Source organism: Streptococcus sanguinis SK49 (assembly GCF_000212815.1).
GTDB classification, from domain to species: domain Bacteria; phylum Bacillota; class Bacilli; order Lactobacillales; family Streptococcaceae; genus Streptococcus; species Streptococcus sanguinis_C.
Map to the genome: position 1 here is coordinate 1,252,537 of NZ_GL890985.1, position 46,013 is coordinate 1,298,549.

The following is a 46,013-nucleotide window of genomic DNA, read 5'->3' on the forward strand; positions in this document are numbered from 1 at the left end:
GTGTTGAAACGGTAACTCCAGATCGAACGGATCTGATTGAGGATACAGAAGGTGTTACAGAGATTACTTTGGTTACTTGTGAGGATGCTGCAGCAACCAATCGAACGATTGTCAAAGGAACCTTAGAAGGCTCTGTCGAGTATGACAAGGCTCCTAAGGATGTTCTTGAATCTTTCAGTAAGTCCTATAATCAAATGCAGATTTAAAGGCAAGAGACTAAAAACATTTCACTCCAAAGGTTAGGAAGAACTCTACTTTTGGAGTGTTTTTTTATCTAAAATTTGTTCTGGACGAAAGATTTTTTGTATCTATTCTTGCTGATTTTGACTCTTTTTCCGAATAATAAGGTAAGGAGGTTTCTATGTATAGCATTTCATTTCAAGACGATATTAGCATGATGCCGCGGGAGCGTTTGATGAGAGAAGGGGCTGAAAAACTCAGTAACCAAGAGCTTCTATCAATTTTCCTCAGGACAGGCAACAAAAAAGAAACTGTTTTTCAAGTTTCTCAAAGAATTTTATCATCGATTTCCAGTTTGAACGATCTTAAGTATTTAACTTTGCAGGAATTGCAGACTATTTCTGGAATCGGTCCGATTAAGGCTGTGGAGCTGCAGGCCATTATCGAATTAGGACGTCGGATTAACCGAGCAGAGGTTCTGCAGAAAGAGCAGATTATGGGCAGTCAAAAATTAGCCCAGAAGATGCAGCAAGAACTTGGAGATATGAGGCAGGAGTGCTTGGTTGCTATTTATCTTAATAGTCAAAATCAAATTTTGCACCAGCAGACTATTTTTATGGGGACGGTAAGCAGAAGCATTGCTGAGCCAAGAGAGATTCTCCACTACGCTCTCAAGCATCTAGCGACATCTATCATACTGGTACACAATCATCCATCAGGCTCAGTCGTTCCCAGCAGAAATGACGATGAGGTGACCCAGCATATGAAAGAAGCATGTGAGATGATGGGCTTGGTCCTTTTGGATCATTTGATTGTGTCCAAATCCAACTACTATAGCTACCGAGAGGAGACAGATATGATATAATTTGATTTACTTGAATATAAAAAACTTCTATTCGAGTAGAACAGAAGTTTATCTAGGAATAGAGGCTTTTAAAGAATATTGACAACATAATCAAACAGAGCTAGGTCTCCTTCTCTGGAGCCGAACAAGAACTCCGGATGCCATTGGACGCCAAGGAAAGGACTACCGTCAGTAGAAGTGATGGCTTCAATAATCTTATCGCGAGGATCATAGGCGATGACTTCTAGGCCAGTAGCCAAATCCTTGATACTTTGGTGGTGGAAGGAGTTGATTTCAGATGCAGGGCCATAGATTTCATGTAGAATAGAACCGTTCTTGGTCACCATGCTTTGGGTTGTGTATTCAGCAGAGCTATCTTGCCAATGATCTTCAATATCTTGATGAAGAGTACCGCCTAGAGCTACATTATAAAGTTGGGTTCCGCGGCAGACGGTGAAGATAGGTTTATTTTGACGGCGAGCTTCTTTGATTAAAGCTAATTCAAAAATGTCTCGCTGGAGTAAATAATCATCGCTGTCAATGCTTTTCTCTTCACCATAGAATTGTGGACATACATTCTGACCGCCTGTGATGATTAATTTGTCAACAATGGAAACATACTGTTTAGCCATTTCTTCATCACCGATTGGCAAAATCATTGGAATTCCGCCAACTTCTTTAACTCCCTCAACGAATCCTGTCGCCGTATAGCTCATATGGATGAAGTGATCGTCTGGGATATCTCTTTCATTTCCGGTTATTCCAATAATAGGTTTACTCATAGAGTGTTTAATACCTCTTTCAAATTAATAATCATTTTTTCTCATGAAGTAGAGCAGAGTCTGCAGTTCGCTAGTCAGGTCAACATACTGGACGACCACATCCTTAGGCAGGGATAGGTTTACTGGCGAGAAGCAGAGAATACCTTTGACACCTGCTTGAACTAAGATAGATGCAACTTCTTGGGCTTTTACGCTAGGTACAGTTAGGATGGCAGTTTGCACATTTCCTGACTGTATTTTTTCTTTGATTTGGGAAATTCCATAGATAGGAATCCCATCGCTGGTTGTGCTGCCAACTTCTGGATGGTCATCTATGTCAAAAGCCATTACAACCTTCATTTTATTGCGCTCATGAAAACGATAGTGTAGCAGAGCCCGTCCCATATTACCAACACCAACAATCATGACATTGGTAATAGCATTGTCGTTCAAGAGGTCAGCAAAAAAGTTCATCAATTTCTTGACATCGTAACCAAATCCTCTGCGGCCGAGTTCACCGAAATAAGAAAAATCTCGTCTGACAGTAGCAGAGTCAATACCAATGGCTTCTGCAATTTGCTTGGAGTTTGCTTTTTCAATCTTCTCAGCATTAAAACGTTTAAAAATACGATAGTAGAGCGATAGCCTTTTAGCAGTAGCTCGGGGAATTGTAGTATTTTTTTCAGTTTTCACAAAATCACAACCTTTCTAATTCTATTTTATAGGAAGTTTGTGAAAAAATCAACTAATTAAGAGTGTTTGATTCATTAAAAAAGAAAAGAGTGAAAGTTTGAGTTATGCTATAGATGCAAAGGGATTAGTCCTGGTAGGAAGTCAAGTCTAACTGGTACATCTGGCGGTACAAGTCCCCAATTAACCCTGTAAAAGGCAGCTGGTGTCCATTATAAGTGATGGAAAGTACTTTGAGAGAGTCAGGAATTGTGACGCAGCCAGAGAAGGCGAGAAGAAATTCATCGAAGTCTTCATAGGTAAGTGTTCGTTTCACCTTATATGAGTCCAAATAGGTCAGTTCAACCATTGTTAATCCTTTCTTTGGGTTCGGTTAGTCTTTTCTTCAAGTGTTCTAAGTAGAAGTCAAGCTCGTTTAAATTTTGAAGATTCAAAACCAAAAAAGCAAAATTGCGAGAATCTTGCTTATTGTGGTGTCTTTTCAAAAATATTTCTTTCAACCAGGCTATCCATCAAGAAGTAAAATTTTTGCTGGATAATGTGATGGTCTTCTGATTTGAAAATATTGACCAAGCGCAGGCCTGATTTATCAGTGATGTTGATTTTGAAACCATTTAACTCTTTATTGACGATGATTTTCAGCAGAAAACCATTTCCGCTGTTGGGAACAGTTTCCAGCAGACGAGAGAGTTCATAGTTTCCGACCTTGCTTTCCGCGAAAGTATTGTCGCGCAAGGTAAATTTCTTGACATTTGGGTGAAGTGAATAGGTATATTCACAGTTTGCTAAGCTAACAGATGTTTGAAAGGCCATCTTATCCTCCTAAAATTTCTTTTAATTTCTTTGTAAATGATTGAATCTCTTGCAGAGTCGTTTGGTCCGAAGTGCTGATCCGAATGGACTCATACAAGCGGTTGGAATCCTTGCCATACATAGCCTGCAAGACATGACTGGGTTGTATAGCTCCGGCTGTACAGGCTGAGCCTGTTGAAATGGAAAAGCCATTTAAATCCATTTGAAGTAGAAGCAGGTCATTCTTTTGATTGGGAAATCCCAAATTGATGACATATGGCAAGCTGGGCTGACTTTCATTTAAGTAAAAGTCGATATCCGATAAGTCAGCAAGTAAGCTGTCTTTTAAGTATTGCGCATGCTCTAGATTTCCCTCAAGATGTTCCGTGCTATCTGACAGAGCCGCCGCCATACCTGTGATAGAGATTAGATTTTCAGTTCCGGCCCGGTGTTTTTCTTCCTGGTCGCCACCGTGCATGAAATTGTCAAAATCCATCTTCTTGGCATAAAGGAAGCCAACGCCTTTGGGACCATGAAACTTATGCGCTGAAGCAGATAGAAAGTCAATCCCTAGCTCGTCAGGGTAGATGGGAAGTTTACCAATTGCTTGGACAGCATCAACGTGAAAAACAGCAGGATGTTCGTGCAGTAATTCACCAATTTCCTTAATGGGGAGCATGGCACCCGTCTCGTTATTAACCGCCATGACGGACACAAGAATAGTGTCAGGTCTAAGTGCCTTTTTAATATCCGCCGCTCGAATCTGACCATCCACCGGCTGAACAAAAGTAGCTTCAAAGCCGAATTTGTCTACTAAGTACTCCACCACTTCTAAGACAGCATGGTGTTCAATAGCAGTGGTAACAATATGTTTTCCTCGGTTCTGGTGTCGAAGGGCATAGCCTTTGATAGCAGTATTGTTGCTTTCAGTGCCACCTGAAGTAAAAAGAATCTTATTGCTTTGAGTATGCAGAGCTTGAGCAATATCCTCACGCGCCTGTCTGAGGAGTTTACTAGCTTCTCGACCATGGCTATGCGTACTGGAAGGATTTCCAAAGACGGTCATAGTTTTGGTCATTGCTTGGATTGCAGCGGGCGACAAAGCAGTTGTAGCGGCATTATCTAAATAAATCACTCCGGTTACCTTATTTCTTTTGATAGGCAAAGAGTGGGCTGACTGGTTTTCTCTCTTGGATGCGGACAATGGCATCACCAATCAGTTCACTAGCTGTAATGTAGTGGAGATTCTTAGGTGTTTTTTCTTTGATATCAACAGAGTCTGTCACAAGAATTTCTCTGATAGGAGAATTATCCAGCAATTCCGCAGCTTTATCTGCAAAGAGACCATGACTGGATACAGCATAGATTTCGACTGCGCCTTCGCGACAGACAATTTTAGCTGCTTCAGAGAAAGTCCGACCGGTATTTAAAATGTCGTCAATCAGAATAGCTTTCTTGCCTTCGACATCTCCGATGATATAGCCCTCAGAGCGACCTGCCTCGTCTTCGCCATAATCAATGATAGCGATAGGGGCATCCAGATATTCAGCCAGATTGCGAGCGCGTTTAACACCAGAGTTTTTAGGGCTGACGACAACGACATCATCTCCCGTTAACCCCATATTGCAATAATGTTTGGCAAAGAGTGGGATAGTGAAGAGATTATCGACTGGGATATCAAAGAATCCTTGGACCTGCACGGCATGAAGATCCAGAGAAATCACGCGATCCACTCCAGCACCGACAAGCATATTGGCAACCAGTTTAGCTGTGATTGGCTCGCGAGGAGCAGCAGTCCGATCCTGACGGGCATATCCAAAATAAGGCATGACAACATTAATCGTATTGGCACTGGCACGCTTGCAGGCATCCACCATAATCAAGAGCTCCATCAAGTGATTATTGACAGGGAAGCTAGTAGACTGAATGATGTAAATATCATAGCCACGAACGCTTTCTTCAATGTTAATCTGAATCTCGCCGTCCGAGAATTGGCGGGAGGAAAGTTTTCCCAAAGGAACCCCAGCAGCCTCAGCGATTTTTTCAGCTATGGAATGATTGGAATTGAGGGAAAAAAGCTTCATATTTTTTTTATCTGACATGAGTTGGACCGTCCTCTTTTTGTCTCATTTCTATATCTAATGCTCCATGAAATTTATTTTTCAATAGGCTTTAGATTGCTACCTTTTATTTTACCAAAAAAATTAGATTATTTCAGCTATTTTGTGGTCGTTGATTTACAAGTTTTCAGAAAATCTTGCTATCTTACTCTTACCAGGTTTGTAGTCGATCTTGTGCTGTTTTAGGAAGTTGAGGAAATTTTCTTTTCCTTTTTCGAAATCTTCAACTTCGACTTCGAGTTCGAAGTCTTTTTTGTCCAAGTAGTGACTCTCATCCAGAGCAAGGAGGCCAATTTCGTCTTCTTTTTCATAGCGGATAGTCTCTAGAGAGCCAAGAATCTTCAAGTCTTGGATAGGAATTTCTTTTTGAAGCAGCGTCTCTAAAATCTCTCCCGTAGGAAATTCATTGTTCTGCAAAATATTTTCAGTTTCTTCTGGTGTCAAGTTCTGATTGAGTTCCAAGGATCCGACTTCTTGAGGAATCTTGAGCGTCAGCTCTGCTTCGCGATGGTTAAAAGTTCGTACTCGAAAAGCCATGTGGGAGTGTCGGATGCTTTGCTGATCTGAATCGATGTAGTGGTTGGTTTGGCTAATAGGGGAAATATCAGCAAATAACTGAAGCAGACGGTCGTGCTCTTCTTTGGTCAGCATGGTTTTGAATTCAATTTCTAAGTGATTCATTTTCATATCCTTTTCTTTTTTTTGAAAGCGATTTATGTTATAATAACAGTTGTGTTTATTTTATACAAAAAATAATGATATGACAAGGTAAGTGTATGACAATAGAATGGGAAGAGTTTCTAGACCCCTATATTCAAGCGGTTGGAGAGCTGAAAATTAAGTTGCGTGGAGTGCGAAAGCAATACCGCAAGCAGCAGCGCCATTCTCCAATTGAGTTTGTGACTGGACGTGTCAAGCCGATTGAGAGCATTAAAGAAAAGATGATTCTGCGAGGCATTCGCGAGGAAAATATCGAGCAGGAGATGCAGGATATCGCTGGCTTACGGGTCATGGTCCAGTTTGTCGATGATGTGGATGAAGTTTTAGAAGTCCTGCGAAACCGGACTGATATGCGTATTGTGCAGGAACGGGATTACATCAAAAACAAAAAAGCCAGTGGCTATCGGAGTTACCATGTGATTGTAGAATATCCAGTTGATACGATTAATGGTCATAGGCTTATTCTGGCTGAGATTCAGATTCGCACCCTTTCGATGAATTTTTGGGCTACGATTGAGCATTCTTTGAATTACAAGTATAAAGGAGAATTTCCCAAGGAAATCAAATGCCGCTTGGAAACAACAGCTAATCTTGCCTATCAGCTGGATGAGGAGATGGGAGAAATCCGTGATGCTATCCAGGAGGCGCAGGCTCTCTTTGATCCTCTTCACCGCAAGTTAAATGACGGTGTGGGAAATAGTGATGATACAGATGAAGAATACAGATAAAAAAATAGCGATTATCCGCAATCGGAAAAGACAGAGTGAACAAGTTTATCAAGATTTGAAGCAGAAGCTGAAACAGAACGGCTTTATTTTAACTCCTAAGAATCCCGACATCGTGATTTCGGTGGGTGGTGATGGCATGCTGCTATCGGCTTTTCATATGTATGAAGAACAGCTGGATCGGGTCCGCTTTGTCGGTGTACATACAGGGCATCTTGGCTTTTATACAGACTACCGTGATTTTGAATTGGATAAGCTGGTTGAAAATCTTAAACTGGATACTGGTGCTCAGGTTTCTTATCCAATTTTAAATGTCAAAATTACTTTTGAAAATGGTGATACACGCACTATTCGTGCTTTGAATGAAGCAACAATCAAACGCTCGGATCGGACTATGGTAGCTGATGTCATTATCAATCGGGTTCGTTTCGAGCGTTTCCGAGGAGATGGGATTTCCGTCTCTACTCCGACGGGCAGTACAGCCTATAACAAATCTCTGGGCGGAGCGGTATTGCATCCGACAATCGAAGCCTTGCAGGTGACAGAAATTGCCAGTCTCAACAATCGGGTTTATCGGACATTGGGCTCATCTGTCATTGTTCCCAAAAAAGATAAGATTGAGTTAGTGCCGACTCGCAGTGACTATCACACTATCGCGGTTGACAATCAAACTTTCTCTTTCAAAAACATTGTCCGCATTGAGTACCAGATTGACAATCATAAGATACATTTTGTGGCTTCGCCAAGTCATACCAGCTTTTGGAATCGTGTCAGAGACTCCTTTATTGGAGAGTGCCAGGAATGAGGTTTGAGTTTATTGCTGATGAGCATGTCAAGGTAAAGACCTTTTTGAAGCGACATGAAATTTCCAAAGGCCTCTTGGCAAAGATAAAATTTTCCGGTGGAAACATTCTCGTCAACCATCAGCCTCAGAATGCTATTTATCTCTTGGATATTGGCGATAAAGTGACGATTGACATCCCTTCTGAAAAAGGATTTGAGAGTCTGAAAGCTGTTGATAAGGACTTGTCTGTTGTCTATGAGGATGAACATTTCTTGGTTTTGGATAAACCGGCAGGGGTGGCCAGTATTCCCAGCGTTAATCATTCCAATACTATGGCAAACTTTGTTAAGGCTTACTATATTCGTCATGCCTATGAAAACCAGCAGGTGCATATCGTGACGCGTCTGGATAAGGATACAAGTGGGCTCATGCTCTTTGCTAAGCATGGCTATGCTCACGCCAGATTGGACAAGCAGCTGCAGAAGAAGCTGATAGAAAAGCGCTATTACGCTCTGGTTCGAGGAACTGGTGACTTAGAAGAGCAAGGTGAGATTATTGCTCCGATTGGACGCAACCCTGAGAGTATCATTACGAGGCGCGTGACAGAGGATGGTAAGTACGCCCATACCAGTTACAAAGTCATAGAGAGATTTGGAGATGTCTATCTGGTGGATATTCATCTGCATACTGGGCGGACTCATCAAATCCGCGTTCATTTTTCACACATTGGCTTTCCGCTTTTGGGTGACGACCTTTATGGAGGGAGTTTGGAACACGGAATAGAGCGCCAAGCTTTGCATTGTCATTCTTTGAAATTTTATAATCCTTTTAGTGGTCAGGAAGTTGAGCGTGCCAGTCCTTTGCCAGAAGATTTTAAACAAGTTATTGAGAAATTAAAAGATTAAGAGATAAAGGAGTTTTAAGAAACATGAAAATTTTTGACTCAATTCGTGAAGCCTTGAAGGATAAGGAAGTAAAAATTGTCTTGCCGGAGGGGGAGGAGCCACGGATTTTGCAAGCTACTAAACGCTTGGTGAAAGAAACCAGTATTACACCAGTTCTTTTGGGTAATCCTGATAAAATACGTATTTATCTAGAAATTGAGGGAATAAAAGAAGGATATCAGGTTATTGACCCTTCAAACTGTTCCTGCTTTGAGGAGTTGGTAGAAGCATTTGTTGAGCGTCGTAAAGGAAAAATCGCTGCAGATGAAGCACGTCAGTTGCTAAAGGAAGACGTCAACTACTTTGGTGTTATGTTGGTTTATCTTGGTAAAGTCCAAGGAATGGTATCTGGCGCGATTCACTCTACAGCAGCGACTGTTCGACCGGCTCTACAAATTATCAAGACTCTGCCTTGGGTTTCTCGCACTTCAGGAGCCTTCCTTATGGTGCGTGATGACGAACGCTATATTTTCAGTGACTGTGCCATCAATATCGATCCAGATGCCAATGTTTTGGCGGAGATTGCTGTTAACTCAGCCCTAACAGCGCAGATTTTTGGTATTGATCCTAAAGTTGCCATGCTCAGCTATTCGACCAAAGGCTCTGGTTTCGGAGAAAAGGTTGATAAGGTTGTAGAAGCGACTAAGTTGGCTCAGGAAATGCGTCCAGACTTGGCTATCGATGGTGAATTACAGTTTGATGCAGCTTTCGTTCCTGCAACAGCTGAACTGAAAGCACCTGGCAGCCCTGTGGCTGGTCAAGCGACTGTCTTTGTCTTCCCAAGTATCGAAGCTGGGAACATCAGCTACAAGATGGCAGAGCGTTTGGGCGGATTTTCAGCAGTAGGTCCTATCCTGCAAGGGCTTAACCATCCAGTTAATGACCTTTCTCGAGGCTGTAATGCGGATGATGTTTATAAGCTGACTTTGATTACAGCCAGTCAGGCAGTCGGTCATTATTAAACGCTAGGAAGCGATTGGAGGGCGTAAGTTCTCCTATTTTTCTTGCCTTATGCTATACTAGATTTATGTTAGATTTGAAAGTATACGGAATTGAGATGTGGGAGGCAGATAAAATTGCCTCTTTTAGAGAGAAATTATTAACTTGGTATGATGAAAACAAACGTGACCTGCCTTGGCGCAGAACAAATAATCCTTATCATATCTGGGTTTCTGAGATTATGCTGCAGCAGACTAGAGTTGATACGGTGATTCCTTACTATGAGCGTTTTCTTGACTGGTTTCCGACAGTAGCTGATTTAGCTCAGGCTCCAGAGGATAGACTGCTCAAGGCTTGGGAAGGGTTAGGCTATTATTCGCGGGTGCGAAATATGCAAAAAGCAGCCCAGCAGATAATGACGGATTTCGCTGGAAAATTTCCTGATAGCTATGAAGGAATTGCTAGTCTTAAAGGGATTGGACCTTATACAGCTGGTGCCATTGCTAGTATTGCCTTTGGCCTAGCTGAGCCTGCGGTAGATGGCAATGTCATGCGGGTGCTGAGTCGATTATTTGAAGTTGATTTAGATATTGGCCAACCTAGCAATCGGAAGGTCTTTCAGGCTATGATGGAGATTCTGATTGATCCAGGCAGACCCGGAGATTTCAATCAGGCGCTGATGGATTTGGGGTCAGATATTGAAGCTCCTGTTAATCCTCATCCAGAAGACAGTCCTGTAAAGGAGTTCAGCACAGCTTATTTGAATGGAACAATGGATAAATATCCAATCAAAGCACCTAAAAAGAAGCCAGTTCCAGTCTATCTGCAAGGCTTGATTATCGAAAACGAAAAGGGACAGTTCTTGCTTGAAAAGAATGAGGCTGCTGGCTTATTATCAGGTTTTTGGCATTTTCCCTTGATTGAAGTCGAGGAATTTCAAACTGAAAATCAAATGTCGCTCTTTGAGGTGGCAGAAAATCAGCCAAGTCTGGACTTGTCTCCTCAAGAAAGCTTTGAGCAGGATTATGATTTGATTGTTGATTGGCAGCAGCAGTCCTTTTCAAAAGTACAACATGTTTTCAGTCATCGCAAGTGGCATATCCAGCTGGCTTATGGCCGAGTTAAGGATAGCCAGATCGCAGCTGATGGAGAGGTCTTGTGGCTTCATCCAGAAGATTTTGGCAATTACCCCTTTGCCAAACCCCAGCAGAAGATGTGGGAGGCTTTTCAGGAAGCTAGAAATGAATAAAAAATCTGAGACTAATTTGGTCTCAGTATTTTTTTGAATCAATTTTACAAGTTTGCAAAAGCTTTAATTTCATCTGCAGTCATAGAAGAATCACAACGAACAGATACTTGGCCGTCTTGAACATGAACAAAACCAGGAACCGTCGGAATGCTGTATTCAGAGCGGAAGGCTTGCAGTTTCTCTAATTCGCTGACTTCTTCACTGCTAATAAAGAAAATATGCGCCTTAGTAGCAGCTACCACGCCAGCAAGAGTAGCAGCGAATTTACGGCAGTAAGGGCAAGTTTTGCGACCAACGAAGAAAGTTGCAGTCTCTTTGTCAGCAATTGCTTGACGAGCGCGGTCAACAGTTGCGACTTCCAAGTCTTTAATATTTTGAGCAAATTGTTCCATAAATAATCCTCATTTCTTTTGATAAAACTAGTATGCCATAAAAAGCAGAAAAATGCTTGATTTGGAAACGAAAAACCAGAGAATGTGAAATTCATCCTCTGGTTGATAGTGTTTTTTTACTTGATAAAGGCATTAATCTCTGCTTCAATAGCAGTAATTTTTGCTTGAGCGTCTTCATTACTGTCACCAACAACTGCAATGTAGAACTTGATTTTTGGTTCTGTTCCGGATGGACGAACAGCAATCCATGAACCGTCAGCCAAGGTGTATTTCAGCACGTCGCTTGGAGGAGTCGTCAGAGCTGTAACAGTACCGTCTGCGGCGGTAGAAGTCTGAGCCTTAAAGTCTTCAGTAACAGAAATAGCAGTACCGTTGAATTCTTTCGGAGCATTGTCACGGAACTTAGCCATGATAGCCTTGATTTGCTCAGCTCCATCAACACCAGACAAGGTCACAGAGATAGTCTTTTCGGCAAAGTAACCATATTCTTTGTAGATTTCTTCAATACCGTCAGCCAGAGTCAAGCCACGTGAGCGGTAGTAGGCAGCTAGCTCAGCCACAACCAAAACAGCTTGGATAGCGTCTTTATCACGTACAAACGGTTTAATCAAATAGCCGAAGCTTTCTTCAAATCCCATCATGTAGGTGTGGTTGTGCTTTTCTTCGAATTCTTGAATCTTTTCAGCGATAAATTTGAAACCAGTCAAGACATTGAACATGGTTGCGCCGTAGCTTTCAGCAATCTTAGTCACCAAGTCAGTAGAAACGATAGACTTGCAGAGAGCAGCATTAGCTGGCAGAGTTCCAGCACTCTTATGGGCTTCCAAGATGTACTTAGCCATGATAGCTCCGATTTGGTTACCAGAAAGGTTGAGGTAGCTACCGTCTTTTTGCAGAACTTCTACACCGACACGGTCAGCATCTGGGTCAGTTGCGACCAAGACATCTGCACCAACTTTACGGCCCAATTCCTCAGCTAAAGCAAAGGCTGCTTGGCTTTCAGGGTTTGGAGACTTAACAGTAGAGAAATCTGGATCAGCCACAGCCTGCGCTTCAACAACTTGAACAGAGTCAAATCCTGCTTGGGCAAGAGCACGACGAGCCAACATTTCTCCAGTACCATGAAGTGGTGTGTAGACAATCTTCATGTCTTTACCAAATTCTTCAATCAAAGCAGGGTTGATATTGACGTCTTTAACTTCTTTAAGGTACTCAGTGTCAATAGCATCACCGATGACTTCAATCAGGCCAGAAGCTTTTTCCGCTTCTACATCAGCAACTTCTACAGTAAACGGATTTTCGATAGCACGGATGTAAGTTGTTAAAGCATCAGCATCATGTGGAGGCATTTGTCCACCGTCTTCACCGTAAACCTTGTAACCGTTAAATGGAGCAGGATTGTGGCTAGCAGTAATCATGATACCTGCGAAACAGTTGAGGTGACGAACTGCAAATGAAAGCTCCGGAGTTGGACGAAGGCTTTCAAAAACGTAAGATTTGATACCGTGTTTTGCAAGAACTGCAGCGGATTCAAAGGCAAATTCTGGAGAGAAGTGACGGCTATCGTAGGCAATTGCCACACCGCGTTCTTTTTCATTTCCACCTTTTGACTCAATCAAACGAGCCAAACCTTCAGTTGCCTGACGGACAACATAAATATTAATCCGGTTGGTACCAGCGCCAATTAAACCACGCATACCAGCAGTACCAAACTCTAGATTGGTGTAAAAGGCATCTTCCTTAGTTTTTTCGTCCATACTGTTCAAGTCTTCACGAAGATAATCAGGAAGTTCAGCATAATCAAGCCATTTTTTGAAGTTATCTTGATAAGTCATAGGTGGAGTCTCCTTTATTTTTGAAATGAAGAGATGGAAATTTTAGTAAAAAATCCTGCTCTTAAATTTTCTTAATCGCTTACATTGTAGCATATTTTCATTAATTTTGAAAGAGGTTACCAAGAAAACGATGAAATACTTTTCAAGGTATTGTTTCGAGGATTTCAGAATGGTATTGCAGAATTGCGATATTAAAAAAGACCAAAGCAAGGCTTGGTCCAGAAAACTAAATCATCATCATTTTTTGGCTTTTTCAAGCGCAGGAATGATAGTTGCTGTCAAAATCGCAGAAATGATTAACTCGGCAATGGAATTTGCTGATAGAATCACAGCCAGAAGTGCTTTGATATCACCTTGGTATACATTTGCAAAGAGAAAGAAGATACCGCCCAAGACAAAAATAGTATTGGTGGCAGAACCTACGGAACCTGCTACAATCAAGCCAGCTTTATTTTTCATAGCTTTATATACGAAATAAGGAGTGATACCGATGAGAATGCGAGGCACCATTGCAACAACAAGTGAAGAAAGGCTTCCATTTGGCACAAAAGGGCTAAAGAGATAGCTTGTTGGTAACAGCACCAAGGTATTGGTAACAACGCTGATACATCCCATGAGTCCACCTAGAACAGCTCCGACTTTAGGGCCATAGAGGATACTGGCGATAATCACTGGGATGTGAATAATCGTAGGTTTAATCGGTACTGGAAGTAAGTTGAAAATGACTGAGCTGAGCAGGTGCAGTACCAACATGATGGCAAAGAAAATAGCAATTTGAGCAATTTTAGACTGTTTTTTCATAAATAAGTTCCTTTACTGTATCAATAATTGTATCAATTTCGGCTAGAGCACCTGTTCCCTGATCGCCACAGGCTAGAACAGCTTCACGCGGTTGGATAGTCTTCCATCCAAAATGCTGTAGACGCTCCAAATTGTGCTGGGTTAGTGGATTTTCAAACATCTTAGTGTTCATAGCTGGAGCTAAAACTTTTTTCGTATGAGGCGGCAGAGCCAGAGCAGTAGCTGTTACCATATTGTCAGCTAAGCCATTAGCAAGCTTAGCCATGGTATTGGCTGTAGCGGGAGCCAGTAAAAAGAGGTCAGACTCTTTAGCGATGTCAATGTGATTGACCTTGCTAGGGTCAGGTTCTTGCATAATATCAATTGCAACTGGCCTTTGTGACAAGGCTTGCAGGGTCAGTGGTGTGATAAATTCTGTCGCTGCATTTGTCATGAGGACAGCAACTTCAAAGTTCTCTTTCTTTAGACGGCTAGTGATGTCAGCAGCCTTATAGGCTGATATACTGCCGCTGACGGCTAAGGTAATCTGAGTCATCTTAATTCTCCTTATGTATTACGGATATGCTGGTAGAGGAGCTGAGCAATTTCTTCTTTGGATTGAGCTTGGGTTACAGTATCTTTTCCGACAAGGTAAGCTCTGTGCTCTTGGTTAGAAATCTCTGTCAAATCATTGGCAACAATGATTTCTGCCTGATTTTTTATGAGACTGGCTCGTGCGGTCTTGAGTAACTCTTCCTTAGTAACATTGACCAAGAGTTTGAATCCAATCAAGCGAATGGCTGGATTCCATTTTTTTACCAAACTGATGATTTTTGGTGTCTTTTTGAGAAAAAGAACTTGAACATCATCCTGAGAAGAAATCTTGCTTTCTGAGTTAGTCTTATTTAGAAATTCCGTCATGTCAGAGCTAGCTGCTACAGCTTCCAAACCAGTCATGTAGACGGGTGTGTAGTCTGAGACAGCCATTGCATGAATCAGTACATGATGCGTGTGAACGAGCTGCTCTAAGGTTTCAAGTAGTTCTGCAACGTTTTCAATCTGTACAATGGTAAGATTGGGATGATCTGCTGGGCGGACAGCTTTAGGAGTCGTCACCAGAGTCACCTGATCGCCCTTGTTTAGGAATGTTTCGGCTATGATTTTCCCTAGACTGCCCGTCGAATGATTGGTAATAGAGCGGACACAGTCGATTTTCTCGCTGGTCCCGCCAGAAGTAATCAATATGTTCATAGCACTATTTTACAAGAAAAAAGAAATTTAGTAAAATAATTCTAATTGCAGAGTGTCACAGCGGAGAAGTGACTCTAAAATCTTATAGTTCAGAGAACAAAAATTTCCATTTTTTGTTGTTTCGGAACATTAAAATCTATTTAGAGTTTAATTGTGTAGATTTTGCTCTTTTTTGTTATAATCTTTATATTAATTGATAGAGGAGTTCTTGATGAAAACAGATATTGAAATTGCTCAAAGTGTTGAATTGCAGCCTATTGTTGATGTAGTGAAAAAAGTTGGCATCGACTATGACGACTTGGAACTATATGGTAAGTATAAGGCCAAGCTCAGCTTTGATAAGATTCGTGAGGTTGAAAAAAATCCTGTCGGCAAACTGATTTTGGTAACGGCAATCAATCCGACCCCTGCTGGAGAAGGTAAGTCAACTATTACCATTGGACTAGCAGATGCGCTCAACAAAATTGGCAAAAAAACTATGATTGCCATCCGCGAACCGTCTTTGGGACCGGTGATGGGGATTAAAGGAGGAGCTGCTGGCGGCGGCCACGCGCAGGTTCTACCGATGGAAGATATCAACTTGCATTTTACTGGAGACATGCACGCAATTACGACAGCTAACAACGCCCTGTCTGCCCTCATTGACAATCATCTTCATCAGGGAAATGCTCTGGGAATCGATCAACGCCGCATTATCTGGAAGCGGGTAGTTGACCTAAATGACCGGGCTCTTCGACATGTGACTGTTGGCTTAGGAAGTCCGGTGAACGGTATTCCACGCGAAGATGGCTTTGATATTACCGTTGCTTCTGAAATTATGGCAATTCTTTGCCTAGCTACGGATATTGAAGATTTGAAAAAGCGCTTGGGTAACATTGTCATCGGTTATCGCTATGATCGTACACCAGTCTATGTTTGTGACCTTGAGGTAGAAGGAGCTTTGGCTTTAGTCTTGAAAGATGCGATTAAGCCAAATCTAGTTCAGACTATTTACGGGACACCAGCCTTTGTTCATGGCGGTCCGTTTGCCAATATCGCCCATGGCTGTAACTCTGTTTTAGCGACTAGTACAGCGCTGCGCTTGGCTGATTATACAGTGACTGAGGCAGGGTTTGGTGCGGACCTTGGAGCTGAAAAATTCTTGGATATTAAAACTCCAAACTTGCCAACCTCTCCAGATGCAGTCGTAATTGTCGCAACCTTGCGAGCCCTCAAGATGAATGGCGGCGTGGCCAAAGATGCACTTACTGGAGAAAATGTTGAGGCGGTACGAGCTGGCTTTGCTAATCTCAAACGGCACGTTGAAAATATCCGCAAGTTCAGTATTCCAGCGGTAGTAGCCATCAATGAATTTGTTTCAGATACAGAGGCTGAAATTGCTACTCTTAAAGAACTTTGTGCAGAAATCGGGGTACCGGTTGAGCTTGCTAGTGTATGGGCTGATGGCGCCAAAGGTGGTGTAGCTTTGGCTGAAACTGTAGTTAAAACCATTGATGAAGAGCCTGCTCATTACACTCGCCTCTATGACAATGACCTCTCTATTGAAGAAAAAATTGAGAAAATTGTCAAAGAAATCTATCGAGGTTCAAAGGTGAACTTTGAGAAAAAAGCGCAGACTCAGATTCGAGAAATTGTCAAAAATGGCTGGGACAAGCTGCCAATCTGCATGGCCAAAACACAGTATAGCTTTTCAGACAATCCTGCTGCTCTTGGAGCGCCAGAAAACTTTGAAATTACCATTCGTGAATTGGTACCAAAACTTGGGGCAGGCTTTATCGTGGCTTTGACAGGAGATGTCATGACCATGCCAGGATTGCCAAAACGTCCTGCAGCACTTAATATGGATGTGGCAGCAGACGGCACAGCGATTGGACTATTTTGATCTTGGTTTAAAAGGCTCTTTACGAGCCTTTTTTGGTATAATAGTGAAAATAATGAGAATAGAATATGGAGACAACATGAACATTAGATTAGCAAGACCATCAGACGCTGCGACCTTGCTTGCTATTTATGCGCCTTATGTAGAAAATACAGCCATTACTTTTGAATATGAAGTTCCGACCATTGAGGATTTTGCAACTAGGATTGAGAAAACGTTGGAAAGATATCCTTATCTGGTAGCGGAAGAAGACGGTTTAATTTTAGGTTATGCCTATGCTTCGACTTATTATGCGAGTGCAGCCTATGATTGGGCGGCGGAATTGTCCGTCTATGTCAGTCAAGATGCTCGAGGAAAGGGAGTCGGCAGTAATCTTTATGATGAACTTGAAGACCTGTTAGATCAGATGGGATATATGCATTTTCTAGCCTGTATTTCTTTGCCAAATGAAGCCAGCCTGGCTTTGCATCGAAAAAGAGGCTACTAGCAGGTGGCTCATTTCCCAAAAATTGGCTATAAATTCGAGCGTTGCCATGACATTGTTTGGTTGCCAAAATCCTTAGACAAGCAAGCTGGACCAATTAAACTTTTAAAAGAAATGGAGTGGAAATGATGAAAAAGAAACATTTATTAATAACTCTTCTAAGCATTACTCTTTTGGCCTTGACGGGTTGTCAGTCCGTTGAAAATTGGTTTAAAAATGCCAAGGAGGAATGGTTGGGGTTGGAGATGACGGTTCGCACCTATGATGAGAATTCCCAACTCGTAGACCAGATGTCGGGCAAGTCACTATCCATCTCGCGTAACGAGGAGTTTGATTCAGTTGATGCGGAAGGAAATTCCAAGGAAGATTCTTCTGTGCTCAAAATAACCTTGGGTAAGTATGAGATTGACCATGTGGGCTCTTCCTTGATTGCAGAAGAAAAAGGCTTGAAAGATGTCTTTGCCCAGTATCAAAAGATTGCAGATGTTGAGTTGAATAGCCATTCTGTTCCTGTTTTAAATCGCATGATTTCAGCCTTTAAAAACGACTTTACCGGAAAGAAAAAGGTTATTCTGATTCGCTCTCAAAACGGCACTCCGCTGGCTGCCTATTCTGGCGACCGTGTTTCTCTAGATAAATCCGATGCTCCCAAAACCTCTGAATTGCTGATTGACGGTAAGCGTCTCGTGATTTATCGCTGTGACTACACTATTTATGACCGTGAATTGCTGGAGTAAGATATGAATGTAGAGGAATTGGTAAAAGAGTTAAAAGCTGTAGCTAACCCAGATGATGCGGTGGCTATGAAAGCCTATATGAAAAATAAATTTGAGTTTCTAGGAGTCAAGATTCCAGCTAGACGGAAACTCGCAAAGACTTTTTTCAAACAGGGGACTGACTTTGTTATTGACTGGAATTTTATAAATGAAGCTTGGAATAATCCTTATCGAGAACTGCAGTACACTGCGCTAGATTATCTGGAGATTCGCAAGAAACTATTGACACCATCTGACTTGCCACGTTTGAAAAAGCTGGCCCAAACAAAATCTTGGTGGGATACCATAGACTTTTTGGACCGCTTGGTTGGATCAATCATTGCTCGATTTCCGGAAACCAAAGAGATTATTGTAGCTTGGAGTTGTGATGAGGATATTTGGTTACGGCGCATGGCCATCGATCATCAGCTGCTACGAAAAGAGAAAACAGACACAGAGCTCTTGGAGAAGATTTTAGTGAATAATCTAGGCCGAACAGAATTCTTTATTAACAAGGCCATCGGCTGGGCGCTGAGAGATTATTCCAAAACCAATCCAGACTGGGTCAGAGCTTTTATCGAACGGCATCAGACAGAAATGGCTGCCCTTAGTATTCGAGAGGGAAGTAAGTATTTATGAAACATGTTTATTTAAAATATCTGGAAGAGAAGGATTAATCAGTTTGGCTGGAAGGATTTTCCAATAGACTGACTTCTCAATCACCATTTGATGATGGGCTTTTAGATATGACAATTTGTACAGAAAGTTGGTTTGCGGATTTGGTGGCTAAGCACCGCGATTTCCGAGAGAAAGATCAACAGTATATTTGGGGAATTTATGATGCAAAAAGCGGAAAACATGTAGGTATGGTTAATTTATTTGTGCTAGCTAGAGATGACTTTCAATGGGCGGAAATAGGTTATACGATACATAATCAATTTTGGCGTCAGGGTTATGCCAGAGCTATGCTAGAAGAACTCAAGAGAGTCAGTAGCGAACTAGGATTTCATCGCTTAGAAGCACATGTTGATCTACAGAATATCCCTTCGCAAAAATTACTAGAGCAAGCTGATTTCTATCTTGAAGGAGTACGAAAAAAATTCCAAAAAGAAGGCCAAGAGTGGAAGGATAGACAAGTTTTTGTTTATATTTTAGATTAAATACCTTGACAAAACGGAAAAAAATAAGGTAAACTATATTTCGTGCGATGAGTCGATATGCAGATTTTCTGCAAATTGAAGCATGGGAGGTCATAAACGCAGGAGCGGACCTTGATCAGTTGTGTGAACCTGCTGATCACACGAAAGTGCCCTTATCCCCAGTCTACGGATTGGGGATTTTTCTATGTCTCTTAGAGTGGCAAGGCCATTAGTCGCAGCCAATCTTAGAGATATTGATACTGAGACGGCCTATGTTGTGAGTGCTATTGCTCTTGATGAAACAACTTCGCAGAAGGCAGTTGAGTCGTAGAGTAATGGATGCAGTTTTGTTCGTGAGAACAAAATCTGTAAGCCTTGAAAGTTCTCATAGTGATGCATGAGTGTTAGTGTAGTTTATCAAAATATCACACTTATATTCTTCAGAAATATTTGCATTTTTCCCTAAAAATAGTATAATACTAACAATACAAAATTTTTTGAAAATTCAGAGAGGTTATCGCATGGGATATACAGTTGCTGTAGTAGGTGCCACTGGCGCCGTTGGATCTCAAATGATTAAAATGCTGGAAGAATCTAGCCTTCCAATTGATAAAATACGCTATCTGGCGTCTGCTCGTTCAGCTGGAAAAGTTCTCCAATTCAAGGGACAAGATATTACTATCGAAGAGACGACCGAGACAGTTTTTGAAGGTGTAGATATTGCTCTCTTCTCAGCTGGTGGTTCTACCTCAGCAAAATACGCTCCTTACGCAGTCAAAGCTGGAGCAGTAGTGGTCGATAACACATCTTATTTCCGTCAAAATCCTGATGTTCCTCTGGTTGTTCCAGAAGTCAACGCCCATGCCTTAGATCAGCACAAGGGAATTATCGCTTGCCCTAACTGCTCGACAATTCAGATGATGGTGGCTTTAGAGCCTATTCGTCAGCAATGGGGGTTGGATCGTATCATCGTTTCAACTTATCAAGCTGTTTCTGGTGCAGGTATGGGAGCCATTCTTGAAACTCAAGCTCAATTACGCTCTGTTCTCAATGATGGTGTAAATCCTAAGGTTGCGGAAGCCAATATCCTGCCATGCGGCGGCGATAAAAAACATTATCCTATTGCCTTTAATGCCTTACCTCAGATTGATGTCTTTACAGATAACGACTATACTTACGAAGAGATGAAGATGACCAAGGAAACTAAGAAAATCATGGAAGATGATTCTATTGCTGTTTCTGCGACATGTGTCCGCCTTCCAATCTTGTCTGCCCACTCAGAGTCTGTCTACATAGAGACTAAGGAAGTTGCACCTATTGATCAGGTAAAAGCAGCAATCGCAGACTTTCCTGGTGCTGTTCTGGAAGATGATGTAGCTCATCAGGTTTATCCGCAAGCGATCAATGCGGTTGGTAAGAAAGAAACCTTTGTTGGCCGGATTCGTAAGGATCTTGATGCGGAAAAAGGAATCCATATGTGGGTGGTTTCAGACAATCTTCTTAAAGGAGCAGCTTGGAATTCTGTTCAAATCGCAGAGACACTGCATGAGCGTGGTTTAGTTCGTCCAACAGCAGAAGTTGTTTTTGAATTAAAATAAAGTGACCAAGGAAACTTGACAGCACAGGGTTGAATAATCGTTCTTTCAACCCTCTTTTCGTATAATAAAGAGAGGTAAGTTTATGGCGTATGCGGATCTGAAAAACTGTAAAATCATCACAGCTTTTATTACTCCTTTTCATGAAGATGGTTCCATCAATTTTGAAGCTATTCCAGACTTGATTGAGCACCTTTTGGCGCATCATACGGATGGGATTTTGCTGGCTGGAACGACTGCTGAAAGTCCAACACTGACACACGATGAAGAGTTGGAGCTATTTGCGGCAGTTCAAAAGGTTGTCAAGGGGCGCGTTCCTTTGATAGCTGGTGTCGGTACCAATGAAACGCGCGACTCTATCGAATTCGTCAAAGAAGTAGATGAATTTGGTGGTTTTGCTGCTGGCCTTGCCATTGTTCCCTATTACAACAAACCTTCTCAAGAAGGGATGTATCAGCACTTTAAAGCTATTGCGGATGCTTCAAACCTGCCTATCATTATCTATAATATACCTGGACGGGTAGTTGTTGAGATGACACCTGAGACTATGCTAAGGTTGGCAGAACATCCAAATATTATCGGCGTTAAAGAATGTACCAGTCTGGCGAATATGGCCTATCTGATTGAGCATCGTCCAGAGGAGTTTCTAATTTATACTGGTGAGGATGGCGATGCCTTTCATGCTATGAATCTGGGGGCTGATGGAGTTATTTCAGTTGCTTCTCACACAAACGGTGATGAAATGTTTGAAATGCTTGATGCTATTGAGCACAATGACATCAAAAAAGCAGCAGCTATCCAACGGAAATTCATCCCTAAAGTCAATGCACTCTTCTCTTACCCAAGCCCTGCCCCAGTCAAAGCTGTACTTAATTACTTGGGCTTTGCAGCTGGTCCAACCCGCTTACCTCTTGTGCCAGCGCCTGAAGAAGATGCTAAACGCATTATTAAGGTTGTGGTTGATGGTGACTATCAAGCGACCAAAGAGACTGTTAAAGGCGTCCTGAGACCGGATTATTGATTGATAAAATTGAAAAAAATATTTCTAAAAAGGATTGCCCAGAGCAGTCCTTTTTTATATTGACTTTTAAGGCTAAAGAAAAAAGGAAGCTTCCTTTGAAAAATATTGGAAAAAATTATATAATGTTATGGTATAGTCTGACTTTGTGATTTCTTTTTGAGCAGACTATAGACAACTGGACTGGCAGCAGTCATGTTAGAGACTTACATTAGATTAGAAATATATAATATAAAAGGAGTTTTTTATGCAAGTTATTAAACGGAGTGGTGAGGTTGTAGAATTTGACCCAGATAAAATTTATCAAGCAGTTTTAAAGGCAGCTCAGACTGTCTATGTGTTGACAGATGATTTGCGTCAGAATTTAGCGCAGGTTACAAAGAAAGTGGTTCTGGATTTGGAAGAAGCTAAGGTTGAACGTGCGACAATCAGCATGATTCAGTCCATGGTTGAAAGCCGCCTCTTGGGTGCAGGTTATATTACTATTGCAGAGCATTATATTTCTTATCGCTTGCAGCGCGATTTAGAGCGAAACGGCTATGGAGATCATATAGCTGTGCATCTGCATTTTGAGCAAGTGAGATAAAATCAGAAAGCCCGTTAGGGCTTTTTTTGCTCTTGAGGTAGAGAGTATCACTTTAGGATTCATCCGCTTAAATCCCAGAAATATGTTAAAATAGTTAAAGAAATAAAATTTTATCAATGATATTCGTTGAAAGGATAAATTATGGCAACGATTCAATGGTTTCCGGGGCATATGTCCAAGGCACGGAGACAGGTACAGGAAAACATTAAGTTTGTTGATTTTGTGACGATATTGGTTGATGCGAGACTTCCTTTATCCAGTCAAAATCCTATGCTGACTAAGATTGTGGGGGATAAGCCCAAGCTTTTGATTTTAAACAAGGCAGATTTGGCAGATCCTGTTCGTATCAAGGAATGGCAGAGCTATTTTGAAAGTCAGGGGATTCCGACCTTATCTATTAATTCCAAAGAGCAATCTGCTGTTAAAAAAGTGACAGACGCAGCTAAAAAGCTTATGGCTGACAAATTGGCGCGTCAGAAAGAGAGAGGAATTCGCATTGAAACCCTGCGTACCATGATAATCGGTATTCCCAATGCCGGAAAATCAACCCTCATGAATCGCTTAGCTGGTAAGAAAATTGCCGTTGTAGGGAATAAGCCGGGTGTGACCAAAGGTCAGCAATGGCTCAAGTCAAATAAAGACTTGGAAATATTAGATACACCAGGGATTCTCTGGCCTAAGTTTGAAGATGAGACGGTTGCTCTTAAGCTTGCTCTAACTGGTGCTATCAAGGATAATCTGCTGCCTATGGATGAGGTGACGATTTTTGGTCTCAATTATTTTAAGGAGCATTATCCTGAGGAGCTGACAGCACGCTTCAAGCAGCTGGATCTAAGCCAGGAATCGCCTGACATGATTATGGATATGACCCAAAAACTTGGCTTCCGCGACGACTATGACCGTTTTTACAGCCTTTTTGTCAAAGAAGTCCGTGATGGCAAGCTAGGCCGTTATTGCTTGGATATGGTTGGTGAACTAGATGGCAACGATTAAAGAAATCCAGCAACGTTTAGAGTTAGTGACTGATTTGGCTGATCCTTTTCTGGCAGAAGCAGCTAATGACCAGCGGAGCGGAGTTCAAAAGGCGATTGAAAAGCGTAAAAGAGCCATTCAGGCGGAGTTAGACGAGGAACTGCGTCTGGAGCAGATGCTACGGTATGAAAAAGAGCTTTATAAAACCGGCTTTCGGGCGATCGCTGGGATTGATGAGGTCGGTCGTGGTCCTCTAGCTGGACCTGTTGTCGCTGCAGCTGTTATCTTACCTCCAGGATGTAAGATTAAGGGGCTCAACGACAGCAAGAAGATACCCAAGAAAAAGCACCAAGATATCTATCAAGCAGTCATGGATAAAGCCTTGGCAGTCGGTGTTGGCCTGATAGACAATGAGATTATTGATCAAGTCAATATCTACGAAGCGACCAAGCTTGCTATGAAAGAGGCTTTGTCTAAGCTTTGTCTCAAGCCAGATTATCTGCTGATTGATGCTATGAAGTTAGATATTGATATCCCGCAAGAGTCCATTATCAAAGGAGATGCCAATTCTCTGTCTATCGCAGCAGCTAGTATTGTTGCTAAGGTTACTCGAGATAAGCTGATGGCAGACTACGACAAGGAATATCCTGGTTATGATTTTGCGCAAAATGCTGGTTATGGGACTAAGAGCCACTTGCAGGGCTTGGAGCGACACGGCGTAACTCCTATTCATCGCAAGACATTTGAACCCGTAAAATCCATGCGTGAATAGGCACGAAGGGGTGAGGCATGCTAATCAGTAAAATCTTAAACAATAATGTGGTGATTTCTGAAGAAAACCAAGAAGAAGTTATTCTAATGGGACGAGGACTGGCCTTTGGTCGAAAAGTTGGCCAGGAGATTCCAGATGAGCTGATTGAGAAAAAGTATGTCTTGTCAGAAAATAGACGCCAGCTTCTGATGGAGTTGCCAGCAGAGGTCATGGAAATGTCGGATAAGATTATTTCTTTCGCAAGGGAGAAACTGCAGAAGAAGCTCAAAGACACTGCTTTTCTGGCGATGGCAGATCATATCCACGGAGTCTTGCTGCGCTTGGATGATGATATTTACCTCAAGAATTTCCTCATGTGGGATATTAGACGCTTTTTTCCTATCGAGTTTGAGGTTGGTCAGTATGCTAAACAGCTTTTGAGCGCTTATATCGGTAAGGAACTTCCAGAGGATGAAGCGGCTTTTATAGCGCTGACCTTGGTCAATGCAGAGTTGGAAAATGGCGATGGAACTGCGCGTGATTTGACTATGATGATGGAGGAAATCATGACCATTGTCAAGTACAGTTTGGAAATTTCTTTAGACGAGGAAGACATCTACCTTGAGCGCTTCATGACCCATCTAAAATTTTTCTGTGAGCGAGTTCTGACTGATAGAGGCCACCGTGATTTAGAGGACAATGAGATGTTTGACTTACTTAAATGTAAGTATCCCTTGGCTTATGAGACAACTAGGAAGATTGCTGAATTTTTAAAGCAAACCAGAAATTACCAAACATCAGAGGATGAACAACTGTACCTGACTATCCATTTGTCACGCATGAAAAGGAGGATGATATGCAAAGCGAATACGAAAAAATGATTGCTGGAGAGATTTACCGACCACAAGACAGTGAATTAAGAGAATTGGCAGCAAGGTCAAAGGAATTTCAATATCGTTTTAACCAAGAGCAAGACAGCGACAAGAGAAGTGCTATTATCAAAGAATGGTTTGGCTGCACAGGAGAGAATCTTGCTATGAAGCCTGATTTGGTCTGTGATTATGGAATCAATATTCATCTAGGCGAGAATTTTTATTCTAACTGGAATCTGACTATGCTGGACGTTTGCCCGATTCGCATCGGAGACAATGCCCTGCTCGGTCCTAATTGCCAGTTTCTGACACCTCTTCATCCGCTTGATCCAGTGGAAAGAAATTCCGGAATTGAGTACGGAGCACCAATCACTATTGGTAATAACTTTTGGGCTGGCGGAGGTGTGACAATTCTGCCAGGCGTGACACTAGGGGATAATGTGGTAGTCGGAGCAGGTGCGGTTGTTACCAAGTCTTTTGGCGACAATGTAGTCTTGGCTGGTAATCCAGCGCGAATTATTAAGGAAATTCCTGTTCATAAAGAGTGTTAAAGGCAATGGGCAAGGGAACCGGCTATTGACAACATCAAATTAAATAAAATCGTAAAGAAGGAACTGTACTGCAGTTCTTTTTTTGAACTTTTTTACGAATAAGAAAGTGAGGTGAAAAAATGAATAATTTTGAGATTTATAAAATGAAAAAAGCTGGCTTAACCAATCATCAGGTTTTAAATGTTTTAAGATACGCTGAGAGTAGAGATGGCAAGCTTTCTCTGCGAGATAAGGCTGTCGTATCTGAGTGCCGCAATCCTGCTCTCTTTATTGAGAAATACAAGAGGCTTGATTTACCGGCTTTGAAGGAAGAATTTGAACTTTTCCCGTCCTTTTCTATCTTGGATGATATTTATCCTTGGGATTTATGCGAGATTTACGATGCCCCGACCTTGTTATTCTATCAGGGAAATCTAGATCTACTAGAATTGCCCAAGACTGCAGTCGTTGGCAGTAGAGACAGCAGTAAGCAAGGAAATGCCTCTGTACAAAAGATTGTCAAAGAGCTAAACAATGAATTGGTTATCGTCAGTGGCCTGGCTCGTGGAATAGATACGGTGGCCCATATGGCTGCCCTGCAAAACGGAGGTCAGACCATTGCTGTCATCGGAACGGGATTAGATGTCTTCTATCCCAAGCCTAACAAAAAATTACAAGCTTACATTGGAAAAAATCATTTATTGCTGACAGAGTATGGTCCGGGTGAACAGCCCTTGAAATTTCATTTTCCAGAGCGGAATCGTATCATCGCTGGTCTCTGTCGGGGCGTCATCGTGGCGGAAGCCAAGATGCGCTCAGGCAGTCTGATTACCTGTGAGCGAGCCATGGAAGAAGGGCGAGATGTCTTTGCTATTCCAGGGTCAATTTTAGATGGAAAATCTGACGGTTGCCATCATTTGATCCAAGAGGGCGCAAAGTGCATCACATCAGGCTCTGACGTCCTTTCTGAGTTTGATTTTTAAAACAAGTTTTCCTATAAGAAAAGTTAGTAGTTGACATCTATCAAAAAATAGTTTAAACTCTATGAGATTTATTTCTTATAGAAGGTGTCTAAATTGGTAACAAAAACAAAGAAAAAGTCTACGACTAAGAAAAATCTTGTCATCGTAGAGTCGCCTGCCAAGGCAAAAACAATAGAAAAATATCTGGGACGAAACTACAAGGTTCTGGCCAGTGTTGGGCATATTCGTGACCTGAAAAAGTCTACGATGTCCATTGATTTTGAGAACAACTATGAGCCGCAATATATCAATATTCGTGGTAAAGGTCCGTTAATTAATGACTTGAAAAAAGAAGCCAAGAAAGCTAAGCAAGTCTTTCTGGCAAGTGACCCGGACCGCGAAGGAGAAGCTATTTCTTGGCATCTAGCCCATATTCTTAATCTAGATGAGAAAGAGAAAAACCGTGTCGTCTTTAATGAAATCACCAAAGATGCGGTCAAGAATGCATTTAAAGAGCCCCGCCAGATTGATATGGATCTAGTCGATGCGCAGAAGGCTCGCCGAGTTCTGGATCGCTTGGTTGGTTATTCCATTTCTCCTATTCTCTGGAAGAAAGTCAAAAAAGGTTTGTCAGCTGGTCGGGTGCAGTCTGTCGCCCTCAAGCTGATTATCGACCGGGAAAATGAAATCAACGCTTTCAAACCAGAAGAATACTGGACTATTGACGGAACCTTCAAGAAAGGAACCCGTCAGTTTCAGGCCAGCTTTTACGGTATGAACGGTAAAAAGATGAAGCTGACCAACAACGACGAGGTCAAAGAAGTCCTGTCTCACCTCAAGGGTGATGACTTTACTGTCGACAGTGTCGAAAAGAAAGAGCGTCGACGCAATGCTCCACTGCCCTACACGACTTCCTCTATGCAGCAAGATGCCGCTAATAAGATTAATTTCCGGACACGTAAGACCATGATGGTTGCTCAGCAGCTCTATGAGGGGATTAATATCGGTTCTGGCGTACAAGGTCTGATTACGTATATGCGTACCGACTCGACTCGTATCAGCCCTGTGGCGCAAAATGAAGCGGCAAGCTTTATCACGGATAAATTTGGCGCTAAATATTCCAAACATGGCAGCAAGGCTAAGAACGCTTCTGGCGCTCAAGATGCCCACGAGGCCATTCGTCCTTCCAGCGTTTTCAATACTCCAGAAAGCATCGCAAAGTATTTGGACAAGGATCAGCTTAAGCTCTATACGCTGATTTGGAACCGTTTTGTAGCCAGCCAAATGACAGCAGCAGTCTTTGATACTATGAATGTTAAGTTGGGGCAAAATGGTGTCCAATTTGCCGCCAATGGTAGTCAGGTCAAGTTCGATGGCTATCTGGCTATTTACAACGACTCTGATAAGAATAAAATGCTGCCGGATATGGAAAAAGGGGATACCGTCAAACGTATCAATACCAATCCAGAACAGCACTTTACCCAGCCGCCTGCTCGTTATTCTGAAGCGACTCTCATCAAGACTTTAGAAGAAAATGGTGTTGGTCGACCATCTACCTATGCACCGACTATTGAGACCATTCAGAAACGATATTACGTTAAGCTGGTTTCTAAGCGCTTTGAGCCGACGGAACTAGGTGAGATTGTCAATTCACTAATTGTCGAATTCTTCCCAGGTATCGTAAATGTGAAATTTACAGCCGAAATGGAAGCAAAACTGGATGATGTAGAAGTTGGAAAAGAACAGTGGCAGAAAGTCATTGACGAGTTTTATCGACCTTTTGAAAAGGAAGTCGCTAAAGCCGAGACTGAAATGGAGAAAATCCAAATCAAGGATGAGCCAGCTGGTTTTGATTGTGAGGTATGTGGCAGTCCCATGGTCATCAAGTTGGGGAGATTTGGCAAGTTCTACGCCTGCAGCAATTTCCCAGACTGTCGTCACACTCAGGCTATTGTCAAGGAGATCGGCGTGACCTGTCCACAGTGCCAGAAAGGTCAAGTTATTGAGCGTAAGACTAAACGAAATCGCATTTTCTATGGCTGTGATCGTTATCCAGACTGTGATTTCACATCTTGGGACAAGCCAGTTGGTCGGAACTGTCCAAAATGTGACCATTATCTGATCGAAAAGAAAGTTCGCGGCGGTGGCAAGCAAGTAGTCTGCAGCAATGGCGATTACGAAGAAGAAAAAGTGAAATAACTGTTTTTTACATAATTTATATTACGTAAAATATTTTCTGAAGAAGAGGTGCAGTTTTATGACAGATAAATTTGCAGAATTTCTAAAAATCGCGTCTCAACTGAACAAGATGGGAATTGTTCCACTGCTGATGGGCTCCTTGGGGCTGGAGCAGGTTACTGGTCAGGACTGGCAGGCGCGGGATATTGATATTCATGTTCATGGTGATGAGCGCGGCTGGGAAGCACCAGATGAAGAGCGCATTTATGATATGGACAAGATTGAACCAATGATGGAGCGCTTGGGCTATCGTTTGGTCGATCTGCACGAGCATGAATTTCAAAAAGAAAATCTATCTATTGAGTTTGGAGCCATGGAAACCTTGGAGCCTTTTTCAGGTGTGTCGCTAGAGAAGCTGACTCGAAAAGAAGTTGAAGGTGTTGAGTTTCTACTGCCAACTGCAGAGCAATTTTTAGCGATCTACCGCGCCTCTTCCCAAGATTCTTACCGAAATGATAATAACAATCATAAGGATTTTGCTAAGATTGCTTACTTGGAGGAGATGTTAAAAGCAAAGTGATTAAGAAAATAATTAATGTGCTGTTTTCTATTCTCGCATTATTTATTTTGTCAGCATGCAACAACAGTGTAGATCATGATTTAAGTAGTACGGCTATATCAAATATTAGTTCCGTAATAGAAGCTGCAGGACTAGAAGCAGAAGGATACTCGACTGCTGATACTTTTGGCTATCAGGGATTTCCGTTTTACATTGAAGGAAACAAAAAATTTGTTGATGTCTATGTGGATTTTGAAAAAGATTATGTTCAGAAAACTCCAGTCCTCAGATACAACCCGAGACTTAAAGAAGTTGAGAAGAAAATTTTCTTTGGTTTGGCCAAGAAAAAAGTCTATCGTTTAGAAATGGAGTATGTTTCTGGCGATGACAATTATGATAGACTTGAAGAAGCTTACAATAAGTTGCTTCAATGTGATAGCTTGGCTTCTACATTTTTGAGCGAAGATATGATTAGACAGCTTTATTTAAAAAACTCAATTGAATTGCACTCCTTTGACTCGGGATATTCTTTGGTGCCAAAAGAAGAATATAGTGGCAACCCAGAAACTCATCTTGAAGAACAAGAAAAAAGAGAAGCAATTTTGAAAACAGATGTCAAAGAACTAGCTCCGTTAATCAAGGACTTAGACCTAAGTAGAGCAAATAAACTAGATGAAGATTTGCTTGCTCTTAATCGCGATATACTCTTAAAAAGAGTTGCTGACAATCGTTCGACTTTTAGTATTCATATAAGCGTTGATATAGAACAAGTACGAAAACAAAACCTACAATTAGCTAATGAAGATATTGACAATTGGACAGACTCTGATTTTGAATACTTACTTGTTCAAATACTTCAAATCGATAAACTACCTAGGAATACAGAAGTAGGCTTTAGTATAAGTTACGAAGACAATAAGCATCTGTATGCTTATAAGTCATTCAGCTTCAATAAACAATGATTTTGGAAAGACATTCAGGAATCCTCCTGTCTGTCTTTTTTACTATCTTTTTGTTATAATGGTCAGAGTGAAAATCTAGAAATATCCAAGGGAGAGTATCATGTCATCATCCTATATCAATGTTATCGGTGCTGGTTTGGCTGGCAGTGAAGCAGCTTACCAGATTGCCAAGCGTGGCATCCCAGTCAAACTCTATGAAATGCGGGGTGTCAAATCAACTCCACAACACAAAACATCGGACTTCGCAGAACTGGTCTGCTCCAACTCTCTGCGAGGCGATGCGCTGACCAATGCAGTTGGCCTACTAAAAGAAGAAATGCGACGGTTGGACTCGGTCATTTTAAAGTCAGCAGAGGCGACTCGGGTACCAGCAGGTGGTGCCCTAGCAGTTGATAGAGAAGGCTTTTCGCAGCTGGTGACGGAGCTAGTGACTAATCATCCATTGATTGAGGTCATTCGCGAAGAAATCACTGAAATTCCAGAGGATGCTATTACAGTCATTGCAACTGGCCCCTTGACTAGCGATACTTTAGCAGAAAAAATCCACACGCTCAATGGAGGCGACGGTTTTTATTTCTACGACGCAGCAGCGCCAATCATTGATGTCAATACCATTGATATGACCAAGGTCTATCTCAAATCCCGCTATGATAAGGGGGAAGCGGCCTATCTCAACGCACCGATGACTAAGCAAGAATTTATGAATTTCCATGATGCTTTGGTCAATGCCGAGGAAGCACCGCTCAATTCCTTTGAAAAAGAAAAATACTTTGAAGGCTGCATGCCTATTGAAGTCATGGCTAAGCGAGGTATCAAAACCATGCTTTATGGTCCGATGAAGCCGGTTGGTTTAGAATATCCAGACGACTACCAAGGACCTCGAGATGGTGAATATAAGACGCCATACGCTGTGGTCCAACTTCGTCAGGACAATGCAGCAGGCAGCCTTTACAACATCGTTGGCTTCCAAACTCATCTCAAGTGGGGGGAGCAAAAGCGGGTCTTTCAAATGATTCCTGGCCTTGAGAATGCAGAATTTGTCCGCTATGGAGTCATGCACCGTAACTCTTATATGGACTCTCCAAATCTGCTGGAACAGACTTTCCGCTCTAAGAAACAGCCAAATCTTTTCTTTGCAGGTCAAATGACTGGTGTTGAAGGGTATGTAGAGTCAGCGGCTTCTGGTTTGGTTGCTGGTATCAATGCCGCTCGGCTCTTCAAGGGAGAAGAAGCACTTGTTTTTCCAGAAACAACAGCTATCGGCAGCCTACCACATTATGTTACCCATGCCGACAGCAAGCATTTCCAACCCATGAATGTCAATTTTGGCATTATCAAAGAACTGGACGGCCCTCGGATTCGTGACAAGAAAGAGCGCTATGAGAAAATTGCTGAGCGCGCCCTTCAGGATTTACAGCCTTATTTGGATAAATAATCTATTTTCTATCATTATCTAATAAAAATCATCAAAAAGTTAGGAAATTCCTAACTTTTTTGCTTAATTTGTGATATAATAAATAAAAATTTTGAAAATAGAAAGTTTTCTGAAAATGAATAAATCCTATTTTTACCTTGAAATGAAGACACATGAGTTGGTCGTTCCTTATACCAAACAGAAACGTCGTGTTCGCGTCTTGCTTCCAAAGAACTATAGTCAAGACACAAATAAGACGTATCCCGTCGTTTATTTTCACGACGGTCAAAATGTTCTCTATAGCAAGGAGTCTTTCAGTGGCCATTCGTGGAAAGTTATTCCGACAATCAAGCGTAATCCAGATATTGAAAAAATGATTGTCGTGGCTATTGATAACGATGGTCAACGGCGGATGAATGAGTATTCAGCTTGGAAGTTCCAAGAGTCCAATATTCCCGGTATTCAGTTTGGCGGCAAGGGAACGGAGTATGCGGAGTTTGTCATGGAAGTCGTCAAGCCTTTCATTGACCAGCATTATCGGACCAAGTCAGATCGGCTACATACAGCTATGATTGGCTCTTCTCTTGGGGGGAATATCAGCCAGTTTATCGGTGTTGAATACCAAGATCAGATTGGTTGTCTGGGCATCTTTTCATCAGCAAATTGGCTGCATCAGGAAGCTTTTGACCGTTACATTGAGAGAAAAAAACTTCAGGCTGACCAGCGAGTTTTCATTTATGTTGGAACAGAAGAGGCTGATGATACAGATAAGACATTGATGGCTGGCAACATCAAGCAGGCCTATATTGATTCATCGCTCAGCTATTTCCGACAGTTACTTGTATCTGGGGTAGATTTGGCAAATATTCAGATTAAGATCCAGTCTGGAGCTATTCATAATGAAATCGCTTGGGCAGAGCACTTGCCAGACTGTTTCCGTTTTATCAGCGAGAAATGGTAATCTAGTCAAACAGTGAGAAAGAGGTAAAAACTATGCATGTAGAATTTTTAAGTCATTGGAGCGGCAATCTAGGCCGAGAAATGTATATCAATCGCTATGGCCATGCTGGGCTCCCGATTATAGTCTTTGCATCATCAGGCGGCAGCCATAATGAGTATGCTGATTTTGGCATGATTGAAGCCTGTGCAAGTTTTATTGAGGCTGGTAAAGTCCAGTTTTTCACTCTCAGCAGCGTTGATAGTGAGAGTTGGCTGGCGGACTGGAAGCATCCTCACGACCGAGCAGAAATGCATCGTGCCTATGAGCGATATGTCATTGAGGAAGCGTTTCCATTTGTCAAGCATAAGACAGGCTGGTTTGACCCTATGATGACGACAGGCTGCTCCATGGGAGCTTATCATGCCCTTAATTTCTTCCTGCAGCATCCAGATGTTTTCAATAAAGTGATTTCCCTTAGTGGTGTCTATGATGCACGTTTCTTTGTCGGTGACAATTTGAACGACGAAGTCATTTATCAAAACTCACCAGCTGACTATATCTGGAACCAAAATGATGGCTGGTTTATTGACCGCTATCGACAGGCCGATATTATCGTTTGTACTGGCTTGGGCGACTGGGAGCAGGATGGTCTGCCTTCCTTCTACACGCTGAAAGAAGCTTTTGAGCATAAGAATATTCCAGCTTGGTTTGCTGAATGGGGCCATGATGTTTCCCATGACTGGATTTGGTGGCGTAAGCAAATGCCTTATTTCCTTAATGAACTCAATCTTTAAAGGAGGTTTCCTATGAATTATATCGTTATTTCTCCCTACTATCCGCAAAATTTTCAGCAGTTTACCGTGGAACTGGCTAACAAAGGAATCACTGTTCTGGGAATCGGTCAGGAGCCTTATGACCAGCTAGACCAGCCTTTGAAGGATTCATTGACTGAATACTTTAGAGTAGAAAATCTTGAAAATCTTGACGAAGTAAAAAGAGCGGTGGCCTTTCTCTTCTACAAGCATGGACCTATCGATCGGATTGAGTCACATAATGAATACTGGCTAGAACTGGACGCTGAGTTGCGTGAGCAATTCAATGTATTTGGAGCGAAGCCAAAAGACTTGAAAAAGACCAAGTTCAAATCAGAAATGAAGAAACTCTTTAAAAAAGCAGGCGTTCCAGTCGTACCTGGTCAGATTGTCAATACAGAAGCAGGCGCTGATTTGGCTGTCAAGAAACTTGGTCTGCCTTTGATTGCCAAGCCTGATAATGGAGTGGGGGCAGCTGCGACCTTTAAATTGGAAACAGCAGAAGATGTTGAACGTTTCAAGCAAGAATGGGATCATCAGACAGCTTATTTCTTTGAAAAGTTTGTCCAGTCTGGCGAAATCTGTACTTTTGACGGTTTGGTAGATAAGGACGGTCAGATCGTCTTTTCGACCACCTTTGACTATGCTCATACACCGCTGGATTTGATGATCTATAAGATGGACAATTCCTACTACGTTCTTAAGGATATGGATCCAAAACTGCGTGCTTATGGAGAAGCGATTGTCAAAACCTTCGGCATGAAAGAACGCTTTTTCCATATTGAGTTCTTCCGCGAAGGTGATGATTATGTAGCCATTGAGTACAATAACCGTCCAGCTGGCGGCTTTACCATTGATGTCTATAATTTCGCCCACTCAATCGATCTTTACAGAGGCTATGCAGCGATTGTAGCAGGAGAGCCTTTCCCAGCTGCTCACATGGAGCCACTGTATTGTTTGGCAACCTCGCGCCGTGCATTGACAAACTATGCTTACCCTGAGGCTGACTTGCTGGAGAAATACAGAGATAATTTCAAGGTTAAAAAAGACATGCCAGCCGCTTTTGCAGAGCTGCAAGGTGACTACCTCTATATGCTAACAACACCAAGCCGTGAGCAGATGGAGCAGATGATTGCAGATTTTGCTAAACAGGCGGACTAATCAAAAGCATGCTCTGCTATTATTTTCGTATAACAGTTTCAAAATAGTAAAAACTACTCTAGCACAAAAAGTTTGTGAAATTTCTATTTTGGTATCGAAAACCAGTTTATCCAATGGATTGACTGGTTTTTCTTTGTGAAATATAAGTGAGCAAAAGTTTTGACAGTGCTTACAGCTTTAGATAGAATTAAATAGAAGAATTATGCTTAGAAAGGCAAAAAAATGGCAACTTTAGATAAAGATCTTTTGTTAGAGATGTTCCGTAAGATGGAAGAAATCCGTCGCATGGACTTAAAAATTGCTCAACTTGTAAAAAAAGGAAAGGTTCCTGGGATGACTCACTTCTCGGTAGGTGAGGAAGCAGCCAATGTCGGTGCTATGCTGGCCTTAAATGAGGATGATTTGCTGACTTCTAATCACCGGGGACACGGTCAAGCTATCGCCAAAGGAATCAACCTCAACGAAATGATGGCTGAAATCCTTGGTAAATACACTGGAACCTGTAAAGGAAAAGGCGGCTCTATGCACATTGCGGACCTAGATGCTGGAAATCTTGGTGCTAATGGTATCGTTGGCGGCGGCATGGGAATTGCCGTTGGAGCAGCTCTGACCCAGCAAATGCAGAAGACAGGTAAGATTGTTGTCTGCTTCTTTGGTGACGGTGCTACCAACGAAGGCGTCTTCCACGAAGCAGTCAACATGGCTTCTATCTGGAATCTGCCCGTTATTTTCTATTGTATCAATAACGGCTATGGCATTTCTGCTGACATCAAGAAAATGACCAATGTAGAGCACATCCACGAGCGCAGCGCAGCTTATGGCATTCCAGGTATGTTCATCGAAGATGGAAATAATGTTCTGGATGTTTATGAAGGCTTCCAAAAAGCTGTAGAGCATGTTCGCAGCGGTAAAGGACCTGTCTTGATTGAGAGCGTCACTTATCGTTGGTTGGGACATTCATCTTCTGACCCAGGTAAATACCGTACTCGTGAAGAAGTAGAAGAATGGAAGAAAAAAGATCCAATCGAAAATCTTCGTAAATACTTGCTGGAAAACAAGATTGCAAGCGAGGAAGAGCTAGAAGCTGTCCAAGCTGGAGTCAAAGAAGCAGTAGAAGCATCTGTGAAGTTTGCAGAAGAAAGCCCATTCCCACCGCTTGAATCTGCCTTTGAAGATATTTACGCAGACTAAAGAGAGGAGAAAAAGAAAATGGAAACTAAAACTATGTCTTTTCGTGACACCATTATCCTCGCTATGTCTGAGGAAATGCGTCTCGATGAAAATGTACTCTTGATGGGAGAAGATGTTGGAGTCTTTGGTGGAGATTTCGGAACATCTGTTGGTATGCTGGAAGAGTTCGGTCCAAAGCGTGTACGTGACTGTCCGATTTCGGAAGCAGCTATTTCTGGAGCAGCAGCTGGAGCAGCTATGACAGGGCTGCGTCCAATCGTAGACATGACCTTTATGGACTTCTCTGTAATTGCCATGGATGCTATTGTAAATCAAGCCGCTAAAACGCGCTATATGTTTGGCGGAAAAGGACAAGTACCAATGACTGTCCGCTGTGCAGCAGGTAATGGAGTTGGCTCAGCGGCTCAGCACTCGCAGTCTTTGGAATCTTGGTTTACCCACATTCCAGGTCTTAAGGTTGTGGCACCGGGAACTCCAGCTGACATGAAGGGACTTCTCAAAGCCTCTATTCGAGACAACAACCCAGTCATTATCCTGGAATACAAGTCTGAATTTAACCAAAAAGGCGAAGTGCCACTGGATCCTGAGTATGTAATCCCTCTTGGCGTGGGTGAAATCAAAAAAGAAGGTACTGATGTAACAGTTGTTACTTACGGAAAAATGCTTCGCCGTGTCATGCAGGCGGCTGAAGAATTGGCAGAAGAAGGCATCTCTGTAGAAGTGGTTGACCCACGTACATTGGTGCCGCTTGATAAGGATATTATCATCAACTCTGTTAAGAAGACTGGAAAGGTCGTTTTGGTTAATGATGCCCACAAAACTAGCGGTTTCATTGGTGAAATTTCAGCGATTATTTCTGAGTCAGAAGCATTTGACTATCTAGATGCGCCAATCCGCCGTTGTGCAGGTGAAGATGTGCCAATGCCTTATGCACAAAACTTGGAAAATGCGATGATTCCGACCGTTGAAAGCATCAAAGACGCTATTCGGAAGACATATCATAAAGAATAAGGTATAATAAAGAAAAAGGCTTTCTTATGAGTTAGATTACATAAATTATTTTATGTAATCTAATCTTGTGTAGAGGGTCAAAAAGTCTTAGAATTTTACTAATTGCAGAAAATCGTTATTCGGTTGAGTATTAGTAAGTCTACTAGGTTGGTCGCAGATAGCGGCAACCGTAGTAACTTGAGATACGTTTCGTATCCAAGTTACTGTAGAGTTGAACATGGGCTAAAGTCTGTGTGAAAAAGATAAACTTTTCTAGAAACGAAAATTTCTTCGTTAAGTTTTCTATTTTCGCTATGATTTTTAACGCCTTAGTATCATGTAATTGAATTCGGACGGAGGACTGCGAAAAAAAGATAGATTTCCTTGTGTTCATCGAACACAGCATCAATCTCCTATTTTTTCATTGCCCTCTGCGCCCTTAGTATCTTATATTCGAACTCGGGCTAAAAGCTCGGAAAAAAGATAAATCTCCTTGGCTTCATCGAAGCCTGCGTCGATTTCCTATTTTTCAGTCGCTTTTTACGCCCTTAGTATCATAATTAGAATTGGAGAGGTCATGGCTGATGATAAGCTAAGAGCGACTCCTGCAGCTAGAAAGTTAGCGGATGATTTGGGAATCAACCTCTATGATGTTTCTGGCTCGGGCGCAAACGGTCGTGTCCACAAAGAAGACGTGGAAACTTATAAAGATATAAATGTGGTGCGCATTTCACCACTGGCAAAACGAATTGCCCAAGAACACAATATTGCTTGGCAAGAGATTCAAGGAACTGGCCATCGTGGCAAGATTATGAAGAAAGATGTTCTTGCCTTCTTGCCTGAGAATGTTGAGAGCGATACAATCAAATCTCCTGCTCAAATTGAAAAAGTGGAAGAAGTGCCTGATAATGTCACTCCTTACGGTGAAATTGAGTGTATTCCAATGACGCCAATGCGGAAGGTCATTGCTCAGCGAATGGTAGAATCTTACCTGACGGCGCCGACATTCACCCTCAACTATGATGTTGATATGACTGAAATGCTGGCCTTGCGTAAAAAAGTGCTGGATCCAATCATGGAAGTAACTGGCAAGAAAGTAACTGTCACAGACCTGCTTTCGCTAGCTGTTGTGAAGACATTGATGAAGCATCCTTACCTCAACTCAACTTTGACAGAGGACGGCAAGACCATTATCACACACAACTATGTCAACCTTTCAATGGCAGTCGGTATGGATAATGGCCTGATGACACCAGTTGTCTACAATGCAGAAAAAATGAGCCTATCAGAGCTTGTGGTAGCCTTTAAAGATGTAATCGGACGTACCTTGGAAGGCAAATTAGCTCCAAGCGAGCTGCAAAATTCAACCTTCACAATCAGTAACTTAGGTATGTTTGGCGTTCAGTCTTTTGGGCCAATCATCAATCAGCCAAACTCTGCTATCTTGGGTGTGAGCTCAACGGTAGAGAAACCTGTCGTTGTTAATGGCGAAATTGTTATCCGTCCAATTATGAGTCTTGGCTTGACCATTGACCACCGTGTAGTTGACGGAATGGCTGGAGCTAAGTTTATGAAGGACTTGAAGGCTTTGATTGAAGATCCAATTTCAATGTTGGTATAAGATTTTCTTTGCGATTCTCAAAAGCAAAGAAACGTTCAGCAAATGAAAAATTAAATTAGAAAAGGAAAGAAAAATGGCTTTAGAAGTAATTATGCCAAAAGCCGGCGTGGATATGACCGAAGGGCAGATTGTCCAATGGAATAAAAAAGTCGGCGAATTTGTCAAAGAAGGGGAAATCCTTCTGGAAATTATGACTGACAAGGTCAGTATGGAATTGGAAGCCGAAGAAGACGGCTACCTGATTGCCATCCTCAAAGGTGACGGAGAAACTGTTCCAGTAACGGAAGTCATCGGTTACTTGGGAGAAGAAGGGGAAAATATCCCAACTGCTGGCGGTTCTGCACCTGCGGAAGTACCAGCTCCTACAGCGGCGGCAGCAAGCACAGATGATGATAAGAGTGATGATGCTTACGATATCGTTGTTATCGGAGGCGGTCCTGCTGGTTATGTGGCAGCTATCAAAGCAGCTCAGCTGGGTGGCAAGATTGCCTTGGTTGAGAAGTCTGAGCTAGGCGGAACCTGCTTGAATCGTGGCTGTATTCCTACCAAGACTTACCTGCACAATGCGGAAATCATTGAAAGCCTTGGTCACGCTGCTAATCGCGGTATCATCATTGAAAATCCAAGCTTCTCAGTGGACATGGACAAGGTTCTGGAAACAAAAAATAAGGTTGTTAATACGCTTGTTGGCGGTGTTGCTGGCCTTCTTCGCAGCTATGGCGTAGATGTTCATAAGGGAATTGGTACCATTACTAAAGACAAGAATGTTCTTGTAAACGGTAGCGAGCTGCTAGAAACAAAGAAGATTATCTTGGCTGGTGGTTCAAAAGTCAGCAAGATCAACGTTCCAGGTATGGAATCTCCACTAGTGATGACAAGCGATGATATTCTGGAAATGAACGAAGTGCCAGAAAATTTGGTAATTATCGGTGGTGGTGTTGTCGGTATTGAGCTTGGACAAGCCTTCATGACATTTGGCTCAAAAGTCACCGTTATCGAAATGATGGACCGTATCGTCCCAGCTATGGATGCGGAAGTTTCTAAAAACCTTCGCCTCATTCTGGAGCGCAAGGGCATGACAATTCTAACTGAAACTAAGTTGGAAGAAATCATCGAAGAAAACGGAAAACTCCGTATCAAGGTTGAAGGAAAAGAAGATATTCTAGCAGATAAGGCCCTGCTTTCTATCGGACGCGTGCCAGACCTAGAAGGTATCGGTGAGGTTGAATTCGAACTGGATCGCGGCCGTATCAAAGTCAATGAGTACATGGAAACTTCTGTTCCAGGTATTTACGCACCAGGTGATATCAATGGTACTAAGATGCTGGCTCATGCTGCCTTCCGTATGGGTGAAGTTGCTGCTGAAAATGCTCTGAAAGGTAACCATCATGTTGCTAAACTCAACCTGACACCTGCAGCTATCTACACCCTGCCAGAAGTAGCAGCAGTTGGTTTGACAGAAGAGCAAGCTCGTGAGAAATACGATGTAGCGATTGGTAAGTTCAACTTCGCTGCTAACGGCCGCGCCATTGCTTCAGATGCAGCTCAAGGTTTCGTTAAAGTCATTGCTGACAAGAAGTATGGTGAAGTGCTCGGTGTTCATATCATCGGTCCTGCGGCGGCAGAATTGATTAACGAAGCATCAACCATCATCGAAATGGAAATCACCGTAGAAGAAATGCTTAAGACTATTCACGGTCACCCAACCTTCTCAGAAGTCATGTACGAAGCGTTTGCTGACGTACTGGGGTTGGCAGTTCACTCACCTAAGAAAAAATAATTTAAAAGATAGATTAGACTGGGCATAAATCACTGTTCCAGTCTCTATCGTATAAAGAGGTAGCTTATGAAATACATTGTTAACTACTCAAATGACACAGCTTTTAATATTGCTTTGGAAGAATATGCTTTCAAACACCTCTTAGATGAGGATGAAATTTTCTTGCTCTGGATTAACAAACCTTCTATCATCGTGGGACGCCACCAAAACACTATCGAAGAAATCAACCGTGATTATGTTCGTGAGCATGGCATTGAAGTCGTACGTCGTATCAGTGGTGGAGGAGCTGTTTATCATGATCTAAACAACCTTAACTACACCATTATCTCCAAGGAAAGCGAAGATCGTGCTTTTGACTTCAAGAGTTTTTCTACGCCAGTTATCAACACCTTGGCAGAGCTTGGAGTAAAGGCTGAATTCACTGGCCGTAACGACCTAGAGATTGATGGCAAGAAGTTCTGTGGCAATGCGCAGGCCTATATCAACGGTCGTATCATGCACCACGGCTGCCTACTCTTTGATGTTGATTTGTCTGTCTTGGCCAATGCGCTTAAGGTTTCTAAAGACAAGTTCGAATCAAAAGGAGTTAAATCCGTCCGTGCACGCGTGACAAATATTGTCAATGAATTGCCAGAAAAGATTACTGTCGAAGAATTCCGCGACCTGCTTCTGGACTATATGAAGAAAGAATATCCAGAAATGACAGAATATGTCTTCTCTGAGAAAGAACTGGAAGAAATCAAGCAAATCAGAGATAGCAAGTTTGGAACTTGGGACTGGAACTACGGTAAATCACCTGAATACAACGTGCGCCGTGGTACCAAGTTTACCAGTGGTAAGGTAGAAATCTTTGCCAATGTTGTTGAATCTAAGATTCAGGATATTAAGATCTATGGAGACTTCTTTGGTATTGAAGATGTAGCAGCAGTAGAAGATGTACTTCGCGGTGTTAAATACGAACGTGAAGATGTCCTGAAAGCTCTTGAAAGGATTGATATTAGCCGTTACTTTGCTGGGATAAGCAGAGAAGAGATTGCCGAAGCTATCGTCGGTTAAAATATGATATAAAGAAAACCAAGCTCTCGAAGAGTTTGGTTTTTCATGTAAACAGTATATTTCAAATCAGCAACATTCTTACGTTTCCTTAACCAGCTAGTTTTCTCTAGGCTTTATCTACTAGATATGATAAAATGATAGGGAATCAGAGAAAGAGGTGTCTTGATGCAGAAAGTCCCAGTAGAAAGCCTTGGTCTGTTTGAGCAGTTGGATCGCACAGTTGTAGCTTTTCTGAAGAAAAAACCATCTCCTAATCCAGACAACTTTTATGTTAGCATATCTGAAGAAGATTATGAGAAAAAGAAAGAAGAATTTGAAAAATCAGGCTATCAAGCTGTGAAATTACCGCTTGGCATGGCGTTAGATAATGTCATTCAGCAACCTTCTTTTCAAAACCTAGTCATTGGCGGGCTCTACATGGTAGATATCTTCGTTCCCAAGGAAGACCTGATGTCCTTGAAGGATCTTGTAGACAGCTTTTGCATTATGTTTGCAGCAGCTAATAATCGAATAGAAAATATCAAAGCTTACGATCTGATGAAGAGTAAGACAGTTTATTTTATAGGAAAACTCTTTACGGATAATCCTCAGCCGGGTGATGAAATTAGCTTTGAAGGGCTGAATAGAGAGACAGCAGAATGCTCCTACGAAGCGGTCAAATGCTTCCTAACTAGAGAAAGTGCTGAAAAGTACAACACCAAAAATCGACCAGTCACAGCAGCGAATCTGGAGCATCTCAAGCACTTCTGGGGAAAACCGCTGATTGTTGAACCCCATCGTAACTATTGGATTGAATTTTTATAAGAAAAAGAGCGAAGTATCTAAACTAGATTTTCGCTCTTTTGTTGTTTTTCTTATTTTTGCATATTTTAAATTATGTAATGTTACAATTTGTCCAAAGCATTCTTTTGCTCGTCATTGACAATATGGGTGTAGAGGTCCGTTACCTGAGTGCTAGCATGCCCTAGCTGATGACTGACGAGAACTTGAGATTTGGTCGCATCGTATAAACGTGTAGCAAGCGTGTGGCGGAGTTTGTGAGGAGTCACTCGCACCTTGAAGTCCTCGGAATACTTGGCCACCATTTTTTCGACACTGGAAGCATCGATTCGATTAGGACTGCCACGGTATTCAGTCAAAAAGAAGGCTGTATCTGTCTTTTCGGCCTTGTATCGCTTACTCCGAATGTTTAGATACTCTTCTAAATAGGGCTTAGCAAAAGCAGCAACATTGACAGAGTCTCTTTTTCCACCTTTCCTTGTCACTTCAATGACCATCATTTTGAGATTGATGTCTTTCAGGTCCAGATTAACAGCTTCAGACAGACGAACACCAGAGGCTAGCAGCAAGGCAATGATGGCTAAATCTCGTTCCTTGTTCTTGTTAAAAGAGGATAGGGCACGGTTAGAGAGCTTCTTGGGGTACTCCCTATCAATATACAGGAGAAATTCTTCTGTCTCATCTCCTAAAAAGAGCTTCTGCTTAATATTCTCTGCACGAGCAGCCAGAGTTTCCTTTTTCTTCTTAGTAGATACCTTTTTCATCACATTTCGATAGAAGTAGGGCTCACCCTGCTCGTTTTCAACTTCCTCAGTCAAATATTTGTAGAGGCTGGACAAAGCCGAAAGAGTTCGGTTGATGGTTGTCTGGGAAACACCGTTTTGTGTCGTGTTGGCATTGAGAAGCGGCCGCTCTCGCAGATAAAGAATGAAGGCCTCCATGTCTTTCTTGGTCATGTTTTCCAAGACCGAGAGAGGAATCTCAGCAATATGAGAGGCATCCGTGATACCAGATTCTAGCACCCAATTAAAAAATCGATCATATTCTTTGAGATATTCGTATAAGGTTGTAAAACTATAAGGCACTGCCAGTTTTGATTGGTAATATTCCAGAATGTACCAGGGCATAGTGGCCTTAAGTTTATCAATTCTTTCTAATAACAGTTCACGTCTCATCATATTTCTCCGTTTTTTCTATAATAGTAGTATAGCATATCTAGATATATTTTTCAAGAAAATTATAGTTTTTCGGAAAGATGATAGAGGGAAGTAAGCAAGCTAACTTTACTACAAAATAGATAATAAAAACAAGACAAAATTGAGAAATTGAACTCTGTCTTGTTTTACCTGAAACTTATTCTTCTAATTCGATTTTTTGAAAATAATCCAGTTGCCATTTTTGTGTTGTCTGAGTTGCCATTTTTGTGTTGTCTGAGCTGTTTTATTTAAATTTGTGCACCAGGACGGATAAAACCGCATAGCCATTTTTCCTTTGCAATCCTTTGTAGAAAGAATTTTTTTACTAATAGCCACCTCTTTGGGAATGATAAATATACCGCAATGACGGTCGTCGATAACGACAATTACCAGTTCATCACCTAAGTCTTTATCAGTATATGGAATGTTCTTATTGTCTTGGTCTTTTTTCCAAAAGACTGTAAAGTAGCCTTCTTTTTTAGGTGTCTTCTTTGCCAAACGGCATCTTTTATATTCTTGATCATCCTTTGGCTTAATCAAAATGCTTTCATAGTCTTCATTCCATTTTTCATTTATCAGATCAAAGTCACCATAATACCTATGAAGAATGTCTGTCATTTTCATTGTTTTATCGTCTTTCTAATTTTTTACCAAAATTAAATTATGTAAGATAATTACTAGAATAGAAACTCTTTAATCAAAACAACTACCTGCTCATTTTGCGGCAAGGAAGAATGGTGAGCATCCTTTCCTACAATGACTACCTCTCTGTGTGAAGCAATCTTTCTTTTGTAAATCAAGCTTCCGGCCTCTACACTGCTTTTATGGACAATTCCATCACCATCTCGGAAAAAGATTCCCAAAATCGACAAATGCTGCAACTTCTTAGGTAGATTTTCTTGGTTAGATATAAAGTCATCTAGCATCGCAACTCGATGATTGATGTTTTTCTTATTCAGATTATAAGGACTACCAATAGTCAGGAGCTTTTCCATCTCTAAACCAGAATGGTTTGCTAGGTATTGCTGCAGGAATACTGTATAAATTAGACCGCCGTTAGAATGCCCCAGCGCCTTAAAGCTGTTAAAAGAATACTTCTCTCTTAAAACTGTTAAAGCAGTGTCAAACATGGCCGCTTGTTTCTTGATATTTTCATAACCATCGCGATTATTTTGAAAGCCAACCACAAAAATGGGATTTCTATCCTTCCGCTTCAAATGCCCTCGATAAGTCATATGTCCGTCATTCCAGACTTTAATACGGACTAGGCTATGACGCGAATGCTGATTGCGGTTGAGTTTTTTAACCATTAGATTAAAACGATTCTCTGTCGCCGAACTACCTGGAATCATGATAATAGGCTCAATTGATTGTTTGCTGGCAGGCAGATGTTTGATTGATCGCGCAACTAAATTATTAATCAGAGTATTAATTTTTAGAAATAAAGCTGTAAAGTAATTCATCTTATTAATAAGTCTTTGTATATTCTGTTTCGTCTATATTTAAAAACTTTTTGGATTTTGATGACCTCATTATTATTAAACCTTATAAAATAATTAAAAAAATTATTATTCCATTGAGCATATTTGTAGTTTATTTTAGACTTTACCTTTACAATTTCGCTATTTGGAAAACCAATTAGGTCAATAATTTTAGGAAGATCAAGATTCCTCTTTATAATTCTCCTAATTTTTCTTTGATTAACTTTCATTTTAACAGGTAAATTGCTGTTAGATATTTTTTTCTTTATTAATAATTTTTTTCTGAAATATAAGACTAACTTTGTTTTATAATCAAAATCTACTCCATAAATTATCCATTTGCGTTTGGACCGTTTATCAATACTAGCTAAATTAAGTCTATTGTCCTTACTATAAAACTCAAGCGCCTCATAGTCTTGTCGTGTAAAAGGAAATTTATTTTTATACTTTATATATTCTAAAGAAAATGACAATTGAAAGGATAGAAGAATAAGAATTATAGTGTACATCCACTCATCATTGTAGGTTAAAGTTCTTTCCGTATTTTGCTTGTTGGCAACAATCATACTAGCTAAAAATATTGCAATTTCTATACCAAGTCCTAAAAACTTTTTATATTCAATCCAATTAAAAGCTGTTTTTTGAAAGAAATCATCATGCAACTCTGGTTTTAAATATAAAAAACTTGTTATAAATTTTCTATATAGAACCAAAGATATTAATGAGTATAAAACTGAAATACCAATTATATTCTCCCAAACAAGTCCTCCCCATTTTGTCTGAGATTCTAAACTCATATTTTTATCATAAGCAAAACTATAATCTCTTGTGAGGAGTCCTAAACATCCTAATAAAAAGAAAGAAATAAAAAGCATACTAAGAATTCTAAGAAAAGTATTATCAAAACATTTCTTTCTATTCAATCTAAAAATAAGAAAAATAAATATACAGTTCACAATAAAGAAGTAAGATAAATAGCTATTGTGACCATCATACTGTTGTGTATTGAATATAATGGAATACCAAGTATAATAAAAATAATCTTTTATTAGATTCACTCATCTTACTCCTGATTCTGTTTTAAAAGTTTAATTGCACAATAATGAGGGAAAACATAGAAAATAACTGTGTCTCCATGAGTGGCAATATTTTTACCACTAAATATAGCTAGAGCACACCAAGCTACAATAACTGTTAAAAAAATATTATAAAACACTTCTGCTGCTTCAACATTAAAGTAATTTTTTGTATTTTTAGAATATCTAAAATCAGAAGTGTTTCTTATATAATAGAAATCAAATGTTGTAGAAAAAACTATAAACATAAAATATATCCAGTATTCA

General features: G+C 41.3%; 49 protein-coding genes and 2 pseudogenes (1 of these 51 running past the window's edge). 34 read left to right on the forward strand and 17 right to left on the reverse strand.

The window, feature by feature from the left end; translation table 11 throughout:
• Nucleotides 1–206, forward strand: partial view of a class A sortase gene (locus HMPREF9380_RS04870; RefSeq protein ID WP_002933682.1) — the final stretch only. Its footprint begins 550 nt before the window's first position; the window shows 206 of its 756 coding nt (coding positions 551–756); its start codon lies beyond the left edge, outside the window; the stop codon is at nucleotides 204–206.
• 155 nt (nucleotides 207–361) lie between these two features.
• Complete coding sequence (gene radC, locus HMPREF9380_RS04865) at nucleotides 362–1,045, forward strand: RadC family protein (RefSeq protein WP_002900302.1); 684 nt, start codon at nucleotides 362–364, stop codon at nucleotides 1,043–1,045.
• Between the two features lie 68 nt (nucleotides 1,046–1,113).
• On the opposite strand, the gene HMPREF9380_RS04860 is transcribed toward radC, so the two are convergent.
• The 7 genes from HMPREF9380_RS04860 to HMPREF9380_RS04830 all read right to left on the reverse strand — a co-directional run bounded on the left by HMPREF9380_RS04860 (nucleotide 1,114) and on the right by HMPREF9380_RS04830 (nucleotide 6,068).
• Nucleotides 1,114–1,806: a gamma-glutamyl-gamma-aminobutyrate hydrolase family protein gene (locus HMPREF9380_RS04860; RefSeq protein WP_002933684.1), complete on the reverse strand. Its 693-nt coding sequence runs from the start codon at nucleotides 1,804–1,806 to the stop codon at nucleotides 1,114–1,116.
• A 24-nt stretch (nucleotides 1,807–1,830) separates the two neighbouring features.
• Nucleotides 1,831–2,478 (reverse strand): redox-sensing transcriptional repressor Rex, encoded by a 648-nt coding sequence (locus tag HMPREF9380_RS04855; RefSeq protein ID WP_002895441.1) that lies wholly within the window; start codon nucleotides 2,476–2,478, stop codon nucleotides 1,831–1,833.
• Nucleotides 2,479–2,602: 124 nt separating this feature from the next.
• Nucleotides 2,603–2,824: a DUF4649 family protein gene (locus tag HMPREF9380_RS04850; protein ID WP_002897522.1), complete on the reverse strand. Its 222-nt coding sequence runs from the start codon at nucleotides 2,822–2,824 to the stop codon at nucleotides 2,603–2,605.
• Between the two features lie 116 nt (nucleotides 2,825–2,940).
• A complete protein-coding gene (locus HMPREF9380_RS04845) occupies nucleotides 2,941–3,288 on the reverse strand; it encodes a DUF1831 domain-containing protein (protein WP_002933686.1) in 348 nt (115 codons plus the stop codon).
• Nucleotide 3,289: 1 nt separating this feature from the next.
• Entirely contained in the window at nucleotides 3,290–4,402 is a 1,113-nt protein-coding gene (locus HMPREF9380_RS04840) for a cysteine desulfurase family protein (protein WP_032907521.1), read from the reverse strand.
• A 10-nt stretch (nucleotides 4,403–4,412) separates the two neighbouring features.
• On the reverse strand, nucleotides 4,413–5,369 hold the full coding sequence (locus tag HMPREF9380_RS04835; protein WP_002933689.1) for a ribose-phosphate diphosphokinase: 957 nt from the start codon (nucleotides 5,367–5,369) through the stop codon (nucleotides 4,413–4,415).
• Nucleotides 5,370–5,504: 135 nt separating this feature from the next.
• The gene (locus HMPREF9380_RS04830; RefSeq protein WP_032907524.1) at nucleotides 5,505–6,068 is read right to left on the reverse strand and encodes a CYTH domain-containing protein; all 564 of its coding nucleotides are present in this window, start codon (nucleotides 6,066–6,068) and stop codon (nucleotides 5,505–5,507) included.
• 95 nt (nucleotides 6,069–6,163) lie between these two features.
• On the opposite strand from HMPREF9380_RS04830, the gene HMPREF9380_RS04825 reads away from it, so the two are divergent.
• From HMPREF9380_RS04825 to mutY, 5 genes are all read left to right on the forward strand, one after another.
• Nucleotides 6,164–6,835: a GTP pyrophosphokinase gene (locus tag HMPREF9380_RS04825; RefSeq protein ID WP_002933691.1), complete on the forward strand. Its 672-nt coding sequence runs from the start codon at nucleotides 6,164–6,166 to the stop codon at nucleotides 6,833–6,835.
• On the forward strand, nucleotides 6,819–7,637 hold the full coding sequence (locus HMPREF9380_RS04820) for an NAD kinase (protein WP_328270465.1): 819 nt from the start codon (nucleotides 6,819–6,821) through the stop codon (nucleotides 7,635–7,637). Before HMPREF9380_RS04825 ends, HMPREF9380_RS04820 begins: the two co-directional genes overlap by 17 nt.
• Nucleotides 7,634–8,521 carry an RluA family pseudouridine synthase gene (locus HMPREF9380_RS04815; protein ID WP_002933693.1) on the forward strand — a complete coding sequence of 296 codons (888 nt, stop codon included), beginning with the start codon at nucleotides 7,634–7,636 and terminating at the stop codon, nucleotides 8,519–8,521. The genes HMPREF9380_RS04820 and HMPREF9380_RS04815 overlap by 4 nt, the downstream gene beginning before the upstream one ends.
• A gap of 23 nt (nucleotides 8,522–8,544) precedes the next feature.
• A complete protein-coding gene (gene pta, locus HMPREF9380_RS04810; RefSeq protein WP_002933694.1) occupies nucleotides 8,545–9,522 on the forward strand; it encodes a phosphate acetyltransferase in 978 nt (325 codons plus the stop codon).
• 65 nt (nucleotides 9,523–9,587) lie between these two features.
• Entirely contained in the window at nucleotides 9,588–10,748 is a 1,161-nt protein-coding gene (gene mutY, locus HMPREF9380_RS04805; protein ID WP_002933695.1) for an A/G-specific adenine glycosylase, read from the forward strand.
• Between the two features lie 44 nt (nucleotides 10,749–10,792).
• On the opposite strand, the gene HMPREF9380_RS04800 is transcribed toward mutY, so the two are convergent.
• The 5 genes from HMPREF9380_RS04800 to HMPREF9380_RS04780 all read right to left on the reverse strand — a co-directional run bounded on the left by HMPREF9380_RS04800 (nucleotide 10,793) and on the right by HMPREF9380_RS04780 (nucleotide 15,006).
• Nucleotides 10,793–11,140: a thioredoxin domain-containing protein gene (locus HMPREF9380_RS04800; protein WP_002933696.1), complete on the reverse strand. Its 348-nt coding sequence runs from the start codon at nucleotides 11,138–11,140 to the stop codon at nucleotides 10,793–10,795.
• Nucleotides 11,141–11,256: 116 nt separating this feature from the next.
• A complete protein-coding gene (locus tag HMPREF9380_RS04795) occupies nucleotides 11,257–12,975 on the reverse strand; it encodes a phospho-sugar mutase (protein ID WP_002933699.1) in 1,719 nt (572 codons plus the stop codon).
• Nucleotides 12,976–13,212: 237 nt separating this feature from the next.
• Nucleotides 13,213–13,776: an ECF transporter S component gene (locus HMPREF9380_RS04790; protein WP_002933700.1), complete on the reverse strand. Its 564-nt coding sequence runs from the start codon at nucleotides 13,774–13,776 to the stop codon at nucleotides 13,213–13,215.
• Nucleotides 13,760–14,311: a phosphopantothenoylcysteine decarboxylase gene (gene coaC, locus HMPREF9380_RS04785; protein ID WP_002933701.1), complete on the reverse strand. Its 552-nt coding sequence runs from the start codon at nucleotides 14,309–14,311 to the stop codon at nucleotides 13,760–13,762. The genes HMPREF9380_RS04790 and coaC overlap by 17 nt, the downstream gene beginning before the upstream one ends.
• An 11-nt stretch (nucleotides 14,312–14,322) precedes the next feature.
• A complete protein-coding gene (locus tag HMPREF9380_RS04780; protein WP_002933702.1) occupies nucleotides 14,323–15,006 on the reverse strand; it encodes a phosphopantothenate--cysteine ligase in 684 nt (227 codons plus the stop codon).
• Between the two features lie 211 nt (nucleotides 15,007–15,217).
• Here HMPREF9380_RS04780 and HMPREF9380_RS04775 point away from each other — a divergent pair, with 211 nt between their 5' ends.
• The 27 genes and pseudogenes from HMPREF9380_RS04775 (at nucleotide 15,218) to HMPREF9380_RS04655 (ending at nucleotide 42,017) form a co-directional block, all read left to right on the forward strand.
• Complete coding sequence (locus HMPREF9380_RS04775) at nucleotides 15,218–16,888, forward strand: formate--tetrahydrofolate ligase (protein ID WP_002933704.1); 1,671 nt, start codon at nucleotides 15,218–15,220, stop codon at nucleotides 16,886–16,888.
• A 76-nt stretch (nucleotides 16,889–16,964) separates the two neighbouring features.
• Nucleotides 16,965–17,498, forward strand: a pseudogene (locus HMPREF9380_RS04770) (GNAT family N-acetyltransferase).
• Entirely contained in the window at nucleotides 17,495–18,106 is a 612-nt protein-coding gene (locus HMPREF9380_RS04765) for a DUF5052 family protein (protein ID WP_002933710.1), read from the forward strand. Before HMPREF9380_RS04770 ends, HMPREF9380_RS04765 begins: the two are co-directional and overlap by 4 nt.
• Before the next feature lie 3 nt (nucleotides 18,107–18,109).
• Nucleotides 18,110–18,763: a DNA alkylation repair protein gene (locus HMPREF9380_RS04760; protein WP_002933712.1), complete on the forward strand. Its 654-nt coding sequence runs from the start codon at nucleotides 18,110–18,112 to the stop codon at nucleotides 18,761–18,763.
• 47 nt (nucleotides 18,764–18,810) lie between these two features.
• The gene (locus HMPREF9380_RS0111050) at nucleotides 18,811–19,284 is read left to right on the forward strand and encodes a GNAT family N-acetyltransferase (RefSeq protein WP_235787802.1); all 474 of its coding nucleotides are present in this window, start codon (nucleotides 18,811–18,813) and stop codon (nucleotides 19,282–19,284) included.
• Between the two features lie 184 nt (nucleotides 19,285–19,468).
• On the forward strand, nucleotides 19,469–19,594 hold the full coding sequence (locus HMPREF9380_RS12115; RefSeq protein ID WP_002933716.1) for a hypothetical protein: 126 nt from the start codon (nucleotides 19,469–19,471) through the stop codon (nucleotides 19,592–19,594).
• A 190-nt stretch (nucleotides 19,595–19,784) separates the two neighbouring features.
• Nucleotides 19,785–20,861, forward strand: coding sequence for an aspartate-semialdehyde dehydrogenase (locus HMPREF9380_RS04755; protein WP_002933717.1), 1,077 nt, complete (start codon nucleotides 19,785–19,787; stop codon nucleotides 20,859–20,861).
• A gap of 82 nt (nucleotides 20,862–20,943) precedes the next feature.
• Nucleotides 20,944–21,879, forward strand: coding sequence for a 4-hydroxy-tetrahydrodipicolinate synthase (gene dapA / locus HMPREF9380_RS04750; RefSeq protein WP_002902934.1), 936 nt, complete (start codon nucleotides 20,944–20,946; stop codon nucleotides 21,877–21,879).
• A 244-nt stretch (nucleotides 21,880–22,123) separates the two neighbouring features.
• Entirely contained in the window at nucleotides 22,124–22,462 is a 339-nt protein-coding gene (locus HMPREF9380_RS04745; protein ID WP_002895476.1) for an ATP cone domain-containing protein, read from the forward strand.
• Between the two features lie 141 nt (nucleotides 22,463–22,603).
• Complete coding sequence (gene ylqF, locus HMPREF9380_RS04740; protein WP_002933720.1) at nucleotides 22,604–23,455, forward strand: ribosome biogenesis GTPase YlqF; 852 nt, start codon at nucleotides 22,604–22,606, stop codon at nucleotides 23,453–23,455.
• Nucleotides 23,442–24,206 carry a ribonuclease HII gene (locus HMPREF9380_RS04735; RefSeq protein ID WP_002933721.1) on the forward strand — a complete coding sequence of 255 codons (765 nt, stop codon included), beginning with the start codon at nucleotides 23,442–23,444 and terminating at the stop codon, nucleotides 24,204–24,206. Before ylqF ends, HMPREF9380_RS04735 begins: the two co-directional genes overlap by 14 nt.
• Before the next feature lie 17 nt (nucleotides 24,207–24,223).
• Nucleotides 24,224–25,066, forward strand: a complete 843-nt coding sequence (locus HMPREF9380_RS04730) for a PRD domain-containing protein (RefSeq protein ID WP_002933723.1) — start codon at nucleotides 24,224–24,226, stop codon at nucleotides 25,064–25,066.
• Complete coding sequence (locus HMPREF9380_RS04725; RefSeq protein ID WP_002933726.1) at nucleotides 25,042–25,608, forward strand: sugar O-acetyltransferase; 567 nt, start codon at nucleotides 25,042–25,044, stop codon at nucleotides 25,606–25,608. Before HMPREF9380_RS04730 ends, HMPREF9380_RS04725 begins: the two co-directional genes overlap by 25 nt.
• Before the next feature lie 119 nt (nucleotides 25,609–25,727).
• Complete coding sequence (gene dprA, locus HMPREF9380_RS04720) at nucleotides 25,728–26,570, forward strand: DNA-processing protein DprA (protein ID WP_002933728.1); 843 nt, start codon at nucleotides 25,728–25,730, stop codon at nucleotides 26,568–26,570.
• A gap of 84 nt (nucleotides 26,571–26,654) precedes the next feature.
• Nucleotides 26,655–28,748 (forward strand): type I DNA topoisomerase, encoded by a 2,094-nt coding sequence (gene topA / locus HMPREF9380_RS04715; RefSeq protein WP_002933730.1) that lies wholly within the window; start codon nucleotides 26,655–26,657, stop codon nucleotides 28,746–28,748.
• 58 nt (nucleotides 28,749–28,806) lie between these two features.
• Nucleotides 28,807–29,307 (forward strand): hypothetical protein, encoded by a 501-nt coding sequence (locus tag HMPREF9380_RS04710; RefSeq protein WP_002933731.1) that lies wholly within the window; start codon nucleotides 28,807–28,809, stop codon nucleotides 29,305–29,307.
• Nucleotides 29,304–30,248 (forward strand): hypothetical protein, encoded by a 945-nt coding sequence (locus HMPREF9380_RS04705; RefSeq protein WP_002933733.1) that lies wholly within the window; start codon nucleotides 29,304–29,306, stop codon nucleotides 30,246–30,248. Before HMPREF9380_RS04710 ends, HMPREF9380_RS04705 begins: the two co-directional genes overlap by 4 nt.
• A gap of 100 nt (nucleotides 30,249–30,348) precedes the next feature.
• Nucleotides 30,349–31,683 (forward strand): methylenetetrahydrofolate--tRNA-(uracil(54)-C(5))-methyltransferase (FADH(2)-oxidizing) TrmFO, encoded by a 1,335-nt coding sequence (trmFO, locus tag HMPREF9380_RS04700; RefSeq protein WP_002933734.1) that lies wholly within the window; start codon nucleotides 30,349–30,351, stop codon nucleotides 31,681–31,683.
• Nucleotides 31,684–31,798: 115 nt separating this feature from the next.
• Entirely contained in the window at nucleotides 31,799–32,623 is an 825-nt protein-coding gene (locus tag HMPREF9380_RS04695) for an alpha/beta hydrolase (RefSeq protein WP_002906563.1), read from the forward strand.
• 32 nt (nucleotides 32,624–32,655) lie between these two features.
• On the forward strand, nucleotides 32,656–33,396 hold the full coding sequence (locus HMPREF9380_RS04690) for an esterase family protein (RefSeq protein ID WP_002933746.1): 741 nt from the start codon (nucleotides 32,656–32,658) through the stop codon (nucleotides 33,394–33,396).
• A gap of 12 nt (nucleotides 33,397–33,408) precedes the next feature.
• A complete protein-coding gene (locus HMPREF9380_RS04685) occupies nucleotides 33,409–34,575 on the forward strand; it encodes an ATP-grasp domain-containing protein (protein ID WP_002933747.1) in 1,167 nt (388 codons plus the stop codon).
• A gap of 222 nt (nucleotides 34,576–34,797) precedes the next feature.
• Nucleotides 34,798–35,766: a thiamine pyrophosphate-dependent dehydrogenase E1 component subunit alpha gene (locus HMPREF9380_RS04680; RefSeq protein WP_002933752.1), complete on the forward strand. Its 969-nt coding sequence runs from the start codon at nucleotides 34,798–34,800 to the stop codon at nucleotides 35,764–35,766.
• 18 nt (nucleotides 35,767–35,784) lie between these two features.
• A complete protein-coding gene (locus HMPREF9380_RS04675) occupies nucleotides 35,785–36,777 on the forward strand; it encodes an alpha-ketoacid dehydrogenase subunit beta (RefSeq protein WP_002933754.1) in 993 nt (330 codons plus the stop codon).
• Nucleotides 36,778–37,333: 556 nt separating this feature from the next.
• Nucleotides 37,334–38,377, forward strand: coding sequence for a dihydrolipoamide acetyltransferase (locus HMPREF9380_RS04670; RefSeq protein ID WP_002933756.1), 1,044 nt, complete (start codon nucleotides 37,334–37,336; stop codon nucleotides 38,375–38,377).
• Nucleotides 38,378–38,450: 73 nt separating this feature from the next.
• Complete coding sequence (gene lpdA / locus HMPREF9380_RS04665) at nucleotides 38,451–40,157, forward strand: dihydrolipoyl dehydrogenase (protein WP_002933758.1); 1,707 nt, start codon at nucleotides 38,451–38,453, stop codon at nucleotides 40,155–40,157.
• Between the two features lie 66 nt (nucleotides 40,158–40,223).
• On the forward strand, nucleotides 40,224–41,213 hold the full coding sequence (locus tag HMPREF9380_RS04660; protein WP_002921209.1) for a lipoate--protein ligase: 990 nt from the start codon (nucleotides 40,224–40,226) through the stop codon (nucleotides 41,211–41,213).
• A 165-nt stretch (nucleotides 41,214–41,378) separates the two neighbouring features.
• Nucleotides 41,379–42,017 carry a hypothetical protein gene (locus HMPREF9380_RS04655; protein WP_002933765.1) on the forward strand — a complete coding sequence of 213 codons (639 nt, stop codon included), beginning with the start codon at nucleotides 41,379–41,381 and terminating at the stop codon, nucleotides 42,015–42,017.
• Nucleotides 42,018–42,097: 80 nt separating this feature from the next.
• Here HMPREF9380_RS04655 and xerS read toward each other — a convergent pair whose 3' ends face one another.
• The 5 genes and pseudogenes from xerS to HMPREF9380_RS04630 all read right to left on the reverse strand — a co-directional run.
• Entirely contained in the window at nucleotides 42,098–43,168 is a 1,071-nt protein-coding gene (gene xerS, locus HMPREF9380_RS04650; RefSeq protein ID WP_032907388.1) for a tyrosine recombinase XerS, read from the reverse strand.
• 178 nt (nucleotides 43,169–43,346) lie between these two features.
• A pseudogene (locus HMPREF9380_RS04645) lies at nucleotides 43,347–43,813 on the reverse strand (MepB family protein).
• A 53-nt stretch (nucleotides 43,814–43,866) separates the two neighbouring features.
• The gene (locus tag HMPREF9380_RS04640; protein ID WP_002933775.1) at nucleotides 43,867–44,652 is read right to left on the reverse strand and encodes an alpha/beta hydrolase; all 786 of its coding nucleotides are present in this window, start codon (nucleotides 44,650–44,652) and stop codon (nucleotides 43,867–43,869) included.
• Nucleotides 44,649–45,545, reverse strand: coding sequence for a hypothetical protein (locus HMPREF9380_RS04635; protein ID WP_155114631.1), 897 nt, complete (start codon nucleotides 45,543–45,545; stop codon nucleotides 44,649–44,651). Before HMPREF9380_RS04635 ends, HMPREF9380_RS04640 begins: the two co-directional genes overlap by 4 nt.
• Nucleotides 45,546–45,733: 188 nt before the next feature.
• Nucleotides 45,734–46,013 (reverse strand): hypothetical protein (locus HMPREF9380_RS04630; protein WP_002933778.1); only part of this gene is annotated, 280 nt, incomplete at its 5' end.

Coding starts and splice junctions, on each gene's coding strand:
- dprA (WP_002933728.1), top strand. CDS start 25,728: ATGAATAATTTTGAGATTTATAAAATGAAAAAAGCTGGCTTAACCAAT.
- HMPREF9380_RS04745 (WP_002895476.1), top strand. CDS start 22,124: ATGCAAGTTATTAAACGGAGTGGTGAGGTTGTAGAATTTGACCCAGAT.
- HMPREF9380_RS04725 (WP_002933726.1), top strand. CDS start 25,042: ATGCAAAGCGAATACGAAAAAATGATTGCTGGAGAGATTTACCGACCA.
- radC (WP_002900302.1), top strand. CDS start 362: ATGTATAGCATTTCATTTCAAGACGATATTAGCATGATGCCGCGGGAG.
- HMPREF9380_RS04680 (WP_002933752.1), top strand. CDS start 34,798: ATGGCAACTTTAGATAAAGATCTTTTGTTAGAGATGTTCCGTAAGATG.
- HMPREF9380_RS04825 (WP_002933691.1), top strand. CDS start 6,164: ATGACAATAGAATGGGAAGAGTTTCTAGACCCCTATATTCAAGCGGTT.
- dapA (WP_002902934.1), top strand. CDS start 20,944: ATGGCGTATGCGGATCTGAAAAACTGTAAAATCATCACAGCTTTTATT.
- trmFO (WP_002933734.1), top strand. CDS start 30,349: ATGTCATCATCCTATATCAATGTTATCGGTGCTGGTTTGGCTGGCAGT.
- HMPREF9380_RS04685 (WP_002933747.1), top strand. CDS start 33,409: ATGAATTATATCGTTATTTCTCCCTACTATCCGCAAAATTTTCAGCAG.
- HMPREF9380_RS04800 (WP_002933696.1), bottom strand. CDS start 11,140: ATGGAACAATTTGCTCAAAATATTAAAGACTTGGAAGTCGCAACTGTT.
- HMPREF9380_RS04755 (WP_002933717.1), top strand. CDS start 19,785: ATGGGATATACAGTTGCTGTAGTAGGTGCCACTGGCGCCGTTGGATCT.
- HMPREF9380_RS04795 (WP_002933699.1), bottom strand. CDS start 12,975: ATGACTTATCAAGATAACTTCAAAAAATGGCTTGATTATGCTGAACTT.
- HMPREF9380_RS04790 (WP_002933700.1), bottom strand. CDS start 13,776: ATGAAAAAACAGTCTAAAATTGCTCAAATTGCTATTTTCTTTGCCATC.
- xerS (WP_032907388.1), bottom strand. CDS start 43,168: ATGAGACGTGAACTGTTATTAGAAAGAATTGATAAACTTAAGGCCACT.
- HMPREF9380_RS04860 (WP_002933684.1), bottom strand. CDS start 1,806: ATGAGTAAACCTATTATTGGAATAACCGGAAATGAAAGAGATATCCCA.
- HMPREF9380_RS04710 (WP_002933731.1), top strand. CDS start 28,807: ATGACAGATAAATTTGCAGAATTTCTAAAAATCGCGTCTCAACTGAAC.
- HMPREF9380_RS04830 (WP_032907524.1), bottom strand. CDS start 6,068: ATGAATCACTTAGAAATTGAATTCAAAACCATGCTGACCAAAGAAGAG.
- HMPREF9380_RS04815 (WP_002933693.1), top strand. CDS start 7,634: ATGAGGTTTGAGTTTATTGCTGATGAGCATGTCAAGGTAAAGACCTTT.
- HMPREF9380_RS04640 (WP_002933775.1), bottom strand. CDS start 44,652: ATGAATTACTTTACAGCTTTATTTCTAAAAATTAATACTCTGATTAAT.
- pta (WP_002933694.1), top strand. CDS start 8,545: ATGAAAATTTTTGACTCAATTCGTGAAGCCTTGAAGGATAAGGAAGTA.
- HMPREF9380_RS04835 (WP_002933689.1), bottom strand. CDS start 5,369: ATGTCAGATAAAAAAAATATGAAGCTTTTTTCCCTCAATTCCAATCAT.
- HMPREF9380_RS04675 (WP_002933754.1), top strand. CDS start 35,785: ATGGAAACTAAAACTATGTCTTTTCGTGACACCATTATCCTCGCTATG.
- HMPREF9380_RS04635 (WP_155114631.1), bottom strand. CDS start 45,545: ATGCTTTTTATTTCTTTCTTTTTATTAGGATGTTTAGGACTCCTCACA.
- coaC (WP_002933701.1), bottom strand. CDS start 14,311: ATGACTCAGATTACCTTAGCCGTCAGCGGCAGTATATCAGCCTATAAG.
- HMPREF9380_RS04735 (WP_002933721.1), top strand. CDS start 23,442: ATGGCAACGATTAAAGAAATCCAGCAACGTTTAGAGTTAGTGACTGAT.
- HMPREF9380_RS04695 (WP_002906563.1), top strand. CDS start 31,799: ATGAATAAATCCTATTTTTACCTTGAAATGAAGACACATGAGTTGGTC.
- ylqF (WP_002933720.1), top strand. CDS start 22,604: ATGGCAACGATTCAATGGTTTCCGGGGCATATGTCCAAGGCACGGAGA.
- HMPREF9380_RS04765 (WP_002933710.1), top strand. CDS start 17,495: ATGATGAAAAAGAAACATTTATTAATAACTCTTCTAAGCATTACTCTT.
- HMPREF9380_RS04845 (WP_002933686.1), bottom strand. CDS start 3,288: ATGGCCTTTCAAACATCTGTTAGCTTAGCAAACTGTGAATATACCTAT.
- HMPREF9380_RS04670 (WP_002933756.1), top strand. CDS start 37,334: ATGGCTGATGATAAGCTAAGAGCGACTCCTGCAGCTAGAAAGTTAGCG.
- HMPREF9380_RS04730 (WP_002933723.1), top strand. CDS start 24,224: ATGCTAATCAGTAAAATCTTAAACAATAATGTGGTGATTTCTGAAGAA.
- HMPREF9380_RS04660 (WP_002921209.1), top strand. CDS start 40,224: ATGAAATACATTGTTAACTACTCAAATGACACAGCTTTTAATATTGCT.
- HMPREF9380_RS12115 (WP_002933716.1), top strand. CDS start 19,469: ATGTCTCTTAGAGTGGCAAGGCCATTAGTCGCAGCCAATCTTAGAGAT.
- HMPREF9380_RS04820 (WP_328270465.1), top strand. CDS start 6,819: ATGAAGAATACAGATAAAAAAATAGCGATTATCCGCAATCGGAAAAGA.
- HMPREF9380_RS04690 (WP_002933746.1), top strand. CDS start 32,656: ATGCATGTAGAATTTTTAAGTCATTGGAGCGGCAATCTAGGCCGAGAA.
- HMPREF9380_RS04780 (WP_002933702.1), bottom strand. CDS start 15,006: ATGAACATATTGATTACTTCTGGCGGGACCAGCGAGAAAATCGACTGT.
- HMPREF9380_RS04775 (WP_002933704.1), top strand. CDS start 15,218: ATGAAAACAGATATTGAAATTGCTCAAAGTGTTGAATTGCAGCCTATT.
- mutY (WP_002933695.1), top strand. CDS start 9,588: ATGTTAGATTTGAAAGTATACGGAATTGAGATGTGGGAGGCAGATAAA.
- HMPREF9380_RS04850 (WP_002897522.1), bottom strand. CDS start 2,824: ATGGTTGAACTGACCTATTTGGACTCATATAAGGTGAAACGAACACTT.
- HMPREF9380_RS04760 (WP_002933712.1), top strand. CDS start 18,110: ATGAATGTAGAGGAATTGGTAAAAGAGTTAAAAGCTGTAGCTAACCCA.
- HMPREF9380_RS04655 (WP_002933765.1), top strand. CDS start 41,379: ATGCAGAAAGTCCCAGTAGAAAGCCTTGGTCTGTTTGAGCAGTTGGAT.
- lpdA (WP_002933758.1), top strand. CDS start 38,451: ATGGCTTTAGAAGTAATTATGCCAAAAGCCGGCGTGGATATGACCGAA.